Here is a 50,000-nt window from a genome sequence, read left to right as displayed (position 1 = left end):
GCGCCCGTGCTTGAGGCCGGCTGCTTTGCCCACGCGAGGCGCAAGTTCTTCGAGCTCGCCGACGTTGCCAGCGCAGCCCGCAAGAAGGGCCGTGGCGAGCATGCCGGCATGATCTACCCGATCGCACTCGAGGCCGTGCAGCGGATCGATGCCTTGTTTGATATCGAGCGCGGCATCAACGGTAATGACGCGGCAGAGCGGTTCGCTGTGCGCCAGGAACTGAGTGGGCCACTCATGGCCGAGCTTCACGCCTGGCTCACCACCCAACTCGCCAGGCTGTCGCGCAACCACGATCTCGCCAAGGCCATCAACTACATGCTCCGGCGCTGGGACGCCTTCACCCGCTTCCTCGACGACGGCCGGGTCTGCCTGACCAACAACGCCGCAGAACGCGCTCTGCGTTGCGTGCCGCTCGGCCGGAAAGCCTGGCTATTCTGCGGATCCGATCGTGGCGGTCAGCGCGCGGCTGTCCTCTACACCTTGATCCAGACCGCCCGCCTGAACGACATCGATCCCCAGGCTTGGCTCGCGGACGTGCTCGCTCGCATCGCTGAGCATCCGGTTCGCCAACTCGACGAGCTGCTGCCATGGAACTGGCAGCCAACCCAGCGCTCGATCACCACCTGATCCGCGCTACGCCGCGGCTTTCACCGGATGGCTACATTTCAACTGCAAGACTCTCGTTATGAGCTATGGGCAGGGCATTTCCGGAATGGGATCAAGTCGCATGACGAGCCCATACCGCACGTTTCCGGTCACGTGCCCCTTCTCATGTGGGAGGTGCGGCGCGGTCCGGGATCGATGTTCCAGCCAATTTCTGACTTGATCGCTGCATCATTCACGATGGACACGGAAAAGGCGTCTGCTTAGCGCATTGGCGGACGAGTAACCACCTGCGGGAGATAGCCGCGTGATCGAACGAGAGGTTGGACCATGTTCATGGTGATCATGTCGGTGGCTCGATTTCAATCCAGCAGTCTGGTTTTCGTAGATTATCCATGCGCGGCCGTGTCAGATGCAGCGGGAGATACCTTTTGGGGTGTCACCCTAGGGGCTCTTTAAGGTTATATTGTAAAATCAGAATGTTGGTTGGGAAGGGCAGTTTGGATGAATGTAACGCTATTCCGGGGCGTGCTTGTCGGCGCGCTCGCCGGGCTCTTGTTCGGTTTTGACACGGCGGTCATCGCCGGAACAACGGAAGGCATCCGCACTGCTTTCGGTCTCGACGCTACCGGAGTTGGGATTACCGTCTCCAGTGCGCTCTGGGGGACGCTGGCGGGCGCCTTGCTTGCCGGTATTCCCGGGGACCGTTATGGCGCGCGCGCGTCGCTGACAGTGATCGCACTGCTCTATCTCGTTTCCGGCGTGGGCTGCCTGCTGGCGGTGAATTGGGCGATGCTGCTGATCATGCGGGTGCTGGCTGGTTTTGCGGTCGGGGCTTCTTCGGTGCTGGCCCCAGTCTATATCGCCGAAATCGCGCCCGCCGAGCGGCGGGGCATGATGGTCGGCGCCTTCCAGCTTAACGTCGTGCTGGGGATTTTGGTTGCCTATCTCAGCAACTACTTCGTATCGAGCCTCGAACTCGGTGCGCTTGACTGGCACGTGAAGTTCGGCATCACGGCGCTTCCCGCGCTCGTGCTCCTGGTAATGATGCGCACCATTCCAGACAGCCCGCGCTGGCTTTTCGCCAAGGGGCGCGAGGCGGAAGCGGCCGCAGTGCTCGCCAAGCTGGGTAATGCCGATGTCGCGGGCGAAATCACCGTCTGGCGCCGTGCGGAAGAGCAGGCGCACGCCCCGCGCCTCAGCTGGAAGCGGCACCACCGACCGATGCTGCTGGCCATCGCCATTGCCGCATTCAACCAGCTCTCCGGCATCAACGCAGTCCTCTATTACCTCAACGACATCTTCGCTGCGGCGGGTTTCTCCGGCGTTTCGGCGGACCGCCAGGCCATCGTCATCGGCGCTTGCAACCTGCTGTTCACCGCATTGGCACTCACAGTGATCGACCGGATCGGTCGCAAGACCCTGTTGCTGATCGGCTCGGTCGGCCTCACCGCTGCACTGTCGGGGGTCGCGGTGATTTTCGGCGGCGGTGCGCCGCAAAGCTGGTTGCTCTATCTTCTGATCGGCTTCATCGCGTTCTTCGCCTTTTCGCAAGGGGCGGTGATCTGGGTCTACATCAGCGAGATCTTCCCCACCGACGTGCGTGCTCGCGGGCAGAGCCTCGGTTCCTCGGTTCACTGGTTCATGGATGCGGTGATTGCTTTCGGCTTCCCGCTGATGGCCGCGCATGCCCGCGCCCTGCCGTTCTGGCTTTTCGCGGGTATGATGGCATTGCAGTTCGTGGCCGTGCTGGTGTTTTTCCCCGAGACCAAGCGCCGCTCGCTCGAAGCCATCGGCGAGGCCATGTAAGAGATGATCCGTCTTGCAGCGGCACTTTGCCTCACGGGTGCGGCGCTCCTTGGCGGCGTCGTTCCTGCCGGGGCAGCGCAAAAGGAAGCGGTGGCGATCGATCCGGGCGCGCGCAATCCGATCCTGCCCGGCTACTTCGCCGATCCCTCGATCGTGCAGTATGAGGGCGAGTGGTTCATCTTCGTCACAGAGGATCCCTGGGGCGGCGACCGGCTGGGCCTCTGGCGTTCGCGCAATTTTCGCGACTGGACCTTCTCTGAGCCGAACTGGCCGACCAAGCTGGCGGCCACCAGCGCCACTTCCAACAAGAGCAAAGTCTGGGCGCCTTCGGTCGTGCGCGGGCGCGACGGACGGTTCTGGATGTACGTCTCGGTCGGCAGCGAGGTCTGGGTTGGCGTGGCAGAGCACCCGGCCGGGCCATGGCGCGATGCCAATCATGGCCGCCCGCTGATCCCCGGCAATTACCGGCCGGGTTATCATATGATCGATGCCGAAGCCTTCATCGACGATGACGGCACCGCCTATCTCTACTGGGGCTCCGGGCTCAACTGGGTCAACGGGCGCTGCTATGTGGTGCGCCTCAAGCCGGACATGGTGACGTTCGACGGCGAGCCGCAGGACGTGACCCCGCTGCACTATTTCGAAGGCCCGTTCCTGTTCAAGCGCGGCGGACGCTACTTCCTGACCTATAGCTGGGGCAACACCACGAAGGACACCTATCAGGTTCGCTACGCTGTGGGTTCCTCGCCGCTGGGGCCGTTCACCGAGCCGGAGGACGCGCCGATCCTTGCCACCGATGCGGCGCGTAGCGTGATCAGCCCAGGCCATCATGCGGTTTTTGCGGCGGGCGGGCAGGACTTCATCCTCTACCACCGGCAGGCACTGCCGTTCCCTTCGGCGGACGGCAAAGTGCGGCGCCAGGTCGCGGTTGACCGGCTCGTGGTCGAGGGAGAGCGCCTGCGGGTGGTCCGCCCCACGCATGACGGGCCGAATATTCCCGGCACCGCGATGCGCCGCCGTGCCGGGCAGCCTGTCCGGCTCAGCGCGTCCGCCGTGCTGGATGCGGCCCATGCCGCTGCCTTGGCGGGCGATGACAATTACGCCACCGGTTGGGCCTCTCCAGTGCAGGGCAGTGCATGGCTTCAGGCCGATGCCGGGCGCAGGCGCCGGATCGGCGCTAGCGAACTGCGCGTGGCCGATCCGGTCACGCCGATTTCGTTGCGGCTGCTTGCATCGGATGACGGCAGGCAGTGGCGCACGGTGCGGGAGATGAAGGACCTGTCCGGCTCTCCTATCCTGCTGCCGTCGCCAGGACCCGCCCGTTACTTGCGGATCGCCTTTGATGGCCCCGCCGCTATCCTTGAATGGAGTTTTCCCCGATGATGCCGCCGAGACATTTCCTGCTGGCCAGCGCCGGCCTAGCGATCGGCGTCACTTCGTCCGCCTTTGCCGCCGCGCCGGTGCCGAAGCCGATTCAGCCACAAGTGTCCGCCGAACGGCCCGATTGGGAAAACCCGGCTGTCTTCGCCAAGGGCAAGTTGCCTGCCCGCGCCACGGGCTTCCCGTTCGAGGACCGTGAAAGGGCCATCGCCAATGATCCGGTGCGTTCGCAGCGCTATCTCTCGCTGGACGGGACGTGGAAGTTCGATTTCACTCCGGATGCGGACAAGGCGCCGGAAGGGTTCTTCCGTTCCGATTATGATGTGTCGGGATGGAAGCCGATCCAGGTTCCGGCAGACTGGCAGACGCAGGGCTTCGACCGCCCGCTCTACAACAACGTCCGGTATCCGTTCCCGCCCAATCGCCCGCTGATCCCGCACGATGCCAATCCGGTCGGTTCCTATCGCCGCGATTTCGATCTGCCGGCGGACTGGAAGGGCAGTGACGTCATCCTCCATGTCGGCGCGGCCGGCTCGGCCTACCGGGTCTGGGTGAACGGACGGGAAGTGGGCTATAGCGAGGATTCCAAGCTCCCTTCTGAATTCGATCTGACGCGCTTCGTCAAGCCCGGGCGCAACTCGGTTTCGATCCGGGTCTGGCGCTGGTCGGATGGTTCCTATCTGGAGGATCAGGATTTCTGGCGCGTTTCGGGCATCGAGCGTTCGGTCTACCTTATCGCCGCGCCGCGCGCGCGGGTGGACGATGTCTTCGCCCGCGCCGGTCTCGCCAACGACTACCGCGATGGCACGCTCGACCTGACGCTCAAGACTTCGCCCGCCGCGCGCGGTCTGACTGTGCGGGCGACGGTGCTGGACGGTGACAAGATCCTGCTCACCCGCAGGGCGAAAGCAGCGGGCGGCGAGGTCAGGCTGAACGGCGCGATCCCCGGTGTGCGTCCGTGGACGGCGGAAACGCCCGATCTCTATACGCTGCTGGTCGAACTGATCGATCGCAACGGCGGGACGGTACAGGCGACCGCGCGGCGCATCGGCTTCCGCACGGTGGCGATCAAAAACGGCCTCGTTACGGTGAACGGCAAGCCGATCACCATTCGCGGCGTCAACCGGCACGAACATGACCCGGAGCACTTCCACGTGATCTCCGAGCAATCGATGCGCCGCGACATTGAACTGATGAAGCACAACAACGTCAACGCGCTGCGCACTTCGCACTATCCCAATGATGAGCGGCTTTACGACCTGGCCGACGAATACGGCCTCTACGTCATGGACGAGGCCAACATCGAGAGCCACGAATACCTCTCCGCCGCCAACCGCGCCAAGGACAATGCCACTTATCTGCTCGGCTACGATCCTGCCTGGGAAGCCGCACACGTCAGCCGCGTCACCAACATGGTGGAGCGCGACAAGAACCATGCCTCGGTGATCTTCTGGTCGCTCGGCAACGAGACGGGCGTTGGCCCCACCTTCGAGAAAGCCGCCGCCGCGGCCCGTGCACTGGATCCCACGCGCCTGATCTCGTTCCTCGGCCACTCGCAGATCAGCGACCACCGCCCGAACGCCTACGTCGACATCTATGCGCCGATGTACGATACTATCGAGCAGATGGTCGATTATGCCGCGCATCCCGAGACATATCCGCAGCCGATGATCCAATGCGAGTATGCCCATATGCAGGGCAATTCCGGCGGCAATTTCAAGGAGATCTGGGACACTATCCATGCCCATGAGGACCGTCTGCAGGGCGGCTTCATCTGGGATTGGGTGGACCAGTCGATCTACCGCTATGCCGCGGACGGCCGCCGTTTCTGGGGCGACGGCAGTTCGTTCGGTCCCAATCCGCGCGGCGAGATCGAGTTCGGCGACGGCCTCAACCAGTCCGATCGCACGCCGAACCCGCAGCTTTTCGAAGTGCAGAAGGTCTATTCGCCGATCCAGTTTGCAGCGCTCGATGCTGCAGCCGGGCGGATCGAAGTGTTGAACCGTCACGACTTCCGCGACCTGTCGGGCTTTTCCTTCGAGTGGGAACTGGACGAGGACGGCGTGGCCATCGCCCACGGCGCGCTTCCCGCGCTTTCCACCCCGGCGCGTGGGAAACAGGCGTTTGCGGTGCCGCTGCCCGCATTCACGCGCAATCCCGGTTCGGAATACATGCTCACTGTGCGCGCCACGGCCAAGGAAGGGTCTGTGCCGCTGGTAAAGGCCGGGGCGGTGGTCGGCTGGGAGCAGTTCTCGCTCGGCTCCAGTCCGGCACCCGATGTCGCGCGGCCGGTCAAGGTCACGCTGGCAAAGGATGCGGGCAGCTACCGTCTTTCCGCCGGCGGCGCGATGCTGACGGTGGACCGCACGACTGGGCTCGTGTCGAGCTATGCTGCCGGCGGCAAGGCGCTGGTAAAGGGGGGCGCGCCGTCCTTCACCCGCGCCCTCACCGACAACGATATCGGCACCCGCCCCGACGGCGCCGATGCGCGTTGGGAAGCGATCGAGGCGGCGCGCAAGGTGACGGCGATCACCGCCGCGCGTACGGCCACCGGCGCGCAAGTGACGGTGCGTTATGCCTTCGCCGACGAATCCGGGAAGGGCGAGGCCGTCCGTTTCGAGACGCATTATCGTATGGCGGGCGACGGCAGCGTGGAGGTGGAAGGTGCGTTTACGCCGGTCGCCACCGATCTGCCGGATCCGCTGCGCATCGGGTTCGCCTTTGCCACGGTCGGCGGCTTCAAGACCGTCGAGTGGTATGGACGCGGACCGCATGAGAGCTACGCCGACCGCAAGACCAGCGCGATGATCGCGCTCTGGCGCGGGGCGATTGCCGGGCAGAACCACGATTACCAGCGCCCGCAGGAGACCGGCAGCAAGACCGACGTGCGCTGGATGCAGCTCTCGCCGGAGCAAGGGACATCCTTGCAGATCGCCGGGGACCGGCCGCTGACGATGAACGCGCTCGCCTTCCCTTATGCAGACCTCTCCCGCCGCGCGCCGGGTACACGCAGGAGTACCGACATCGTGCCGCAGGAGACCGGCTCGCTGATGGTCGATGGGATCCAGTCCGGCGTGGGCGGGGACACGACCTGGAACGAGGTCGGGCGGCCGCTGCCGCAATACCGTGTCCCGGTTGCTCCGCTGCGTTTCACTTTCCGCCTCACGCCGGTTGTGGATGCCCTTGAAAATGACGGCGCCCGCGCCGCGCAGGCCACGGTGGTCCAGTGAGCGCGCCCGGGCCCCGTACGTTCGCCGCGATCGAGGCAGGCGGCACCAAATTTGTCTGTGGTATCGGAACCAGCAAGGGTTCGCTTCGCACGGCGACGATCCCGACCCGCGATCCAGAGGCCACGCTGGCGGACGTCGAGGCATTTCTGGATGGAGCTATTGATGAACTAGGCCCGCTTGCGGCCATCGGTCTCGGCTCGTTCGGACCGCTCGATCTTGACCCTGCTTCACCGCGTTACGGGCAAATTCTCGCCACTCCCAAGGCGGGCTGGCAAGGCACCGACATGCCGGAGCGTCTGGGGAGGCGCTACCGCGTTCCGGTGGGCATCGACACCGACGTGAATGCCGCGGCCCTTGCCGAGATGCGTATCCACGGCGTCGACAGCCTGGCCTATGTCACGGTCGGGACCGGGATCGGTGCGGGCATCGTGGTCCAGGGCAATAGCGTGCGCGGCCTGGGGCATCCGGAATGCGGGCATATCGCCGTGCGGCGCCACCCCGCCCACGCCGGGTTCGAGGGGGTATGCCCCTATCACGGAGATTGCCTCGAAGGCCTGGCGAGCGGTCCGGCCCTGCACGCCGCCTGGGGGATGACCGCGCGCGAGATTCCCGAAGACCATCCCGCGTGGGAGGCGCAGGCCGATTATCTCGCGCAGCTCTGCATGACCCTGATCCTGACGAGTGCGCCGCAGCGGATCGTGCTGGGCGGCGGGGTGATGAGCCGGCCATTCCTGCTCGAACGGGTCCGTGCCGCAACGCTGGCGCGGCTCAATGGCTACTGCGTCCAGTGGGACGCGGCGAAGGCGAACGAGGCACTCCTCCTGCCTCGTTCGCCGGAGCCACCGGGCCTTGTCGGTTCCTATCTGATCGCCGAAGAAGCCTGGCGGCAATCGAGCAAGGCCTGACGCAGCGCCGCGTCAATACCCGAAGAAGCGCTTGAGGCCGATGGCCTTGAGCGCGCGGCGATAGGTCATCGAGCTCATGTCGGCGGGGATATGCGCTTCGTCGGTGGGATCGAGCGGCAGCCATTCGGGCATCTGCGCCTCGACGATCGCCTTGTCTTCCTCGAAGACCTTGCGGTTGAAGTCGTAGACGTCCTGCACCGGTAGGTCGGTGTCGAAATTGCGGGCGATCGGCGCAAAGAGCCGGGTGGTGCGGGCAGAGACCGGCGAAGCCGCGTTCATGATGACGAGGCGGTCCTTGCCCGGGAAATGGATCTCCAGCGTCGCGGTGAAAGGCAGGTGGCAGCGGAAGTGGCGCAGCCAGCGGAAGCCCGGCACCCCGCGCTGGGTCAGGCCGATGGGATAATTGCCGACGCTGCTCCAGTATTCCGCCTCGAAGCCGTATTCGGTGCGCCTGGTGGTGTAGGAGGGCACTTCGGCATTGTCGGGATCGGCGAAAGTCTCGTGGTGGACGAAGGCGAAGTGTGCGACGTCGAGGAAGCCTTCGAGCTGGCGGCCCGCGAAGCCCTTGATGTCGATCCACGGGCAGGTGATCTGCTGGAATTCGGCCTCGTCCCAGTGCGGCATGTCGGGGATGGCGCCCGGCGGCGGCACGTCGCTTTCGGCATCGAGGCAGGTCCATACGAGGCCGTAGCGCTCGACGCTCGGGAACGTGCGCAAGTGCAGGCGGGCGGGAATGTCGCGCGCCGGGTGGGCGGGCACGTGGACGCACTTGCCGCCACTGCCGAACTTGAGGCCGTGGTAAGGGCAGACCACGCCGTCGCCCTGCTGGGTGCCCATGCTGAGCGGCACGCCGCGATGCGGGCAGACGTCGGTGGCGACGACGATGTCCTCACCCGCGCGGTAGACGAGGATCGGCTGGTCGAGCAGCTTGGTGCCGACCGGGGCGGTGCCGACTTCGCGAACCAGCGCCACCGGATACCAATGCCTGGCCAGCACGTACCAGTCATCGGCGTCGAAGGTGCAGCCATGAGGAATTGGAGGGCGAGGGAGTGGGGGCTTGGGAGTGTCGATCTGGGCGGCAGTGGCCATGGTATTCGTCCGCTAGGGGGAGTGTTGCGCCCACCCATCGACGATTTACCATGACCTATCAAACGCAATGATTTTGACGTCTTGTTGCAAAAATTAGATGGGGTGTGCAGTCTCTACACTTTCTCCCAGATTGCCGCGATCCCCTGACCGCCGCCGATGCACATGGTGGTGAGGCCGTAGCGGCCGCCGCTGCGGTGCAGTTCGTGGATTAGCTTGGTGACGATGATCGCCCCCGTCGCGCCCACCGGATGGCCCAGAGCGATGCCGCTGCCGTTGGGGTTCACCTTGTCCGGATCGAGCCCGAGTTCTGCGGCGACGGCGCAGGCCTGCGCGGCGAAAGCTTCGTTCGCCTCGATCACGTCGAGGTCGGCCACGCTTAAGCCGGCGCGGGCGAGCGCGGCACGGGTCGCGGGGACCGGACCGATGCCCATATAGGCCGGGTCCACGCCTGCATGACCGTAGGACACGAGCCGGGCGAGCGGTGTCAGGCCATGTTGGCGCACCGCCTCTTCGCTGGCCAGCACGACCGCCGCGGCACCGTCGTTGATGCCCGAGGCATTGCCTGCCGTCACGGTGCCTTCGGCCTTGCGGAACACCGGGCGCAGCTTCTCGAAATCGGCCAGCGTGGCATCGCGGCGCACATATTCGTCCTCCTCGAACAGCCGGGTGCCGGAGCGGGTCGTCAATTCGAACGGAGCGATCTGGTCGCGGAAGCGGCCTTCGGCAATGGCGCGGGCGGCACGGGTCTGGCTGGTGAGGGCGAGCGCGTCCTGCATTTCGCGGGTAATGCCGTGGCGCTGCGCGACGTTCTCTGCCGTTACGCCCATCAGTATCTCGTGGAAAGGATCGGTGAGCGCGCCGTTGAGCCCGTCGATGACGGCACCGTCGCCCATCTTGCGGCCCCAGCGCATGTCGGGGAGGTAGAACGGCGCGCGGCTCATCACTTCGGTGCCGCCGCCCAGCGCTACCGCGCAGTCGCCCAGCATGATCGCCTGCGCCGCCGAGAGGATCGCCTGAAGGCCAGAGCCGCAGAGGCGGTTGACGGTGAGCGCCGGCGTTTCCACTGGCACGCCGGCGCCGAGCGCGGCGATGCGGGCCACGAAATGGTCGCGCGGGTGGGTGGTGATGACATGGCCGAACACGACATGGCCGACGGCCTCGGGGGCAATCCCGGCGCGGGCCACGGCGGCACGGGCGACATGGGCGCCGAGATCGCCCGGCGTCTGGTCCTTGAGCGCGCCTCCGAAGGCGCCGATGGCGGTACGGGCCGCGGCGACGGCATAGATGGTGGTCATGATCGGAACCTCAGGGTCAGTGCGCGGGGTCGAGGTGGTGGCGGTACTGCTGGCGCAGATCGGCCTTGACGACTTTGCCCGAGCCGGTGTGCGGCAGTTCGTCGACGATCACGATGTCGTCGGGCAGCCACCAGCGCGCGACATGGCTCTCAAGGTGGCGCAGCATCTCTTCGCGGCCCACGTCCTCATCCGGATGGCATACCAGCAGCAACAGCGGCCGTTCCTGCCAGCGCGGGTGGGGCACGCCGATCACGGCGGCTTCCTTGACGGCGGGGTGAGCGACGGCGGCATTCTCCAGATCGATGGAGGAGATCCACTCGCCGCCGGACTTGATGACGTCCTTGGCGCGGTCGGTGATCTGGATGAAACCGTCGGCATCGATGCGGGCGATGTCGCCGCTGTCGAACCAGCCCTGCGCGTCGAGCGCGGAGCCCGGCTCCTTGCCGAAATAGCCGCTGGCGACCCAGTGACCGCGCACGACCAGCGCGCCCACGGCATCGGCGCCGGGGCCGGTGACATTGCCGTCTCCGTCCGCCACTCCGACTTCGCAGCCGAAGAGGCAGCGCCCGGCCTTGGCGCGCAGTTCGAGTTCCTCGTCCCACGGTTGGCCATGGTGGCGGCCCATCGGGCGGGTGACGGCAACGACCGGGCTGGTTTCGGTCATGCCCCAAGCCTGCATCGTCTCGGCGCCGAGGGTATCGCGAAACCGCTGGACGAGTGCGCGCGGCGTGGCGGCGCCGCCCATGAACACGCGCTCCAGCCTGAGGGCTGCGCGATCTTCTGCTGTCGTCGTGCGGTCGATCTGGTCGAGTACCGAGAACCACACGGTCGGCACGCCGAGAGAGAACGTGATCGCCTCGTCGCGCAGCAGGGCATGGAGTGAGGCGCCGTCGAGCTGCGATCCCGGTAGCACCAGCTTCGCTCCGCACATCGCCGCGCCATAGGGCACGCCCCAGGAATTGACGTGGAACATCGGCGGCAGCAGCAGCGCGTTGTCGCGGGCGGACAGCGCCATCGAATCCGCCGTCAGCAGCGAGAGCGCGTGGAGCACGGTGGAACGGTGGCTATAGAGCACGCCCTTGGGCGCGCCGGTGGTGCCTGAAGTGTAGCACAAGCTGGCGGCAGCGCGTTCGTCGAGGTTCGGCCATGCAGCGAGCGGGCGGGAGGCTGCCAGCAGGTCCTCATAGGCGATCAGGCCGGGGAGCGAGGAGGGTGGCATGTCCTCGCGCGCACAGAGCGCAACCACGGTGACGGGCGCGTCGTGGATCGCCAGCACGCCTTCGGCAAGGCCTAGCAGGTCGGGGTCGACAAACAGCACCCGCGCGCCGCCATCGGCGAGGACGTAGCGGATCTGCTCCTCGAACAGGCGTGGGTTGAGCGTGTGCAGCACGCGGCCGCTGGCGGGGACGCCGTAATAGAGTTCAAGGTGCGGCGTGCGGTTCCAGGCCAGGCTGGCGACCCGTTCGCCCGCCGCTACGCCCAGCGCATCGAGCGCGCTTGCAAGGCGCCGCGCTCGATAGGCCACGCAGGCCCAGGTCGTGCGTTCCAGTTCGCCGTCCGGCCGCCGTGAAACCACTTCGGTGGCGCCGTGGTTCCGTTCGGCATGGTCGATCACGCTGCCGATGGTCAGCGGCAGATACTGCATCAGCCCCATCATCTGGCCCATCATCCGCCTTAAACTCCTGTTCCCGCATGGTCGGTCCTGTGCGGACCTGAGGGATTGGGAGGTAGAGCGCGGCGGCCTTCCGGCAATCGCGAGCCGGAAGCATGCGGCCAATATCACAGGCGAAATATGACCGCCCGATCCGCTTCCCGGCGCGCATCGCCGGCAGATGGGAGTCCTGCACATATCACATATGTGATACGGCTTGACGGGCATTCCGTTTTGCGATGATCCAGGTCTACAAACGAATGCATAAAACAAGGTCGCAAGAGCCGGCCGAAAAATGGAGAGGCGATGATGATCCGGCGAACGGTCAAATCGGCGTCACGGACCCTTGAGGTGCTCGAACTCTTTGCCGAGGAGCGCAGGCCCATGCGCCTGCATGAAGTCTACACGACGCTCGACTACCCCCAGTCGAGCGCGACCAACCTGCTCAAGAGCATGGTCGTGATGGGCTACCTCAACTACAACCGCATGACGCGGACCTACCTGCCGACGATGCGCGTGGGTGCGCTCGGAAACTGGCTGCCGGGCTACGTCTATTCGGACGAGAGCTACCGCTGGCTGGTGGACGAACTGCAGCGCCGAACCGACGAGACGGTCGGGCTCAGCACCCAGAACGACCTCTTTGTCCAGTACATCATCCTCAAGGCGCCCGAGCATGAGTTCAAGGTACCGCCGCCGGTGGGCACGATGCGCCTGCTGGTCGATTCCGCCGGAGGGCTCGCGCTGATGAGCGAGATGAAGGACCGCGAGATCGACAAGATCTGCCGCTACACCAACTATTACCAGTTGGCCGAGCGCCAGCGTTTCGATCTGGCCGACCTGATGCGCGAGATCCGCTGGGCGCGGCACACCGGCTATGCCTACATGGCCAACAAGCCGACGCCGGAAGTCTCCTCGATCTCGATGACGCTGGGCGAGAAGATCCACGGCATCCCGCTCGCGGTCGGTGTGGGCGGGCTGGCGGAGCGGATCTCGAAGGCCCAGTACGACATCATCGAGACGATGAAGGAGTGCATCGCCGAGTTCAAGGCGATCCGCGAGGAACAGCACTACGCCGAGGCCGCCGAATAGGTTTCGATCACGCTGGTGATTTTCAGGCGGGGGCGCGTTCGGTTATCGACAGGCGTTCCCGCCGTCCGATTTCATCCTGTCCTTGCAGAGAGGATAGACGATGAAGTCGGAAGCGGAAAAGCAGGCGTTCAAGCGCCGCTATATCGAGGCGCGCGGGTACTGGGCCGAATTCAATGACGGCCTGCTGGACTACGCGCCGGAGTGGTTGGACGCCTACCTCGCCTATTCCTCCACGCCCGCGCGCACCGGGCCGCTCTCGGCGCGGATGCGTGAGTTGATCTACGTTGCGGTCGATGGTTCCACCACGCATCTGTTTCAAGCCGGGCTGGAAATCCACATCCGCATTGCCCTCGAGGCGGGATGTACACCGGCGGAACTGATCGAAGTGCTCTGTATCGCGACGCTTCAGGGGCTGGACAGCGTGGCCATGGGCATGGACCTGCTGGGCGAGGAACTGGCCCGGCGCGGGCAGGCCCTGACGACATCGGCAAAGGGGGCTCTGGCGCTGCGCCGTCATGAAGCCTTGCGCGGTGCATCGCCGCGATGGCTGGAGGCGATGGGCGCCGTTTCGCCCGAATGGACCGAGGCTCTGGCCGGGGTTTTCGAAACCGCCGACCGGACTTCGGTGCTGACTCGGGCGGAGCGGGCACTGATCCGCCTGGCGCTGGCTTCCTCGCCCACGCATCTTGCTCGGCAGGCAGTGCGTGCGGAAGTGCGCGAGGCTCTGGATGCCGGGGCCAGTCCTGAGGAGATCGCGCAGGTCTTCCAACTGGTTGCCCATCTTGGCCTGCACGCCTGCTCTGAAGGTGTCCCGGCCATCGTCCGGGCGGCGGCGGAGCGGGAGCAAGCGTGATGGACATCGCCTTTTTCACCGACCGCCGCAATGATCTTGGCGAAAGTCCGGTCTGGGATGCGCGGCGCGGCTGGCTCTGGTGGGTCGACATTCGCCTCAACCGGGTCATGGCCGCCGATGCGCTTGGCGTTGTCCAGCGCGAATGGACATACTCGCAGCCGGTTGGTTCGATCGGCCTGGCAATGGGCGGCAAGGTTCTGGTCGCGGCCTTTGCCGATCACTTCGCGCTGATCGCGGATGACGGCCATGCGCAGCCGATTGCCGCGCCGGATATCGGGGAGGGCGCCATCCGCTTCAACGACGGCAAGGCCGATCGGCAGGGGCGGTTCCTGTCCGGCACCATGCAGCATGGCGGGCAAGCAGAGGCGCTGGCGGGCGTCTGGCGCCTCGAACGCGGTGGCACCGCGACCCGGCTCGAAACGGGGATGAAGCTGGCGAATTCGATCTGCTTTTCGCCCTGCGGGCGCTGGCTCTATCTGTCGGATACGCTGGAGGGCGTGATCCGCCGTTATCCCTATGATCCCGAGACCGGTGCGCTCGGGCCGAGGGAGGCATTTTTCGATTGCAGCATGATCGGTGCGGCACCGGACGGGGCGACGGTCGATAGTGAAGGACGGCTGTGGGTCGCGCTGGTCACGACACAGCAGATCGGCTGCATCTCGCCGGAGGGAGACCTTCTCCGAACCATCGATCTGCCCGTGCCCTATCCGGCCTGTCCGGCGTTCGGCGGCGCCGATCTGGCCACGCTTTACGTGACCACCATCGCCGATTCGGGCCACAAGCTGAAGAGCGATCACCCGGACGCGGGCCGGATGCTGGCGATCACCGGGCTTGGCGCGAGGGGAATTACCGAGGCGATCTATCACACTTGAAATTAGCGGGGCGCGGGGCCCCCTCGTACTGGCAAGGAGGCGGGGGGAGCAGGCAGTGACTTGTTCATGGACCTCGAATTCACATCCGCCGAACTGGCCTTCCGCGAAGAGGTACGCGCCTTTTTCGCCGAGAACGTGCCCGCCGAATGGCTTACCCGCGTGCGCGCGGGGCTGCGGCTCGAACCGCAGGAACTGATCGCCTACCAGAAGGCGCTTGCCGCTAAAGGATGGGGCGCGCCGACATGGCCGGTCGAATATGGCGGGCCGGGCTGGTCTCCTGCGCAGAACTACATCTTCGAAAGCGAATCCGCGCGTGCGGGAGCGCCGATCCAGTTCCATCAGGGCCTCGAACTGATCGGCCCGATCATCTTCACTTACGGTTCGCAGGAACTGAAGGACCGCTATCTGCCCGGCATCATCCATGCCGACGACTGGTGGTGCCAGGGCTATTCCGAGCCGGGGGCTGGGTCCGACCTCGCCTCGCTGCGCACCACCGCCGTGCGCGACGGCGACCACTACGTCCTCAACGGGCAGAAGATGTGGACCAGCTATGCGCAAGTCGCCAGCCACATGTTCGTGCTGGCCCGCACCTCGCAGGAACCCAAGCGCCAGCAGGGCATCTCGCTGCTGCTGGTCGATATGAACACCCCCGGCATCGCGATCCGCAAGATCGAGACGATGGACGAGAAGTACACCACCAACGAAGTCTTCCTTGACGATGTGCGGGTGCCGGTGGGCAACCTCGTCGGCGAGGAAGGGCGCGGCTGGGAATACGGCAAGGTGCTGCTCGACCGCGAGCGGATGGTCTGTTCGGCCACCGCGATCCACCTGCCGCAAGTGCTGGGCGGCGTGCGCGAGGCCGCATCTGCACGCAAGGTTCGCGGTGTGCCGTTGATTGAAACGCCCGCTTTCGCCGCCCAGCTTGCCCAGCTCGAGATCGAGGCGATGGCGCTGGAAACCATGGTGCTGCGCCTGCTTGCCGACCTTGCCTCGGGCGCGGATTCCGGTCCGCGCGGGTCGATGGTGAAGCTGCGCTGGTCCGACCTCTACCAGCGCGGCACCGCGCTGTGGATCGAGGCGCTGGGTCCCGAAGCGGCGCATTTCCGCGCGTTGGAAGGGCAAGGCCCTGTCGACATGCCCTATGCGATGCAGGGCGCGCTCTATTCGCGGGTCACCTCGATCTACGGCGGGTCGAGCGAGATCCAGCACAACATCATCGCCCGCCGCGCGCTGGGTCTGTGAGGCTGCCATGAATTTCGAATTTTCCGACGAACAGCGCATGCTGGCCGATAGTGCCGACCGTCTCGGCAAGGATCTCTGGCCGTCGAGCGACCGGCTCAAGCTGCTGGAGAACTTTGACGGGCTCACCGCGCAGACCTGGGCGCAGATGGCCGAACTCGGCTGGCTGATGCTGCCGATTGCCGAGGAACACGGCGGGCTTGGCGGATCGCCGGTCGATGTCATGGCGGTGATGGAAGGCATGGGGCGCCATCTGATCCCGGTGCCTTATGTCGCCAGCGCGGTGCTGGTGCCTGCGCTGCTCGGCGATGGCGGGGATGCGGCTGCGGAAGTGCTCGGCGCGATTGGAGAAGGCACCGCCAAGGTCGCAGCCGGGCTGCTGGAACCCGATGGCGGCTACGACCTTGCGTGGGTTGGCCTTTCGGCACAGCGCAGCAGCGGCGGCGAATGGACGCTCACCGGGGAGAAGCTGCATGTCGAGGATGGCGCCGATGCCGACTGGTTCGTGGTCACGGCCCGGACCGGCGGCGGGATTTCGGATGCTGAAGGCGTCAGCCTGTTCCTCGTGCGTGCCGATGCGCCGGGGCTGTCCGTGCAGCGTTTCCGCGCTATCGACCAGCATCGCCATGCCCGCCTGACATTCAGCGGCGTCACCGCGGTGCTGATCGGCGAGGCAGACGGCGCGCTGGCGGACGTGGAACTCGCGGTCGATAGGGCGATCTGCGCGCATCTTGCCGAAGCGGTGGGGTCGATGGACGCGGCGCTTGCCGGTACGCTGGAATACTTGCGCACGCGCAAGCAGTTCGGCGTGGCGATCGGCAGCTTCCAGTCCCTGCAGCACCGCGCGGTCGATATGGCCATCGCGCTCGAAGAGGCGCGCTCGCTGTCCTACCGCGCGACGCTGAGCCTTGGCCTGCCGGCGCCGAAACGCCGCCGCGTCGTCTCCGCAGCCAAGGCGCGGGTGGGGCAATGCGGGCTCTATGTGGGACGACAAGCGGTGCAGCTGCACGGCGGCGTCGGTTTCTCGGACGAGCTGATCATCAGCCACCACCTCAAGCGGCAGATGATGCTCGCAAGTGCCTACGGCTCTGCCGAACATCACCTCGCGCGCTTCGTCGCGGCGGCGTGAGGCGCACCGCACGGATGTGATTTTGGGTCCGCCGGGCCCCAAACCTTCGGCCTCCGGCAAGGTGCTACGGCATGATCGGCGGATCGGGGTTTCCCAGGAGAGATGGGCGAAATGGTTGAAAATACGAATGGAAACGTCGACGCCACTTACGATGCGATCGTCGTGGGCGCGGGCATCGGCGGCCTCTACGCCGTCTACAAGCTGCGCGAGATGGGGCTTTCGGTGCTGGGCATCGAGGCCGGCGATAACGTCGGCGGGGTCTGGTACTGGAACCGCTATCCGGGCGCGCGATGCGACCTGCTGACCATCGACTACTGCTACACCTTCTCGCCCGAAGTCGATGCCGAATGGTCGTGGTCCGAACAGTTCGCGGCCCAGCCGGAAATCCTCGAATACATCAACTTCGTTGCCGACCGCCACGAACTGCGCAAGGACTACCTGTTCGAAACCCGCGTCGAACGCGCCGCCTATGACGAGGCGCGGCAGGTCTGGTCATTCCGCACCAGCACCGGCAAGACGTTCGAGGCGACCTATGCGGTGATGGCGACGGGCCCGCTCTCGGTGCCCAAGAAGCCGGACTTCGAGGATTTCGACAGCTTCAAGGGCGAGCTTTATTACTCCGGCCGGTGGCCCAAGGAGGCGGTCAGCTACGAAGGCAAGCGCGTGGGCGTGGTCGGCGTGGGCTCCACCGGTATCCAGATCATCCCGGTGGTGGCGAAGGAAGCGCAGGAACTGACGGTGTTCCAGCGCACGCCCAGCTTCACCATGCCGATGCGCAACCACAAGCACAGCGCCGAATACACCGCCGAGATCAAGCGCAACCTTGCCGCGATGCGCGCAGGGGCGCGTAACAGCCCGCTCGGCGGCGTGCGCCCGGCGACCACGCGCCCCTATTTCAGCCTGCCGCCCGAACAGCGCGTGGCGATCATGGAATCGGCCTGGCAGAACGGCGGCCACACCTTCCTCGGCTCGTTTGCCGACCTCATGCAGAACGAGGAGGCCAACGAGCAGGTCGCCGAATTCGTGCGCGGCAAGATCAGCGAAGTCGTGAACGATCCCGAGACCGCCGAGACGCTGAAACCGCGCGGCTATCCGATCTTTGCGCGCCGTGCCTGCCTCGATACCAACTACTACGAGACCTACAACGAGCCGCACGTGAACCTCGTCGACTGCTTCAAGGAGCCGATCGTCGGGCTGACCGAGAAGGGCGTGCGCACCGCCACGCGCGAGATCGAACTGGACATGCTGATCCTCGCCACCGGCTACGACGGCCTGACCGGCGCGCTGATGGCCTTCGACGTCGTGGGCCGCGGCGGCAAGACCATCAATCAGGAGTGGAAGGACGGCGCCCATTCCTACCTCGGCCTGATGATGAAGGACTTTCCCAACCTGTTCATGATCTGCGGCCCCAACGGCCCTTCGGCGCTCGCGAACATCTTCACCATCAACGAGCAGAACGTGAACTGGCTGGCGCAGGCAATCGACCACATGCGCAGCAGCGGGCTGACGGCGATGGAACCCACCGGCGAGGCCGAGCAGGAGTGGATGGACCTGGTCCACGAACTCTCGCTCAATACGCTCGTGAGCAAGGCGAAGACCTGGTACACCGGCGCCAACGTGGCGGGCAAGGCGCGGGGCCTGACGATGTATACCGGCGGCTTCAAGGCTTACCGCGAAGCTTGCCAGGACGCAGCCGACGACAACTGGCGCGGCATGGTATTCGAGAAGGCGGGCGTAGGCGAAACGGTCGGCTGACCGGGCCGGTCGGTCTGCGGGGCGCTCCCGCTCTCACCGGGATAGAGGAAAGGCCGAAGCGCGATCGTCGCGCTTCGGCCTTTTGCCTGTTCAATCCTCAGAAGTGGTAGGCAACGCCGACCAGGGCCTGGTGACGGTCGAAGCCATTGCCGTTGCTGCCGAGGTCCGAGTAGCGATATTCGATCCGCGCGGTGACGTTGTCGAGGATCGCGCGTTCGACGCCGCCACCCACGCTCCAGCCATCGAAGGTGTCGTGGCCCTGCACGACCCCGTCCGAGACGCGGGCACGCAGGTTCTCGTAGCCGCCGCGCACGTAGAGCATGGTCTTCTGGTCAACGAGGTAGCCGGCACGGGCCGAGAGGTCGAACGAGTAGTTGGGGTCAACCACACCGCCGGCACCGCGCACGCGGTCGCTGGCGCCAAGGTCGAAGCCGCCTTCGGCACCGATCACGACGTTCGGCGTGATCTTGTAGTTGTAGCCGGCGAAGGCGCCGCCGATGAAGGAATCGCGATTGTCGCGAACATCGAGGTCACCGATGTCGGTATCGGCGCCATGTACGCGGTCATGGTTCCAGCCGGCCTGCACACCGACATAGGGGCCCTGGAACGCATCCGCGAAAGCAGGCGTTACCGAAAACACCGATGCGGCGGCCAGAATCCCTGCGATGAACGTCTTCATTTTTGTTATCCCTGTATTGCTGTCCTCCTGGGACAGCGGCGATATGGTCCTCCAATCGCGCCGGGATAATTCCGAAAATTGTCGACAGACTGTCTCCGCAGGGGAGACAATGGATGCTGGGGAAATGGGCCCTTGGGGATGCTCGGGGACGTGGTGCCCGTGCGGGATCAGACGCTTTTTGCTTGTGGTTTGTCGCGTCGGTCCGGGGCGCCGCGCGGCGGTGCCGGCATGCCGGGCGGGGGAAGCGGGGAAGGCCGCGCTTCAGGCATGTCCCTTGAAAAGAAGGGCCGGCGGGCAGTTGGTACGGGTGGAGAGGCCCGCCGGCCCCCGTGCGCCGGGGCGGATCGCTGGCGACCCGCCCCTGAGGCGCGTCAGAACTTCGCGGCGACTTCGACGCCGTAGACACGGCCCTTGTTGAGCGGCGAGAAGGTCGATCCGGAGAAGAACGCCAGCGGCGCCTCAGCCCCGAAAGTGGCCTCGTTGAGGAGGTTGGTGCCGTAGAACGAGAGGCTGTAGTTCGAATATTTGAACGTCAGGTTGGCATCGACCATGGTCGCGGCACGCATCAGGCCGGTGTTGGCATCGTTGTACCAGTCGGCATCCCGGTAGTTGGCGCTGACGCGGGCATCCACGCCCAGATCGCCGAAGTCGCCGCCCCATGCAACCGTGCTGCCATAGCTCCACGGGGCGAGGCGCGGCAGCTTGAGGCCATAGTCCTTGGCGTCGATCACGCCGTCGTTGTTGAGGTCGTAGAACACGTCGGTGTACTTGCCCTCGGTGTAGCCGGCCTGCGCGGTCAGGGTGAATCCGGCGCCCGGCTTCAGCGTGAATTCGCCTTCCAGGCCGCGGATGCGGGCATTGGCCGAATTGGTGATGACCTGCGCCGTGCCGACGCCGACGACCGGGATCTGGATCTCGCGCTGGACGTCGTCGATGGTGTTCCAGAAGGCGGCCAGGTTGATGCGGGCGATGCCGAAGAGGTCCTTCTTCACGCCGACTTCCCAAGAGTTCTGCACTTCGTCGTTGAACGGGCCGGGATCGACCTGGGTATAGACGTTGCGGAAGTTGTAGCCGCCTGAGCGGAAGCCGCGCGTCCAGAAGCCGTAGACCTGCGTCTGGCTGTCGGGCTGCCACTGCATGCCGATGCGCGGGGTCAGCCCCTTCCAGGTGTGCTTGTCGTTGAAGGTGTAGTTGCAGGTCTGCGCTTCGTAGTCGCAGCCGGTGGCGGTGAGGTTGGCGACCTTCACGTCCTTGGTCTCAGTGGTGTAGCGCGCGCCGAGGTTCAGCGTCAGCGTGTCGGTGAAGTGCCAGTCGGCCGAACCGAAGATGCCGTAGGTATCCTGGTTCTGGATGCCGCCGCCCGACAGCGTGCGGGCACCGTTCGAAAGCTTGCGCACTTCCTTGTAGTCGATGCGCTGGGTGAAGTAATAAAGGCCGGTGGTCACGTCTACCTTGCCGAAGGTGCTGGCCCAGCGCAGTTCCTCGCTCATCTGCTTCTGATGCGTGGTGTTGCCCGAGTGGAAGGCGTAGGATGGCGAGGCGTCGATGTCGTTGAAGACCCGTGCGTTGTATTCGCGGTAGGCCATGATGTTGGTGATCTTGCCGTCACCGAAGGCGGTGTCGATGTTGGTCTCGTTCGAGGCCATGTGCCAGTAGTTGTGGGCAAAGCCTTCTTCGTCGATGTTCACGTGGAAGCTGTTGCGGGGATAGAGCCCGTGGTTGCTCGCCACTGCACCGTCGCCGTCGTACTTGCCGTATTCGTAGCGGAACACGGATTCGAACCCGTCGATCGGGGTGAAGCGCAGGGCCGGGCGCACGATCAGCGTGCGGTTCTTGCCGAGATCGTGGTTGTTGTTGTAATCGTTGACGTAATAGCCGGTGTCCTTGTCGTAGTAGACGGCCAGCTTGGCCGAGATCTTGTCCTGGACGATCGGCCCGGTGACGACGCCGCTGATCTTGTATTCGGGGCCCGAGGACACCGAGGCGCGCAGGTCTGCCGAGAACGTGTCCTTGGGCGTAGTGGTGCGGATCACCATCGCGCCGCCGGTGACGTTACGGCCGAACAGCAGGCCCTGCGGTCCGCGCAGCACTTCGAGGCCCTCGATGTCGAAGTTGCCGAACACCACGCCGGCGCTGACGCCGAGGTAGACGCCGTCCATGAACACGCCCACGGTCGGGTCGATCGAGGGGATCGAGCTGTTGATGCCGAGGCCGCGGATCGAGAAGTTGGCATAGCCCGGCGTCGTGCCCACGGCGTTCAATTGCACGTTTGGCATGTTGTAGCTCAGGCTCTGCACTGTGGTGAAGTGCTGGTCCTCTAGCTGCTGGGCGCCGAAAGCGGTGACGGCAAACGGCACGTCCTGCACGTTGGAGGCCTGTCCGCGCTTGGTGGCGGTGACGACGATCTCGTCGAGGGTGGGGGCGCTGGCCGCAGGCGCATCGCTTGCCTCCTGCGCAAGCGCGGCGGAAGCCTGGCACAGTGCAAACCCGGCGCTGGTCGCCACGAGGCCGCACTTGATGATCGAGGACGTCTTCACTCTTCTTCTCCCACAAACCCCGGCGTCTTGCGCCCTTGTTATTGGCCCCAGGCGTCTGGCGCCTTCTTCGTTCTCGGCGGCTGGCGCAAGCCGGTGTTGCTGCGCCAAGTGCCTCGTGACGGGACACCGACGTCCTCGCTGCGGGGCTTTCGTTCAATCGCGGGCAGGGTGCTGCAGGGGAATATCACAAGGCTGATAGCGCGCGGCGGGGGCGGCAACGCTGCGCTATCACGGATGGGATGGCGGGACGTTCGCCGCTTGCAAATCACGGATATGAAACAGGGGCTCTTTCCTTGTCCCCGGTAACGATGCGGTAGCGCCCGTGGCAGGCCTTTTCGCTCGGAAAACAGGAATGAGAGAGAGAGGCGACGTGACGATCTGCGATGACACCCGGCCTGCGGGAAACCTTGAGGGCGCAGCAGCGACCGCCGGTCTCGACGCACTGTTCGCGCCGCGCTCGATCGCGCTGGTCGGCGCCTCGGACGATGCCGCGCGGATCGGCGGGCGTCCGCTGCGCTACCTGAAGGGCAGCGGTTATCAGGGGCGGGTCTATCCGGTTAACCCCAGGCGCGAAACGGTGCAGGGCGAGCAGGCCTGGCCCTCCATCGCCGCGCTGCCCGAAGTGCCGGACCTTGCCCTGCTGGCCGTCCCTGCCGCCTCCACGCGGCAGGCGGTAGAGGACTGCGTTGCGGCGGGCGTGAAGGCGGCAATCATTTTCGCTGCCGGTTTCGCCGAGATGGGAGAGGAAGGCCGTGAGGAGCAGGCGCGCATCGTCGCCATCGCCCGCGCGGGCGGGCTGCGTCTGCTCGGGCCGAACTGCCTGGGCGCGGCGGATAGCTCCATCGGTTATTACGGCACGTTCTCGGTGATGCTGGACGACGGGTTCCTCGAACCCGGACCGGTCGCCATCGTCTCCCAGAGCGGGGCCTATGGCTCGCATGTCGCCCAGCTTGCCCGCAATCGCGGGCTTGGCATTCGCCACTGGATCACCACCGGCAACGAGTGCGACGTCGACATGGCCGAAGCCCTGCGCTGGGTGATCGACCGTGAGGGCGTGAAAGTGGTCATGGCCTATGCCGAAGGCGTGCGGAACCGCGCGGTGTTCTTCGAAGCGCTGGACCTTGCACGCAGGCGCGGGATCGCCGTCGTCCTGCTGAAAGTGGGCCGCTCCGAAGTGGGCGCGCATGCGGTGGGCAGCCATACGGCGGCACTGGCCGGATCGGACGGCGTGTTCGATGCGATCTGCCGCCAATACGGCGTCCACCGCGCACGCAGCACGGCGGAGCAGATCGATATCGCCTATGCCATCGCCCGTGCCGGTCTGCCGCGCGGAAACCGGCTGGGCATCTTCTCGATGTCGGGCGGGCTCGGCATCCAGATGGCCGACGACGGCGATGAGGCGGGGCTGGCGGTCACGCCGATGCCGCAGGCGGCGCAGGCCGAACTGAAGGCGCTGCTGCCCTATGCCTCACCGGTCAATCCCATCGACGCGACGGCGCAGGCGATGACCGACCTGCCGCTGATGACGCGCTATATCCAGGTAGTGCTGGAACAGGGCGGTTATGACATGTTTGTCGCGATCCTGGGGACGACGCCTGCGCTGCCCAGCTATTCGGCTCGCCTTGCCGAAGCGCTGGAAGCGGCCGGGCCCGGCGGCGACGGCCTGATCCGCGCCGTCACCATGAGCGCGCCGCGCGAGGTCGTGCGCGCTTACGAGGAACGCGGTTTTCTCGTCTTCGAGGACAGTGTTGCGTTGACCCGCGCGCTGGGCGCCATGATGCGTTTCACCGAAAGCTTTGCGCAGGCCGGCGCACCGCGATCCGTGCCGGTTCCGCTGCCCGTGCCGATCACCGCGACTGGCGCGCTGAGCGAGCGCACGGCCAAGCAAGTCCTTGCCGAAGCCGGAATGCCTTTCCCCGACGAGCGCCTTGTCACGACGCCGGACGAAGCGGCCGCGGCGGCGGATGCCATCGGCTATCCGGTCGTGGTCAAGATCTGCTCGCCCCAGATTGCGCACAAGACCGAGGTGGGCGGCGTGATCGTCAACCTGAAGGATGCCGCCGCCGTGCGCGAAGCCGCTGCAACCGTGCTCGAACGCGCGGGGAGCGCCATGCCCGATGCGGTGATCGAGGGTGTTCTCGTCGCCCCGATGATCGGCGGCGGCGTGGAAACGATCGCGGGTGTCAGCGTGGATGCGACGCTGGGGCCGGTGGTGATGTTCGGCCTTGGCGGGGTGCTGGTGGAAGTGCTCAAGGACGTGACCTTCCGCGCTGTGCCGTTCGATACCGCCGAAGCGCGCCGGATGATCGCCGAGACGACGGCGGGCAAGGTGCTGCAAGGCGTGCGCGGCGCGCCTCCTGCGGATATCGAGGCGTTGGCCGAGACGCTGGCTGCCCTCTCGCGCTTTGCAGCGGCCAACGAGGATCGGCTGGCCGGGGTGGATATCAACCCGCTCAAGGTCATGCCTGCGGGCGAGGGGGTGGTGCCGCTCGATGCGCTGGTCCTGCTGTCGTGAGCACCCGCCTTCTCGACCGTGAATTTCTGGACTTTTGCCTGCATGACTGGCTGGCGGTGGGCGAAATTGCCGAGCGGGCGACCGTCGATGCCGTGCTCGACCTTTCCGAGACGCTGGCCCGCGAACGCTATCTCAGCCACTTCAAGGCGGGCGACACGCAGGAGCCACAGATCGGGCCGGAGGGCGTCACCGTCCACCCGGAAGTGAAGGCGGCGATCGAGGAATATGGCGGGCTTGGCCTGTTCGGGGCTGGCTTCCCGGAGGATCTCGGCGGGCACGGCCTGCCCTTCACGGTAACCTCTGCCAGCTTCGCGTGGTTCGCGGCGGCCAATATCGCCACCTCGTCCTATGCGATGCTGACGGTCGCCAATGCGCGCCTGATCGCCGAGTTCGGCAGCCCCGCGCAAGTCGATGCCTTTGCCCGCCCGCAGATCGCCGGGCGCTGGCTGGGGACGATGTGCCTGTCCGAACCGCAGGCGGGATCGGACCTCGGCGCCGTGCGCACCCGCGCGGAGCGGGAGGGAGAGGACCCCCTCGGCCGCCGCTATCGCCTGACCGGCTCCAAGATGTGGATTTCGGGCGGCGAGCACGATGTGGGCGAGAACATCGTCCATCTGGTTCTGGCCAAAGTGGCCTTGGCCGATGGCAGTTTGCCAGAGGGAACGGCAGGCCTCTCGCTGTTCATCGTGCCGCGTGTGTTGCCGGACGGTTTGCGCAATGACATTGCCGTGGCCGGACTCAACCACAAGATGGGCTACCGCGCGATACCCAATTGCCTGCTCGCATTCGGCGAGAATGGCGGGGCCACCGGTTGGCTGGTGGGTGAGGAAGGACAGGGCCTGCGCCAGATGTTCATGATGATGAACGAGGCGCGCATTTCCGTGGGCCTGGGCGCGGCGGCGCTGGCCTGCCGGGGCTATGGCCATGCGCTCGGCTATGCGCAGGAGCGCTTGCAGGGTCGGGGCGCGGAAGGCGCCTCGGTGCCGATCATGGCCCATCCGGCGGTGCGACGGATGTTGCTGGCGCAGAAGGCGCTGGGCGAGGGCGCCTTGGCGCTCTGTTTTTATGCGGCGCGGCTGGTGGACGCCGGAGATGCCGAAAGCGCGGCGCTGTTGGCCCTGCTGACGCCGGTGGTGAAGACCTTCTCGTCCGAGATGGGCTTGGAGGCCAATGCCATGGCGATCCAGGTTCACGGCGGATATGGCTATACCCGCGACTTCGATGTCGAGCAGGTGTACCGCGACAACCGGCTCAACCCGATCCACGAAGGTACGACCGACATTCAGGCCATCGATCTGCTGGGGCGCAAGCTGCTGAAGCAGGCCGAGGGATTTGCCATACTCAAGGCACGGATCGCCGCGACTTTGGCGGCGGCTTCGAATGGCTTTGCCGATCAGGCCGATGCGCTGAAGGCCGTGTGGGCTGACGTCGAGGCGGGGCTGGAAATGCTGCGCGAGAGCGATGCGGCGCTGGAAGTGGCGACCCCGTTCCTCTTTGCCTTCGGCCATGCGGTGGTGGGCTGGATCTGGCTCGACCTTGCGCTCAGCGCGCGGGGCAAGGGAGAGCGGCTGGAGCAAGGCACAGCAGCGGCGCTGGGCTATTACGCTGCCTGCGAATTGCCGCGTGTGAATGCGTGGCTGGCGTGCTGCGCGGCTGGGACGGAGGTTCTGGAAGTCGATCCGGGCTGGATGTGAAGTGCCCCGCACGCGGGGGCTTCGACAGGCTCAGCCTGAGCGGAAAGGAGAGGCCTGCTCTCAATTCCGCTCAGGCTGAGCCTGTCGAAGCCCTTTGTCGTTCAAAGGATCGCGTTGGCAAGGCCGCCGTCGACCGTAATCATCTGGCCGGAAACGAAGGCCGATCCTTCCGAGGCCAGCCACAGCGCGGTCTGGGCGATATCGTCGGTCTCGCCCAGACGGCCGAGCGGGATGCGGGCCTTGCGCTGGGCCAGCGCCTCTTCGTCAAGCATGGCTTTCACGCCCTCGGTGGCGACGGTCGCGGGGGAGATCGCGTTGACGCGGATGCCTTGCCCGCCCAGTTCCACTGCCGCCGCGCGGGTCAGGCCGCCGACGCCCGCCTTGATGCCGCAATAGAGCAGTGCGTTGACCATGCCCTTGAGCGCTGAGACCGAGGCGATGTTGATCATCGATCCGCCGCCGCGCCGGGCCATGTGCGGGGCCGCCGCCTGCGTCATCCAGACGATGCCGTCGAACCCTACACCGGACATGCGCGCCAGCGTTTCAGGGGTGATATCGGCGATGGGCTCGTACTTGTTCCACATCGCGCTGCTGACGGTCACATCGAGGCCGCCGAAGGTATCGACAGTGCGCGCGACGGCGGCCTGCACGGCTTCCCGGTCGGATACGTCGCAACCGATGGCGAGCGCCTTGCCGCCCTGCGCGGTGATGCCGTCCACGACCGTCTGCGCCCAGTGCTCCTTCAGATCGAGCACGGCGACGGCGGCACCTTCGGCTGCGAAAAGCTCGGCGATGGCCCGGCCCAGCCCGCGCGAGGCGCCGGTGACGAGCGCGACGCGCCCGGACAGTCGTTGCGACATGATGTTCTCCCGTAATGTGCTTGGCCAAATGTGTTTGGCCAAATGTGCTCGGTGGGCGGCATAAGGCGGCCTTGCGCGCGGGCCCAAGCCGGGGACGGGCGGCGCGGGGGCTTATCCCATAGGTGATAGGTATGGGGCTCGCTTCCGGCTGGTTGAGAGGCGGCGCGGCGAATGCTTCGCTCGCCGGGAAAATGCACTGCCGGGAGAGAGATAGTGACGCAGAACGGACCGAAGGTAGTTCTGGTGACGGGCGCGGCCAGAGGCATCGGCCTTGCCACCGCACGGCTGTTTGCGCGGGAGGGGGCCGTCGTCGTGCTGGCCGACCGCGACGAGGCGGCGGTGCGCGAGGCGGCGGCGGAACTGGGCGATCCACACGGCGCGCTGGTCATGGACATGGCAGAGGAAGCCTCCATCGTCACGGGGATTGCTCACGTCATCGCGCGGCATGGCCGGATCGATGTGCTGGTGAACAATGCCGGGATCGTCGATCCGGCGGGCACTCTGGCGCTGGAACTGGATAGCGCCACGGCAGCGCAAATCCTGCGCGTCAACCTGACCGGCAGCTATCTTGCCGCGCGCGAGGCCGGGCGGGCGATGCTGGCCAATGGCGGCGGCGTGATCGTCAATCTGTCCTCGGGCGCGGCCTTGCAGGCGATCCCGGGGCGGACGCCCTATGCGATGTCGAAGGCGGGTATTCTGGGTTTCACGCGGGCGCTTGCCTGCGAGTGGGCGGGGCAGGGCGTGCGCGTGAATGCGGTGCTGCCCGGCTATGTCGCGACCGAGATCGTCGAGGGGCTGGTGGCTGAAGGACGGGTCGATCCAGCCTCGGTTGCCGCGCGCGTGCCGCTCGGGCGGATGGCGCGGCCGGAGGACATTGCGCAGGTGGTGCTTTGGGCAGCGGGCAACGGCTATGTCACCGGTGCCAGCGTGGCGGTCGATGGCGGCTACAGCGCTTATGGCGGCACTGCGCCTGCGGCTCTCGCGGCCGCGCCGGTGCCGGAGGTGCAGAAGGCTCCGGTCGTCGTGATCTCCGGCGGCGCGCGCGGAATCGGTGCGGCGACGGCGGATCGTTTTGTCACAGACGGCGCGCGCGTGGTGGTGCTCGACCGCGATGCCGAGGCGCTGGATGCGCTTCCCGCAGACCGGCACGGGCTGCGGCTGGATGTAACGGACGAGGCTGCCGTCGCGCAGGTCATGGAACGGATCGCTGCGCAGCATGGCCGCATCGATGTCTTCGTCAACAACGCCGCGATTGCCGACGATTTTGCGCCGACCACCGAGCAGCAACTCGAGGCTTTCGAAGGGGGATTGGCGATCAACCTCGTCGCGCCGTTGCAACTGGCGACGGCCGCGGCGCGGGTCATGTTGCGGGGCGGCGGCGGGGCGATCGTCAATCTCTCGTCGATTGCCGCGCGGGGCGGTCTGCCCCGGCGCAACAGCTACTGCGCGGCCAAGGCGGGGGTGGAGGCACTGACGCGCTCGCTCGCCTGCGAATGGGCGCAGCATGGCGTGCGGGTGAATGCCGTTGCGCCCGGCTATATCGCCACCCCCGGCGTCATGGCGCTGGAGGCGGAAGGCAAGCGGTCCCTGCGCGCGGTGCGGCGGCGGATTCCGCTCGGGCGTCTTGGTGGTCCGGCGGAGATCGCCGATGCCGTGGCCTTCCTGGCCTCTCCGCGTTCGGCCTACATGACAGGCAGCATCGTGCCGGTTGACGGCGGCTGGTCGGCCTTTGGCGATGCCGGTGATGCGGCCGAGGTGGACTGAATCTCGCATCGCATATGGGATTCTCCCGCGCCGACCGCGCAGGTGCGCGACGGCGGCGGCGGGAGCGCGGTTAGATGGCCGCAATCAGGAAGGATGCCGAAGATGATCAAGCTGGATATCGCCGACTACGTGGCCGTGGTCACGATGGACAACCCGCCCGTCAATGCGCAGTCGATGGACATGATCCACGGCCTTGCCGATGCCTTCGACGAGATCAGCGACCGCGATGATGTGCGCGTTGCCGTGCTGACCGGGGCGGGCAAGTGCTTTTCGGCCGGGGCCGATCTCAAGAACCGGCCCGACGTTTCCGCCCCCGGCGCGACCTGGAAGCGCAACCGTGCGGTGCGGGAATCGAGCTATGCCATCATCGAATGCAACAAGCCGGTGATCGCCGCCGTGAACGGCCCGGCACTGGGCGGCGGGCTTGGCCTTGCCGCGAGCTGCGACATCATCGTCGCTTCCGAAACCGCCTTCTTCGGCCTGCCCGAAGTGGACGTGGGCCTGATGGGCGGCGGCAAGCATGCCTCGCGCATCCTGCCGCATTCGATGGTGCGCCGCATGATGCTGACCGGCTGGCGCGCACCGGCTGCGGAACTTTACCGCAGGGGCGTGATCGAAGCGTGCCTTCCGGCCGAGGAACTGATGCCCTGGGTCATGGACATGGCCCGTACCATCGCTTCCAAGAGCCCGATGGCGACCCGTCTCGCCAAGGATTCGATGCGCACGATCGAGAACATGACCCTGCGCGACGGCTATCGCTACGAGCAGAACAACACCAATGCCCTGTCGAAGACCGAGGATTCGAAAGAAGCCATTGCAGCTTTCAAGGAAAAGCGCGTGCCGGTGTTCCAGGGCCGCTAAGCCGGGCTATAGCGACAACAAAGAATGGGTCGGGAGAAGAGAATGGCGAGCACGGCGCAGACGGGGACGGCCCCAATTCCCAAGCCTGCAAGAGAGGCGGGCGCTTACGACTGGTACGTGGTCGCGATCCTCTTTTCGGTATCGGTGCTGGGCTATGTCGACCGGGTGATCCTCAGCTTCCTGGTCGAGGCGATCAAGGGCGACCTTGACCTGAATGACGCCGAACTGGGCGCGATCACCGGCATGGCCTTCGCCGTGCTCTACGTGTTCGGCGGTGTGTTCATCGGGCGCATGCTTGACAAGGGGCGGCGGGTGACCATTCTGGCGGCCTGTATCCTCGTCTGGTCGGTGGCGACGGCGGCGAGCGGTCTGGCTACCGGGTTCCTGACGCTGTTCCTCGCGCGCATGTTCGTGGGCGTGGGCGAGGCGGGGCTCAATCCGGCGGCGATCGGCATCATCTCCAGCCGTTTCCCGCGTGACAAGGTGCAGAAGCCGATCGGGCTGTTCACCACCGGGCTCTACGTGGGCGGGGGCTTGGCGATGATGCTGGGCGCGCACCTGCTGGCGAAATTCAGCGCCGGGGGGCCTTACGATCTGCCCTTCATCGATACGGCAGAGCCATGGCGCGTGGTGTTCCTGCTGCTCGCGGTGCCGGGCCTGCTGGTGGCCCTGCTGGTGCAGGGTACGGTGCGCGACGACAGCGCCGCCGCGCGTACTGCAGCCGCCCCCGCCAAGGGCGAGGCGCTGGCGTTCGCGCGGGAGAACCGCACGCTGATCGCCTTGCTGGCGCTGGGCATCGTCTCATGGTCGATGAACAATTATGGGCTGCTCAACTGGTATCCGGCCATGTTGATGCGCTCCTACGCGATGACGCCGGCGATGGTGGCGACGAGTTACGGCCCGGCGTTCCTGCTGGCGGGCATTGCCGGCTGTCTGGCCGTTCATCCCTATCACGCCTGGCTGCGCCGGCGCTTCGGCGGCAAGGCGGCCTATTGGCTGACCTTCACCTCGATGGCGGTGCTGAGCGTGACGACCATCATCGGGCCCATCGTGCCGACGGTCGGGCTGGCGGTGTTCATGTCCTATGCCAACCTTTTTGTCAGTTCGATGTCGGTGGCCTCGATCTTCGTACTGATCGTGGCCGTGGTGCCGCCGACGCTGCGCGGGCTTTATACCGGGCTCTACATGGCGCTGGTGAACCTCACGGGCGGGGCCTTCGGTTCGGTGCTGGTGGGGCTGATGACCGATCATGTCTACGGCGCCAAGGGCCTCAATCTGGCGCTGACGACGATGGCGGTGGTGTTCGGGCCGCTGGGCGCGCTGCTGCTCTGGCTGGCCCTGCGCCGCGCGCCGGAGCGGGCGGAGGGGTAAAACCCAACAGGACGCAAAAAAGGGGCGACGCGGGATTACCGCGCCGCCCCTTTTTGTATCTCAGGCGATGGAATTCAGGATCGCTCGCCAGGGTTCGGGCAGCGGTGTCGGGCGGCGGCTGTTCCGGTCGACATAGACGTGGGTGAACTGCCCTTCCGCCGCCGGTTCCTGGGCCCCTTCCACGAAGACGCCGAGGTGGTAGGTCACGCTACTGGAGCCGAGCCGCGCCACTTTCAGGCCGATCTCCACCTTCTGCGGAAATTGGACCGAGGCAGCATAACGGCACCCGGTTTCGACCACGAGGCCGATGGGGTTGCCGTTCTCGATATCGAGCAGGCCGACCTCGATCAGCCAGGCGTTCACGGCCGTGTCGAACCACGAATAATAGACCACGTTGTTGACGTGGCCGTAGACGTCGTTGTCGTGCCAGCGGGTGCTGATCGGGGTGAAATGGCGATAGGCGCCGCGCGGACGCAGGGGGTCACGGCTCACAGTGCAGCCTCATAGAGTTGGCGCGCGACACTCTGCGTGATCGTGCGCGGGTTGTTCTTCAGCAGGCGTTCCTGCAGCATGGCGTCGGCGGCAAGCTGGTCGAGATCGGCCGAACTTACCCCCACGGCGGAAAGCCGCGCGGGCATCCCGGCGCGCGCCGCCATCGTGCGCAAGGCTTCGAGCAGCCCCTGTGCCTGCGCCTGCTGGCCAAGCCCTTCCAGTGCGGGATCGACCAGCGGGCCAAGCTCGGCATAGAGCGGCATTGCCGCGCTCATGTTGAAGGCAAGCACATGCGGCAGCATCAGCACGTTGGAAAGGCCGTGCGGCACATGGAAGCGCCCGCCGAGCGGATAGGCCAGGGCATGAACCCCTGCCACCGGCGCATTGGAAAAGGCGACGCCGGCCAGATGCGCGCCCAGCAGCATCGCCTCGCGCGCGCCGACATTGCCGGGTTCCTCGCAGGCGACCAGCAGGTTGGCCGCCAGCAGCCGCATCGCCTCGCGCGCCAGCAGGTCGGACAGCGGGTTCTTGAGATGGATCGAGGTATAGGCCTCGATCGCGTGAACCATCGCGTCCATGCCGGTGGCGGCGGTGACCGCGCGCGGCAGGCCGAGCGTCAGCGCCGGGTCCAGCACGGCGTGCCCCGCGATGAGCGCCTGCGAGGATACACCGCGCTTCTCGTCCCCCGGCAGGGTGATGATCGAGACCGGCGTGGCTTCCGATCCGGTGCCTGCCGTGGTCGGCACCAGCACCAGCGGCAGGCCCTTGGCCCGGGCATTTCCCACGCCCCAGATCGCGTCGAGATCGTCGCCCGAGCCGAGCAGGTAGGCGGCCAGCTTGGCGACATCCATCGGACTGCCGCCGCCGAAACCGACGACGCTGGCCGCACGGCTTTCACGGCCAAGCGCGACCACGGCTTCCAGCGTGGCGCGCGAGGGGTCGGCTTCGACCTCGCTTGCCACTGTAACATCCCGGCCGGACGCGCGCAGCGCCGCCAGCGCACCTTCGGCAAGGCCGAGGCTGACGATCTGGCGGTCGGTGACGAACAGCACCGGGCCTTCCGGCAGCAGGTCGGCAATCCGGTCCGCGCTGCCCGCGCCGCTGACGAGGCGCGGGCCATAGGAAAAGGCGAAGGCGCTGCTCACGCCACGGGCTCTTCGGTGGCGGCCGCCTGTTCGCGCAGCAGCGGCGAGATGGAGAAGCCTTCGGGCATGCTCTTGGCGTAGCGCTCCAGTCCGGCGACGATCTTCGCAAAGCCTTCGCGTTCGGCCCAGAACATCGGGCCGCCGGTCCAGCGCGGCCAGCCATAGCCGTAGAGCCAGACCACGTCGATGTCGGAGGCGCGCTGGGCGATGCCTTCCTCCAGGATCTTCGCGCCTTCGTTGACCATGGTGTAGAGCGTGCGGACGACGATTTCCTCGTTGGAAATGGCGCGCGGGGTTATGCCTTCACGCTTGCGGAATTCCTCGATCAGCGCGGCGACCACCGGGGAGGAACTGCGCTTGCGGGCGGCATCGTAGTCGTAGAAACCGGCGCCGGTCTTCTGGCCCCAGCGGCCCTGCGCGCAGAGCGCGTCCTTGAGATCGTCGATGCGCTTGGGATCGCGATGCCAGCCGATATCGACACCGGCAAGATCGGTCATCTGGAACGGCCCCATCGGCATCCCGAAATCGGTGTGGACCTTGTCCACCTGCTCGGGGCTCGCGCCCTCCATGACCAGCGCCAGCGCATTGTCCTGCCGGGGGATCAGCATGCGGTTGCCGATGAAGCCGTAGCACACGCCCGCGACCACCGGCACCTTGCCGATCTTCTGGCCCAGCGCCATGATCGTGGCGAGCACGTCCGGCGCGGTCCTGGCGCCGCGCACGACCTCGACCAGCTTCATGACATTGGCGGGCGAGAAGAAGTGCATGCCCAGCACATCCTCGGGCCGCGAGGTGCAGGCGGCGATGGCGTCGACGTCGAGGTACGAGGTGTTCGAGGCAAGGATCGCGCCGGGGCGTGCCACTGCGTCGAGCCGTCCGAAAACCTGCTTCTTCACCTCCATGTTCTCATAGACGGCCTCGATCACCAGATCGCATTCGCCCAGCGCGCCGAATTCCAGCGTGGGGGTCAGCAGGGCCATGGCGGCTTCGACCTGGGCGCCGGTCAGGCGGCCCTTGGCGGCGGTGGCCTCGTAGTTCTTGCGGATCAGCGCGGCGCCGCGCTCAAGCGCTTCCGCGCTGGTCTCGACCATGGTGACCGGCAGGCCTGCCGAGAGGAAGTTCATGGCGATGCCGCCGCCCATGGTGCCCGCGCCGATCACGCCGACGCGGTTTATCGGGCGCTTGGCAATGTCCTTGGGCAGGTCTTCGATCCGGGCTGCGCTGCGTTCCGCGAAGAAGGCATGGCGCAGGGCCTGCGACTGTTCGCCCGAGACGAGTTCGAGGAACAGGCGGCGTTCGGTGGCAAGGCCCTCGGCCAGTGGCTGGGTGGCTGCTGCCTTGACGGCTTCGACGCAGGCGAGCGGGGCGGTGAGGCCCCTGAACAGGCGGGGATTGGCGGCGACGAAGGCATCCGCGCTGGTCGCATCGCCGGAAACCGCGCGCGCGCAGGTCGGGCGGGCGGGCGAGCCCGCAAAGGCGGCGGCGGCATCGAACAGGTCTTCGGCGCTTTCGACTACCGTGTCTACCAGACCGCTGGCCGCTGCGGCGCTGGCGGAGACGGGATCGCCCGAAACGATCATCTCCAGCGCGGCCTCCACGCCGACAAGGCGCGGCAGGCGCTGGGTGCCGCCCGCGCCGGGCAGGATGCCCAGCTTCACTTCGGGCAGGCCCAGCTTTGCGGAGGCGAGCGCCACGCGGTAATGGCAGGCGAGCGCAATCTCCAGCCCGCCGCCTAGCGCGGTGCCATTGATCGCGGCGATCACCGGCTTGGGGCAGGCTTCGATTGCGGCAAGAACGTCCGGAAGCTGCGGATCGGCGAGGGGCTTGCCGAATTCGGAAATATCGGCCCCGGCGCTGAACAGCTTGCCGCTGCCGGTGACGATCACGGCACTGACGCTTCCGTCCTCGGCTGCGGCGGCGATGGCCTGCGCCAGCCCGGCGCGTACATCGGCGCCAAGGGCGTTGACCGGCGGGTTGTCGATCGTGATCCGAAGGATCGGACCGGTCTGTTCGCTGCGGATCATCGTGTACTCCATGCAAAAGGGACGCGCGGCGTTCAGCCGGCGTTGAAGGTGGGCTTGCGCTTCTCGCGGAAGGCGGAAACGGCGGCGCGGTGGTCGGCGGTCTGGCCGAGCAGCGGCTGCATCGTCGCTTCGAAGTCGAGGAAGGCGTCGAGGCTCATGGCCGGGGCGGCGGCGAACTGGCGCTTGGCCAGGTGGAGCGCGGTGGCGGGGCCATCCGCGATCATCCGCGCAAGTTCCATGGCACGGGGCAGCAGCGCCTCGGGCGCCATGACTTCCATGGCGAGGCCAAGCTCGCGGGCTTCCTCGGCATGAACCTCGCGGCCCGAATAGACGATTTCTTTCGCGCGCATCGGGGTGATGGCTTGCAGGAACTGCCAGGCGAGCCCGGCGTCGGGCGCATAGCCGATGCGGCGGAAAGTGGCGGCAAAGCGTACGCGGTCGCTGGCGAGCACGATGTCGCTCGCCATGGCGAAACCCCAGGCGGCGCCGATGCAGACGCCATCGACGGCGGCGATGACCGGGGCGGGAAAGCGGGCGACGGCGCGCGCCATGGCGTGAAGCTGGCGCATGCGGGCAAGGAAAGCATCGGGCGGCGTCTCGCCCATCTCGCCGATATCCGCGCCGGAACAGAAATTGCCGCCGGTGCCGGTCAGCACCACGGCGCGAATGCCGGGATCGGCTTCCAGTTCGGCAAAGGCGGCGACGAACTCGGCGCGCATCGCCAGAGTGAAGGCGTTTTTCGCGGCAGGCCGGTCGAAAGCGACGACGGCGACGGCGCCGTCACGGGTCAGAGAGATGGACATGCAGCAGGCTTAAGCCTGCGCTCGCCGGGGCAGGGAGGCCCGGCGCATCGGCCGGGCCATATTCACGGATATGATGGAGGGTTTGTTTGGAAAATGCCCTTTCGGTGGATTTTGAAACGGACTCAGGGATTGGGCGTGACCAGCCCGAACGTCCCGCGCGGGGCCTCGATCAAGGCTAGCAGGGCGTTCAGGCGCGTGGCGGCTTCCGGCGGCAGGGCGGTGTCCTGCGGCTTTTTCGTGATCCCGGCCACCAGTTGCGCTCGCGTGAGCTTCAGTTCCGCAGCCTTGGGAACGCCCGCCCCGACCGGCTGATGCACCAGCACGCCGTTGCGGATCTCGACATGTTCGGCCGGCGCGCTGCCATCCAGCACGAGGTCGAACGTCATCGGTGCCGCCAGCGCCCGCTCGGGAACAAGGCGCACGGCCAGCAGGTCGAGAATGTCGGACAGCGGCATGGCGGGAATTGCCCCCGCCACTGAATCGAAGCCGCCGGTCTTCACCCCTTCGCGCAGTTCCTTGGCGCCGGTGAGGAAGGCGTTGCGCCACATCGAGCTGGTGGCCTGATAGCCCTGCTGCTCCAGACTGTCGGCCAGCGCCAGCTTTGCCGCATGGTTGTCCGGCTGCGCGAAGACGAGGCGGGAGAGCAGTTCCGAAGCCCAGCGATAATCGCCCGCCGCAATGGCCGCGCGTCCCTTGGCAAGCACGGCTTCCGGCCCGCCCATCGCCTCGACATACTTCGCGCCGGCCGCTTCCGGCGGCAGCGGGTTGAGGGTTGCGGGGTTGCCGTCGTACCAGCCGAGATAGCGCTGGTAGACCGCCTTGGCATCATGGCTGAGCGTGCCGTAATAGCCCTGATTGAACCAGCGGTTGGCCAGCGGCGCGGGCAGCTTGAGGTTCTCCGCGATCTCGGCGCCGTTCAGGCCTTCGTTCATCATCCGCACCGACTGGTCGTGCAGGTACTTGTACATGTCGCGGTGCGCACCGAGGTAGTCGAGGATCTTCGTATTGCCCCAGTGCGGCCAGAAGTGCGAGGTGATCAGCGTATCGGTGCGGTTGCCGTAGAGCGCGATGGAGCGGGTGAGGTCGTCCGCCCAGGCCTTGGCATCGCGCACTTGCGCGCCGCGCAGGGTGAGGATGTTGTGGAGCGAGGAATTGGCGTTCTCGGCCATGTCCAACACGCGCAGTTGCGGCATGTAGATCGCCATCTCCGCCGGGGCCTCGGTATCGGGCATATACTGGAATTCCAGATCGATACCGTCGATGGTCATGGTCTCGCCGGTCTTCGTCACCTCATGCGTGGGGGGCAGCATGTGGACGGAGCCGGTGGCATTGCCCAGACGGTTGAAGGCCGGGCCGATGCCGTCGCTGATGTCCGCCTTGGGGCCGGTGCCGATGAGATGGCCGAAGGCGTAGATCGCGCGGCGACTCATGGCGGGCCCGGCGATCACGTTTTCCGAGATCGCTTCCTTCAGGAAGCCGCCCGGCGCAATGATCGGCACCTTCCGCGCGGAGGCTTCCTCGGGGCTGATGACGCCTGCCGCGCCGCCGAAATGGTCGATGTGCGAATGGGTGTAGATCACACCGACCACCGGCTTGTTACCCAGCTTTGCCCGCACAAGGTCCATTGCCGCCTTGGCGCTCTCCACCGTGGTCAGCGTGTCGATCACCAGATAGCCGGTCTTGCCGAGCACCACGGTCAGGTTTGCCAGTTCGATTCCGCGCACCTGATAGACCCGGTCGGTCACCTTGAAGAGCCCGGATTGCGAGAGCAGCTGGGCATTGCGCCAGAGGCTGGGGTTCACCGTGTCCGGGCGCGGGCCCTTGAAGATGTCCAGTTCCTTGAGGTCGCGAATGCGCTTGCCGTCGGGCTTGGCGATCTCGCCGCCCGGAATGCCGGCGACGAAGCCGCGCGTGGCAAGGTCGAAGTCCTCCTTGTCGTTCCACGGCAGGCTGGCGGTGGTTTCCTCGAAGTAGCGCAAGGTCGCGGCGGAGGCAGGCTTCTGTGCGGAATCGCCGTCCTGCGCGCTCAGGCCGCCACCGGAAGCAAGGGCGAGAAGCGAGACGGCGGTGATTGCCGCCTTGAAGCGAGTGCGATGGGCCATGGGTATCCTCTCTTGCGACCGTGACGAGCCCTCACGACTGCGCCTTCGATATGCCGGATGCACTGTCGGGATGCTGCCATGCGAGGCAAATATGCCCGGGCGCGAGCGGCGTCTTTCCCGCTTGTGATATTCCTTCCCGCTTATCCGGTTAAGGGCATCGTTGGCGCGTCGCGTTGCTAGGCGGGGGAAAACCAGCCGAGGACAGCCGATGACCAGACCTGCCTACATTTGCGACGCGGTGCGCACTCCCATCGGCCGCTACGGCGGCGGGCTGGCGGCGATCCGTGCCGACGATCTGGGCGCGGTGCCGCTGCGCGCGCTGCTGGCGCGTAACCCCTCGCTCGATCCGGCGGCGGTGGAGGAAGTGTTCTACGGCTGCGCCAACCAGTCGGGCGAGGACAACCGCAATGTCGCGCGCATGAGCCTGCTGCTGGCAGGTTTGCCGCACACGGTGCCCGGCGTCACGCTCAACCGCCTTTGCGCATCGGGCCTCGAAGCGGTGGGCGCCGCCGCGCGGGCGGTGGCCTTGGGCGAGATGGAACTGGCCTTCGCGGGCGGGGTCGAGAGCATGACGCGCGCGCCCTTCGTCATGGGCAAGGCGGACAGCGCGTTCGGCCGCAGCCAGAAGATCGAGGATACGACGATGGGTTGGCGCTTCGTCAATCCGGCGCTCGATGCCGCCTATGGCACCGAGACGATGCCGCGCACCGGTGAGAACGTGGCGAAGGACCACGGCATTGCGCGCGAGGATCAGGACCGTTTCGCCCTGCGCAGTCAGGAACGCGCAGCGGCGGCGCAGGAAGCGGGCTTCTTTGCCGAAGAGATCGTCGTCACTCCGGTGCCGGGTCGCCGGAGCGGCGATATGGTCGAGGTTTCGGTGGACGAACATTTGCGGCGCGGCACCACGCTGGAGACGCTGGCGCGGCTGAAGCCGTTGTTCGAACCGGGCGGCACGGTCACGGCGGGCAATGCCTCCGGCATCAATGATGGGGCGGCGGCGCTGATTATCGCCAGCGAGGAGGCGGTGAAAGTGCATGGATTGACGCCGCGCGCGCGGATCCTCGGCATGGCGTCGGCCGGGGTCGAGCCGCGCGTGATGGGGATCGGGCCGGTTCCGGCAACGCGCAAGCTGATGACGCGGCTGGAGCTGGGCATCGGCGATTTCGATGCCATCGAACTCAACGAGGCGTTTGCCAGTCAGGCGCTGGCGGTGCTGCGCGAACTGGGGCTCCCCGACGATGCGCCGCATGTGAACGGCAATGGCGGGGCGATTGCGTTGGGCCATCCGCTCGGCATGTCGGGCGCGCGGCTGGCGCTGACGCTGGTGCATCAGCTTGAGCGCACGGGCGGACGCCGGGGGTTGGCGACGCTGTGCATCGGCGTGGGCATGGGACTGGCCCTCGCGGTCGAGCGGGTCTGAGGAGATCTGGGTCATGGCTTTCACCGATTTCCTCCGTCAGCAGTGCTACATCGACGGCCAGTGGTGCGATGCCGATAGCGCGGCGACGTTCGAAGTGACCGACCCCGGCAGCGGCGCGGTGCTGGGCACGGTGCCGAAGATGGGTGCGGACGAGACGGGCCGCGCCATCGAGGCTGCCGAGCGCGCGCTTCCCGCCTGGCGCGCCAAGACCGCGGGCGAACGCTCGAAACTGATGCGCAGGCTGTTCGACCTGATGATCCAGCATCAGGACGACCTCGGCGAACTGCTCACCCGCGAACAGGGCAAGCCGCTGGCCGAAGGGCGCGGCGAGATCGCCTATGGCGCCAGCTTCATCGAATGGTTCGCCGAAGAGGCCAAGCGCGCTTATGGCGACACCATCCCGGGCCATGCGGCAGACCGCCGCATCGTCGTCATCAAGCAGGGCGTCGGTGTCGTCGCCGCGATCACGCCCTGGAACTTCCCCAATGCGATGATCACCCGCAAGCTCGGCCCCGCGCTGGCGGCGGGCTGCACGATCGTCATCAAGCCCGCTTCGGCCACGCCTTATTCCGCGCTCGCCATCGCGCATCTGTGCGAACTGGCGGGCATTCCGGCGGGCGTCGTCAATGTCGTGACCGGCAGCGCCGGGCAGATCGGCTCGGCGCTGACGCAGAGCCCCAAGGTCGCCAAGCTGACCTTCACCGGCTCCACCGAGATCGGCCGCGACCTGCTGCGCGAATGCGCCGAGACGATCAAGAAGACCTCGATGGAACTGGGCGGCAACGCGCCGTTCCTGGTGTTCGACGATGCCGATGTCGATGCCGCGATCGACGGCGCGATGATCTCCAAGTTCCGCAACGGCGGCCAGACCTGCGTGTGCACCAACCGTTTCTACGTGCAGGACGGCGTCTACGACGCATTCGTCGAGAAGCTGGCCAAGCGCGTCTCGGCCATGAAAGTCGGCTACGGCATGGACGCGGGCACCGAAGTCGGCCCGCTGATCGACGAGAAGGCGGTCGAGAAGGTCGAGGAGCACCTTCAGGATGCCATCGCCGGAGGGGCCAAGGTACTGGCGGGCGGCCAGCGCAACGAACGCGGCGGTTCGTTCTTCAACCCCACCGTGGTGGCGGGCGTGAAGCCGGACATGAAGCTGGCGCGCGAGGAGACTTTCGGGCCGCTGGCGGGCGTGATCCGCTTCACCGACGAAGCCGATGCCATCCGCATGGCCAACGATACCGAGTTCGGCCTGGCGAGCTACTTCTACGCCCGCGACCTCAGCCGCGTCTGGCGGGTGGCCGAGGCGCTGGAGGCAGGCATGGTGGGCATCAACACCGGGCTGATCTCCACCGAAGTGGCGCCGTTCGGCGGGGTCAAGCAGTCCGGCCTCGGGCGTGAGGGTTCGCACTACGGCCTCGATGATTACATGGAGGTGAAGTACCTCTGCATGGGTATCAAGCCGGCTTGAACTTGACGGAAGCGGGACGTGCCGCCAGACGCGGGGCCGGCCTAGCGGAGATACGTGTCATGACCACCCACGCCCCCCTCTCGTTCCAGCCGCGCGAAGCGGTCGGTCCCGCCTATTCGCGCAGTGCGATCGCGGAGGCGCAGAGGCTGTCGTGGCAGGCGCTCGATCGCATCGCCGCGCTTGTCCGTCCGGGCATGACCGAGGCCGACGTACGCGTGGCGGGTGAGGCGATCCTCGCCGAAATGGGCATGGAGCGCACCTGGCATCCGCTGCTCGTCCGTTTTGGGGCCAATACGCTCAAGATATTCAGCGACCGCAGCGAGGGTGATGCGGTGCTTGGCGAAAACGACATCTTTTTCATCGACATGGGACCGGTATTCCTCGGGCATGAAGGTGACGTCGGGGCGACCTACACGGTGGGAAGCGACGCCGAGATGCAGGCCTGTGCCGAGGCTGTGCGCGTGCTGTTCGATCGTGTTCGGGCGATCTGGAACCATGGCGCGGTATCAGGCCGCGCGCTCTACGAACGCGCGGAAGAAGAAGCCCGTGCGATGGGCTGGGTGCTCAATATCGATATCAAGGGGCACCGGGTGAGCGACTATCCGCACTCGGTCCACAAGGGGGGCAACCTCGGTGATTTTGATGCCGTGCCCGGCAAGGGGCTGTGGATCCTCGAAATGCAGATCCGCCACCCGGAGCGTCCTTTCGGCGCGTTCTACGAGGACCTGCTTGCCTGAAAACGGCCGCTGGACGAAGCACTCGCTCCGACCAGGGGCAGGGTGGGTTCGTTCAGGCCGGCGGGATCGTCAACCGCCGACGCGGGACGGAGCCGGTGCACCGGCATCGGGGCGAGTGGCGGCATCCGTCACGTCCGCGGGGGCCTGCGAGGTCTTGGGCGGCGTGCCGAGTTGGGGGTACTTGATGCCGAGCTGGTCGAGGTAGCTCGGGTACTTGTCCTGCTTGTAGTAGTATTTTTCCATCTCGGGGCGCATGCGCTTCATCACTTCGGCGTTGAGCCAGATGGCGGGGGTATCACTGGCGGTGATCACTGGATCGTAGTGCTGGTCCTTGTTCTGGACGTCCTTGAAATAGGCCTTGGCGTCCGCCAGCAGCTGTGGCCGGGTCATCAGGTCGATTACCGTCATCGCCACCGCCTTGGCGCCCGCGACTGCGCCCTTGTGGGCGATCGGCGTCGCCATCGCCACCGCCGAGGTGAGGTTGTGGCCGATCATGTTGGGAATGTTCGAGGGGTAGCGCACGGTGATCGTGGGCACCGTCCACATGATGTCGCCGATGTCGTCCGAGCCGCCGCCGATCGAACGCGGGCGGTTTTCGGGGGTGGAGAGCGGATCGACGCTGTCGTGCAGCGGCTCCACCTTGCGTTCGAAGTTGACCTGCGCGGCCTTGGCGAAGGCCTGGTCGTCTGCCGTCCACTTGGGCATGCCGACGGCTTCGATATTGGCCTGCGCCGCCTCGGCCATCGGCTTGTTGCCGAAGTTGGGCGCGGCATAACCGAGGATCCGGTGCGTCACCGAAGTGCCGGTGGCCATCGCAGCCGCATCGGCGATGGTGTTGCCGGTATCATAGAGCGAGCGGACGGTATCGAAGGTGCGGTCGCGGAAGAAATACCAGACCTTGGCCTCGCCCGGCACGACGTTGGGCTGGCCGCCGCCTTCGGTGATGACGTAGTGCGAGCGCTGGGTCACCGGCAGATGTTCGCGGCGGAAATTCCAGGCCACGTCCATGAGTTCTACCCCGTCGAGCGCGCTGCGGCCGTCCCAGGGATCGCCGGCGGAATGCGCGGTCCGACCCTTGAAGGTGTATTCCACCGAGACCATGCCGTTCAAACCCATCTCGCCATAGGCCGTGCCGAACGAGGTGCCGACATGGGCGAAGATGTTGGCATCGACGTCCTTGAACAGCCCGGCACGCACGAAGTAGGCCTTGGAGGCGAGGTTCTCCTCGGCAATGCCAGGCCAGACCATGATGCGACCGGGGATGTGGTGCTTGATCATCACGTTCTTGGCGGCGATGGCTGCCGCGATCATCATCGGCATGCCCGAATTGTGGCCTTCGCCGTGGCCCGGGGCGCCTTCTACGATCGGCTTGGCGTAAGGCAGGCCGGGATATTGCGAGACGCCCAGCAAGTCGTCGATGTCACTGCCGAGCGCGATCGTCGGTCCGCCGGTGCCGCTGCCCCACGTGGCGGTGAAGGCGGTGGGAATGCCGGCGACACCTCGGGTCACCTTGAAGCCGTTTTTCTCGAGGATATCGGCGAGATAGGCGGAGCTCCTGAATTCCTGGAAGCCGGGCTCGGCAAAGCTGAACAGCGAATCCACACCCTGCTGGATCATCTTGGCATGGGCATCGACATCGGCGGCGGCTTCCTGCTTGAGCGCAGCGGCATCGGCGCTCTGGGCCGCGGCGGCGCCGGGAACCAAGCTTGTCAGCGTTGCGGCGGTGAGAGCCAGGGCGGCGAGATGGCGGGGTTTGCGCGTGAACTGGATCATGTCGTCGAACCTTGCATAAGTGGGGAAAGCGCGAAGGGGACGGCGGGGACCGAAGTCCCCGCCAGGGGGGATCACAGCGAGACGGAGATCGAGAGGCGGTAGGTCCGTCCGATCACGTCGTAGAGCGAGCGATTGGTCTGGGCGTAGGCGGGTACGTTGTTGCCGCTCGGGCCGTTGCCGATCAGTTCGGGCGCGCGGTTCAGCAGGTTGTTGACTACCACCGAGAGCGTGGCCTCGCGCCCGGCGCTGCGTAGCTTCACGCTGGCCGAGGTGTCGAAGTAGATCGCGCCGTTGATGTGGTTGTTGTTGATCGTGCGGTACTGCGTGGTCGAGGCCGGGCAGTTCGAGGTGCACTCGATATAGTCGTTGCCGTAGACCCCGTCGCTGAAGCCGCGGGTGACGAAGTTGAGTGTCACCGGATCGATGTCGTAGAAAGCGCTGATGCGATAGACCCAGCTGGGTGAGGAGTAGCTGCCCGAGAGGCTGCCGCCGTTGACACCGGCATAGTCGATCGGGAAGACGCCATTGTCGACCACGTTCGAGATGTAGTGGGTGAGATTGGCGGAAATGCTGAAGTTTCCGGGGATCTTCTCGGAGATGGCGGACATTGCGGTGCGATAGCTGGCGGCAACGTCGAAGCCCTTTTCCCGCTGGCTGGCGAAGTTGAACGGCTGGATGGTGATCGTGCTGAGGGCGCCGCCCGAATAGACGATGTTGGCGCAGTAGTCGGCCAGGCCAAGCTCGTAGCAGTTGTCGACCGTGTTCTGCGACGTGACCGAGCCGATAGCGTCGGTGATCTTGATGTCGTAATAGTCGAACGAGGCGGTGAAGCCTGGCAGGAAGCGGGGCGAGACAACCACGCCTGCGGTCCAGGTATTGGCCTTTTCGGGCTTGAGGTTGGGATTGCCGACAGTGTTCTCGATGAACTGCTGCGAGCCGGTCAGCGGCGCATTGTCGGGCAGGATCACGGTATTGGTGCGCGCGGTGCCGGCGGCGAAGAGTTCCTGCAGGTTGGGCGCGCGGATATCGTGGCTGTAGGTGCCGCGCAGCTTGATGTCGGGGATCGGCTGCCAGGTCGCGCCGATCTTGTAGGTGGTCACGCCGCCCGAGGTCGAATAGTCGGTATAGCGGCCGGCGGCGTCTATGTCGAAGCCGGTGAAGATCGGGACCGAGAGTTCGACGAAGCCTTCCTTGACGTTGTAGGACCCTTTGTTGACGAGATAGTTGCCGTAGAGCCATCCCGAGTTGAACTGCGATTCCACCGAGCCGTTGATCGATTCCTTGCGCCATTCGCCGCCGAAGGCCACTGCCACAGGGCCTGCGGGCATGTCGAACAGCTGGGTGTTGAAGCTGACTGCGCCGACATCCTGCTTGATCGTCTGGTCGCGCTGCGGCTGTGCGTCGCCGTAGATATAGGCGAGTGCCTCGGCCGAGGGACCGTCGGTTCCGAGCCGGTCGATCGGCACGCAGCCGTTGCCGGGATCGGTGATGGTCGAGCGGCAGACGATCTGGCCGTTGTAGAGCACCGCGTCCTGCGCCAGCGCCATGCGGGCGGTGTTCCAGGTGTTGATCAGCTCTTCGTGGGACTTGGTGATGCCGTGCTGGAAATAGGCATTGAAGGTCCAGTCACGGTTGAGCGCGTTGAAGGTGCCGTCGGCGCCGCCGACATAACGGTAGACCTCGCGGGTATTGTTGCTGCCCGGCACCGGGAAGCCGGCATTGCTGGTGCCGATGGTGATCGACGACAGGTTGTTCGCCGCCATCGCCGCGGCGACCTCAGGATATTGGGTCAGCAGATAGGCGTTGTCCGACTTGATCGAGACGCCGGTGCTGGGGGTCTGCTGATAGTAGCTGATGCCGTGGTAGCGATTGTAGGACACCTGGCCGAAGATCTCGATCGAATTCGTCACGTCGAACGAGGTACGGTTGAACACCGAGATCCGGCCTTCATCGGGAAGCAGCGAATTGGTGCCGACATGTCCGGCCAGCGTTACGTCGGTATCGCCGCCGATCATGTAGGGGCTGGAGGTGGAACTGTAGGTGCCGTAGTCGAGTTGCCCGGTCTGCCCCTCGCCCAGGAAATAGGTGCCCTTGAGCGCGCCGGAGGTGATCAGGCCGCCAGCCGTGTAGGTATAGGGGGCAAAGCCCGAACCGACGAGGCGTTCGGGCTCGCCGTTGGTGGCAGTGTAGTTCGGGTTGGTGATCTGGAAATAGGCGCTGTCGTTCCAGCTGCGCTTGATCGAGGTGACCGGATTCTGCTTGAAATAGCTGCCGTTGAGCAGGATGTGCAGCCGGTCGTCGAGCAGCGACAGGCCGGCGGTGGCGCCAAGCCGGTAGTTGAAACCATCGCCGTAGGTCGACAGGCCCTCGTCGGCGGTGACCTTGAGCCCGGTGAACTTCTTGTTGAGAATGAAGTTGATGACGCCGCCGACCGCATCCGAGCCATATTGCGCCGAAGCGCCGCCGGTCACCACTTCGACGCGCTCGACCAGGTCCTGCGGGATGGTGTTGACGTCGACCGTGCCGTTCACGCTCGAGGCGACCGAGCGCTGGCCGTCAAGCAGCACCAGCGTGCGGCCCGCGCCGAGGCCGCGCAAGTTGACCGAGGCGATGCCCGCGTTGCCGTTGGAAAGGCTGCCTGAACTGTTGGCTGAAGTGCTGCCGGCGGTGATGGCGGGAAGCTGGTTGACGAAGTCGGAGATGTTGGCCGGTTTCTGGGCGTTGATTTCCTGCGATCCCAGTACTGTCACCGGGGTCGGGGCGCTGTAGCCGTCGCGCACGATGCGGCTACCGGTGATGACGATATCGCCTGCGGGCACGGCGGCTTCATCGCCGCCGGTGGTCGTGGCGGTGGTCGTGGCGGTGTCCTGGGCGTGGGCCGCGGCGGCGCCTAGCGCCAGCGATGCGGCGCCGGCAAGCAGTGTCAGACGGACATGGGCAAGCGAGCGAGCCCGATGGAACCGCGCCCCGGAACGGTTCGCAGGATAGGCGGTCGTGCTGGAAAACATAATGGGCCCCCTCATAGGCAGTCTTCACGACGCTTCCGGGCACACCTTCTCCCCGTCGCGCAGCCGCCCCATTTCATGAGCAGGCTTCGCCACGAGCGCCTTGTCCGTTGTGGGCAGGGCGCCATTTCTGTTCTGTTATATGTTTACGCGACCCGAAGACGCTGGAGGGCGCTTCTGGCCATTATGTGCTACAGACTTGTTTAGTCGCTTATATAGGTTTGGTTATATTATCATTTAAAAAACGTCTAGCGGTGATCGAACATTTCATGTTGCCGGCAAAATGTATAACATAACTACGCTGAAGCATCCTTGCTCATTTTGCCGAATTGCGCAGCCGCAGCGCCGGAATCCATCACGATCATGCCGTCGCGCGCAGGATTTCGGCGCGCAGCGCGGGCAGGGCCTTGGGGTTTCAAACCGTCTCGATCGACCGATGGCGCTGTAGATTCGCCGCACCTGCGCCGGAGCCGAACAGCACCGGCGGTAGTGTCCGCTCCAGCACCTTGCGCATGACGAAGCTGCTACGGATCTTGGCGACATGGGGCAGGGTGGAGAGTTCGCGGCGGTAGACCTTGTCATAATCCTCGAACGAGCGGACGTGTACGAACATCAGGAAGTCCGTTTCCCCCGAAATGAAACTGCAATAGGACATCGATGGGCAGGCAACGACGGCCTGCTCGAATTCGTTGAGCACATGTTCGGCCTGGGAAGTCAGTTCGATCATGATGATGACGACCATATTGAGGTCGAGCGTGCCCATGTCGAGCTGCGCGTTGTAGCCCTTGATGACGCCGCGTTCCTCGAGGAGCTTGCGGCGGCGGGCCACGGCGGTGCTGGAAAGGTGCACGCGTTCGCCCAGTGCCACGTCCGACATGCGGCCGTCGTGGGACAGCTCCTGCAAGATGCGATAGTCGGTCCTTTCGATCTCTATCATCTTCGACTTTCCCCTGCTTTTGATCGATCTGCACATGAATCGATCAATACCCGTGTGAAAATTGCCGCACTTTGATGGGTTACGCATGCTTTGTTGTGATAGCTTGATCGCAGCGGCACGAAAGATTGTCGTACAGGGTCCGGATGGCGCAAGGTCGGGATTTTCGCCGTGAATTTCAGGGAGATATTACATGCCGTGTCGCACCTTGCGTCATTCTTCGCGCCGTTCGCGCGCCGCGATGCTTGCCTTCCCGCTGGGGTTGTTGCTGGGCGGGGCCGCGCTGCCCCTTGCCGCCATGGCGGCTCCGGTGACGGTGGCTTCGAGCGATGGCGCCTTGCTGCCGGTCAGCGTCGACAAGGAAAGCGGGCGCATCCTGCTCAAGCTGCCTGCGCCCGACAAGGACGGCGTGAGCGGGCGTTTCCTGTATGCCACGGCGCTCAAGGTAGGCCTCGGTTCTGCCCCGGTCCGGCTTGACCATGGCATGTTGGGAGATACGCAGTTGCTCGCCTTCCGGCGCTTCGGCAGGAAGATGGCAATCACTTACGAGAACCCGCGTTTCCGCGCGAGTGGTGCTGCCGAAATCGAAAAGGGCGCACGCGAGAGCTTTCCCTTCAGCACGGTGGGCATGGTTGATGTTGTCGCCGCCGATGCCGACGGCGCGGTGACGATCGACATCGCGCCGTTCCTCACCCATGACACGATGAACATCACGCGCGCGCTGGGCCAGGACGCCAAGGGCTGGAAGCTGGACGAGAGCCTGAGCGCCGCAGACCCTTCCGCCGTCAAGGTGTTTCCCGACAATATTGAACTGGAGGCGGTGCAGACCTATTCCAACGACAGTCCCGGCAAGGAAGTGGACAATATTGCCCCGGACGGCCGCAAGGTCAGCTTTGTCGTGCATCACTCGCTGGTGAGGCTGCCGGATGCCGGCTTCACCGTGCGCCGGTTTGACATCCGTTCCGGCTCGCACGGTACCCAGGTTTACGATTTCGGCACCCCGCTTGGCGAGGATGTGCAGTATCAGCTCGCGAACCACTTTCGCCTCGACAAGCTCGGTCCCGCCGCGCCGCGTTCCAGGGTGCGCAAGCCGATCGTCTTTTATATCGACCGAGCGGCCCCCGAGCCGATCCGGACCGCGCTGGCCGAAGGGGTGGCGTGGTGGAACCAGGCCTTCGATGCGGCAGGCTACATCGATGCCTTCCAGGTCAGGATCCTGCCGCCCGATGCCGATCCAGCAGGCCGGGATGCGCTATATGACCGATATCGACGGGCGGAGCGCCGACCTCGGGGTGCCGGGCGACAGCATGTGGACGGATGGCGCGGACGAAGCCCCGGACCTCCAGCACATCATGGAAGTGCGCCGCATCGCCATGAACAATTTCGGCCCGGCGGTCCTGCGTCCGGGCGAGGCGCTGTCCGACTTGCGGCGCAAATTCGTCCCGATGTGGCTGCTCCATCGCTACGAGATCGACGCTGTCGGCAAGCTGGTGGGCGGCGTGAACTATACATATGCGGTGGCCGGAGACGGCAGCGCGTTACCCACGCCTGCGGCGGCGGACAAGCAGGAAGCCGCGCTTTCGGCGCTGCTGGCGACGCTATCCGAAAAGGAACTGACCGTACCGGCGCGGCTGCTGCCCCTGCTGTCCTACGGCGTCAACGGGCGCGGGGATGCGCAGTTCGATACCGAAGTGCTCGATACGGCCGGGGCTTCCGCGTTCGATCCGCTGGTGGCGGCCGACGTCGCCGCGCAAGTCACGCTGGATTCGCTGCTCGCGCCGGCGCGGCTGACCCGCGTCTATCTCCAGCACCAGGACGAAGCATCGCTGCTGGGCGTTGATGAACTGGTCGACAAGCTGATTGCGGCCACGCTCGACGGGCGCAGCTCGGCGGTCGGGCGGCGGATCGCCTATCGTACGCTGGTTTCGATCGCCCGGGCCGCGCACGACAAGGACATGCCCGGCGACATTGCCGCGATTCTCACTGACAAGCTTCACGAGCAAGCGCGCGGCCTCGCGAAAGTGAGCGGCAGCGGCGAGGATGCTCGCTGGGCACGGGGAACGGCGCAGATGCTCGAGGACAAGGACGCGCTTGCCCGCGCCATCGCCCCCGGCGCGGCTCCGGCGATCCCGCCCGGCATGCCAATCTGATCGCTGGCCGTGGAAGCTGCCGGTCGCGGACAGGACCGGCGGCTTCCGGCCTTGCCGGTGTTCGGGAGCGGGCAGACATTCCCGCCCATCCACGCTACGCTGGCCGAGATGACCAAGCCAGTACCCTCGCCCTCGATCAACAGGACAGAACGCCCCCTGACCGTGGGCATTTTGCTGTTCCGGGACGTGGAGGTGCTCGATTTCGCGGGGCCTTACGAGGTCTTTTCGGTCGCAGCGCGGATTGCTCCGAGCCGGCCAGGGCAGGAGCACGGGCCTTTCTCAGTCGTCACCATCGCGCAGACGGCGGCGCCGGTGTCCGCGCGTCACGGGCTGAAGGTCATGCCGGATCATGCCTTCCACGATGCGCCGCGATGCGACGTGGTGATTGTGCCTGGCGGGATCGTCGACGAACCGCTGGCCAATCCCGTCACGCTGGACTGGCTGCGCCGGACTGCTGGCCAGGCGGCCCTGACCGCCTCGGTCTGCACCGGGGCTTTCATTCTCGCGAGGATCGGACTTCTTGATGGGCGGGAGGCGACGACCCACTGGGAAGACATCCCGGAAATGCGGCGGATGTTCCCCGCCGTCCGGGTGGCCGAGGGCGTGAGCTTTGTCGATCAGGGCGCCATCGTCACCTCGGCGGGGATCTCCGCCGGGATCGACATGAGCCTGCATCTTGTCGCCCGTTTTGCGGGGCCGGACCTTGCGCGCAAGACGGCCCGGCAGATGCAGTATGAACCTGCCCGGTGATGAGCTCCCCCCCCCCCCCC

At 65.8% G+C, this 50,000-nt stretch carries 35 protein-coding genes and 1 pseudogene (1 of these 36 only partly in view); 22 read left to right on the top strand and 14 right to left on the bottom strand.

All coding sequences use genetic code 11. The features are described from left to right. The 5 genes from tnpC to DM450_RS21815 all read left to right on the top strand — a co-directional run. Window positions 1-627: the 3' portion of an IS66 family transposase gene (gene tnpC / locus DM450_RS21835; RefSeq protein WP_142633891.1), read on the top strand. 1,017 nt of this gene lie to the left of the window's left edge; only the last 627 of its 1,644 coding nucleotides appear in the window; its start codon lies beyond the left edge, outside the window; the stop codon is at window positions 625-627. 480 nt (window positions 628-1,107) lie between these two features. Further along, a complete protein-coding gene (locus DM450_RS21830) occupies window positions 1,108-2,412 on the top strand; it encodes a sugar porter family MFS transporter (RefSeq protein ID WP_142639087.1) in 1,305 nt (434 codons plus the stop codon). 3 nt (window positions 2,413-2,415) lie between these two features. Then, window positions 2,416-3,795 (top strand): family 43 glycosylhydrolase, encoded by a 1,380-nt coding sequence (locus DM450_RS21825; RefSeq protein ID WP_142639085.1) that lies wholly within the window; start codon window positions 2,416-2,418, stop codon window positions 3,793-3,795. Continuing rightward, window positions 3,792-7,022, top strand: coding sequence for a glycoside hydrolase family 2 TIM barrel-domain containing protein (locus DM450_RS21820; protein WP_260610507.1), 3,231 nt, complete (start codon window positions 3,792-3,794; stop codon window positions 7,020-7,022). Before DM450_RS21825 ends, DM450_RS21820 begins: the two co-directional genes overlap by 4 nt. After that, window positions 7,019-7,927, top strand: coding sequence for an ROK family protein (locus tag DM450_RS21815; RefSeq protein ID WP_142639083.1), 909 nt, complete (start codon window positions 7,019-7,021; stop codon window positions 7,925-7,927). The genes DM450_RS21820 and DM450_RS21815 overlap by 4 nt, the downstream gene beginning before the upstream one ends. A gap of 12 nt (window positions 7,928-7,939) precedes the next feature. Here the strand turns inward: DM450_RS21815 and DM450_RS21810 are convergent, their stop codons facing one another. The 3 genes from DM450_RS21810 to DM450_RS21800 all read right to left on the bottom strand — a co-directional run bounded on the left by DM450_RS21810 (window position 7,940) and on the right by DM450_RS21800 (window position 11,980). Next, window positions 7,940-9,016 (bottom strand): aromatic ring-hydroxylating dioxygenase subunit alpha, encoded by a 1,077-nt coding sequence (locus DM450_RS21810; protein WP_142639081.1) that lies wholly within the window; start codon window positions 9,014-9,016, stop codon window positions 7,940-7,942. 113 nt (window positions 9,017-9,129) lie between these two features. After that, window positions 9,130-10,311, bottom strand: coding sequence for a beta-ketothiolase BktB (bktB, locus tag DM450_RS21805; RefSeq protein WP_142639079.1), 1,182 nt, complete (start codon window positions 10,309-10,311; stop codon window positions 9,130-9,132). 16 nt (window positions 10,312-10,327) lie between these two features. After that, window positions 10,328-11,980, bottom strand: a complete 1,653-nt coding sequence (locus DM450_RS21800; protein WP_221889498.1) for a long-chain fatty acid--CoA ligase — start codon at window positions 11,978-11,980, stop codon at window positions 10,328-10,330. Between the two features lie 288 nt (window positions 11,981-12,268). Between DM450_RS21800 and DM450_RS21795 the strand changes: the two genes are divergently transcribed. From DM450_RS21795 to DM450_RS21770, 6 genes are all read left to right on the top strand, one after another. Next, window positions 12,269-13,051: a helix-turn-helix domain-containing protein gene (locus DM450_RS21795; RefSeq protein ID WP_312846182.1), complete on the top strand. Its 783-nt coding sequence runs from the start codon at window positions 12,269-12,271 to the stop codon at window positions 13,049-13,051. Window positions 13,052-13,151: 100 nt separating this feature from the next. Next, window positions 13,152-13,904 carry a carboxymuconolactone decarboxylase family protein gene (locus DM450_RS21790; protein WP_142639075.1) on the top strand — a complete coding sequence of 251 codons (753 nt, stop codon included), beginning with the start codon at window positions 13,152-13,154 and terminating at the stop codon, window positions 13,902-13,904. After that, the gene (locus tag DM450_RS21785) at window positions 13,904-14,776 is read left to right on the top strand and encodes an SMP-30/gluconolactonase/LRE family protein (protein WP_260610501.1); all 873 of its coding nucleotides are present in this window, start codon (window positions 13,904-13,906) and stop codon (window positions 14,774-14,776) included. The genes DM450_RS21790 and DM450_RS21785 overlap by 1 nt, the downstream gene beginning before the upstream one ends. A gap of 66 nt (window positions 14,777-14,842) precedes the next feature. Beyond that, window positions 14,843-16,018 carry an acyl-CoA dehydrogenase family protein gene (locus DM450_RS21780; RefSeq protein ID WP_142639071.1) on the top strand — a complete coding sequence of 392 codons (1,176 nt, stop codon included), beginning with the start codon at window positions 14,843-14,845 and terminating at the stop codon, window positions 16,016-16,018. Window positions 16,019-16,025: 7 nt separating this feature from the next. Beyond that, window positions 16,026-17,144, top strand: coding sequence for an acyl-CoA dehydrogenase family protein (locus tag DM450_RS21775; protein ID WP_142639069.1), 1,119 nt, complete (start codon window positions 16,026-16,028; stop codon window positions 17,142-17,144). A gap of 111 nt (window positions 17,145-17,255) precedes the next feature. After that, window positions 17,256-18,899 carry a flavin-containing monooxygenase gene (locus DM450_RS21770; protein ID WP_221889497.1) on the top strand — a complete coding sequence of 548 codons (1,644 nt, stop codon included), beginning with the start codon at window positions 17,256-17,258 and terminating at the stop codon, window positions 18,897-18,899. Window positions 18,900-18,996: 97 nt separating this feature from the next. Here DM450_RS21770 and DM450_RS21765 read toward each other — a convergent pair whose 3' ends face one another. Beyond that, complete coding sequence (locus DM450_RS21765; RefSeq protein WP_142639065.1) at window positions 18,997-19,578, bottom strand: outer membrane protein; 582 nt, start codon at window positions 19,576-19,578, stop codon at window positions 18,997-18,999. Window positions 19,579-19,949: 371 nt separating this feature from the next. After that, entirely contained in the window at window positions 19,950-22,115 is a 2,166-nt protein-coding gene (locus DM450_RS21760; protein WP_260610499.1) for a TonB-dependent receptor, read from the bottom strand. 352 nt (window positions 22,116-22,467) lie between these two features. On the opposite strand from DM450_RS21760, the gene DM450_RS21755 reads away from it, so the two are divergent. Both DM450_RS21755 and DM450_RS21750 read left to right on the top strand, forming a co-directional pair. Continuing rightward, a complete protein-coding gene (locus DM450_RS21755; protein ID WP_142639063.1) occupies window positions 22,468-24,630 on the top strand; it encodes an acetate--CoA ligase family protein in 2,163 nt (720 codons plus the stop codon). Beyond that, window positions 24,627-26,324, top strand: coding sequence for an acyl-CoA dehydrogenase (locus DM450_RS21750; RefSeq protein ID WP_142639061.1), 1,698 nt, complete (start codon window positions 24,627-24,629; stop codon window positions 26,322-26,324). Before DM450_RS21755 ends, DM450_RS21750 begins: the two co-directional genes overlap by 4 nt. 101 nt (window positions 26,325-26,425) lie before the next feature. Here the strand turns inward: DM450_RS21750 and DM450_RS21745 are convergent, their stop codons facing one another. After that, the gene (locus DM450_RS21745) at window positions 26,426-27,184 is read right to left on the bottom strand and encodes an SDR family NAD(P)-dependent oxidoreductase (protein ID WP_142639058.1); all 759 of its coding nucleotides are present in this window, start codon (window positions 27,182-27,184) and stop codon (window positions 26,426-26,428) included. Between the two features lie 213 nt (window positions 27,185-27,397). On the opposite strand from DM450_RS21745, the gene DM450_RS21740 reads away from it, so the two are divergent. The 3 genes from DM450_RS21740 to DM450_RS21730 all read left to right on the top strand — a co-directional run bounded on the left by DM450_RS21740 (window position 27,398) and on the right by DM450_RS21730 (window position 31,180). Continuing rightward, on the top strand, window positions 27,398-28,948 hold the full coding sequence (locus DM450_RS21740) for an SDR family oxidoreductase (protein WP_221889496.1): 1,551 nt from the start codon (window positions 27,398-27,400) through the stop codon (window positions 28,946-28,948). Window positions 28,949-29,050: 102 nt separating this feature from the next. Beyond that, window positions 29,051-29,809, top strand: coding sequence for an enoyl-CoA hydratase/isomerase family protein (locus DM450_RS21735; protein WP_221889495.1), 759 nt, complete (start codon window positions 29,051-29,053; stop codon window positions 29,807-29,809). A 42-nt stretch (window positions 29,810-29,851) separates the two neighbouring features. Continuing rightward, window positions 29,852-31,180 carry an MFS transporter gene (locus DM450_RS21730; protein ID WP_185928808.1) on the top strand — a complete coding sequence of 443 codons (1,329 nt, stop codon included), beginning with the start codon at window positions 29,852-29,854 and terminating at the stop codon, window positions 31,178-31,180. A 60-nt stretch (window positions 31,181-31,240) separates the two neighbouring features. Here DM450_RS21730 and DM450_RS21725 read toward each other — a convergent pair whose 3' ends face one another. The 5 genes from DM450_RS21725 to DM450_RS21705 all read right to left on the bottom strand — a co-directional run bounded on the left by DM450_RS21725 (window position 31,241) and on the right by DM450_RS21705 (window position 37,746). Next, complete coding sequence (locus tag DM450_RS21725) at window positions 31,241-31,672, bottom strand: thioesterase family protein (RefSeq protein WP_142639049.1); 432 nt, start codon at window positions 31,670-31,672, stop codon at window positions 31,241-31,243. Then, entirely contained in the window at window positions 31,669-32,817 is a 1,149-nt protein-coding gene (locus DM450_RS21720; protein ID WP_142639047.1) for an iron-containing alcohol dehydrogenase, read from the bottom strand. Before DM450_RS21720 ends, DM450_RS21725 begins: the two co-directional genes overlap by 4 nt. Continuing rightward, a complete protein-coding gene (locus DM450_RS21715) occupies window positions 32,814-34,841 on the bottom strand; it encodes a 3-hydroxyacyl-CoA dehydrogenase NAD-binding domain-containing protein (protein ID WP_142639046.1) in 2,028 nt (675 codons plus the stop codon). Before DM450_RS21715 ends, DM450_RS21720 begins: the two co-directional genes overlap by 4 nt. 32 nt (window positions 34,842-34,873) lie before the next feature. Further along, window positions 34,874-35,644 carry an enoyl-CoA hydratase/isomerase family protein gene (locus tag DM450_RS21710; protein WP_142639044.1) on the bottom strand — a complete coding sequence of 257 codons (771 nt, stop codon included), beginning with the start codon at window positions 35,642-35,644 and terminating at the stop codon, window positions 34,874-34,876. A 122-nt stretch (window positions 35,645-35,766) separates the two neighbouring features. Next, window positions 35,767-37,746 carry an alkyl/aryl-sulfatase gene (locus DM450_RS21705; RefSeq protein ID WP_142639042.1) on the bottom strand — a complete coding sequence of 660 codons (1,980 nt, stop codon included), beginning with the start codon at window positions 37,744-37,746 and terminating at the stop codon, window positions 35,767-35,769. Between the two features lie 208 nt (window positions 37,747-37,954). On the opposite strand from DM450_RS21705, the gene pcaF reads away from it, so the two are divergent. Genes pcaF through DM450_RS21690 form a run of 3 tightly spaced genes read left to right on the top strand, consistent with a single transcriptional unit; the run spans window position 37,955 to window position 41,368 of the window. Beyond that, complete coding sequence (pcaF, locus tag DM450_RS21700; protein ID WP_142639040.1) at window positions 37,955-39,166, top strand: 3-oxoadipyl-CoA thiolase; 1,212 nt, start codon at window positions 37,955-37,957, stop codon at window positions 39,164-39,166. A gap of 13 nt (window positions 39,167-39,179) precedes the next feature. Further along, a complete protein-coding gene (locus tag DM450_RS21695) occupies window positions 39,180-40,631 on the top strand; it encodes an NAD-dependent succinate-semialdehyde dehydrogenase (protein ID WP_142639038.1) in 1,452 nt (483 codons plus the stop codon). Window positions 40,632-40,690: 59 nt separating this feature from the next. Continuing rightward, entirely contained in the window at window positions 40,691-41,368 is a 678-nt protein-coding gene (locus DM450_RS21690) for a M24 family metallopeptidase (RefSeq protein WP_142639036.1), read from the top strand. Between the two features lie 69 nt (window positions 41,369-41,437). Here the strand turns inward: DM450_RS21690 and DM450_RS21685 are convergent, their stop codons facing one another. The 3 genes from DM450_RS21685 to DM450_RS21675 form a co-directional block, all read right to left on the bottom strand. After that, on the bottom strand, window positions 41,438-43,141 hold the full coding sequence (locus DM450_RS21685) for an amidohydrolase (protein ID WP_142639034.1): 1,704 nt from the start codon (window positions 43,139-43,141) through the stop codon (window positions 41,438-41,440). Between the two features lie 71 nt (window positions 43,142-43,212). Further along, window positions 43,213-46,149: a TonB-dependent receptor plug domain-containing protein gene (locus DM450_RS21680; protein ID WP_142639032.1), complete on the bottom strand. Its 2,937-nt coding sequence runs from the start codon at window positions 46,147-46,149 to the stop codon at window positions 43,213-43,215. Window positions 46,150-46,561: 412 nt separating this feature from the next. Beyond that, a complete protein-coding gene (locus tag DM450_RS21675; RefSeq protein WP_242526487.1) occupies window positions 46,562-47,083 on the bottom strand; it encodes an Lrp/AsnC family transcriptional regulator in 522 nt (173 codons plus the stop codon). Between the two features lie 190 nt (window positions 47,084-47,273). On the opposite strand from DM450_RS21675, the pseudogene DM450_RS26495 reads away from it, so the two are divergent. From DM450_RS26495 to DM450_RS21665, 3 genes and pseudogenes are all read left to right on the top strand, one after another. Continuing rightward, window positions 47,274-48,071, top strand: a pseudogene (locus DM450_RS26495) (DUF5117 domain-containing protein); the annotation flags it as partial. Between the two features lie 235 nt (window positions 48,072-48,306). After that, the gene (locus DM450_RS26375) at window positions 48,307-49,230 is read left to right on the top strand and encodes a zinc-dependent metalloprotease (protein ID WP_260610492.1); all 924 of its coding nucleotides are present in this window, start codon (window positions 48,307-48,309) and stop codon (window positions 49,228-49,230) included. A 9-nt stretch (window positions 49,231-49,239) separates the two neighbouring features. After that, window positions 49,240-49,980 carry a DJ-1/PfpI family protein gene (locus DM450_RS21665; RefSeq protein WP_207080508.1) on the top strand — a complete coding sequence of 247 codons (741 nt, stop codon included), beginning with the start codon at window positions 49,240-49,242 and terminating at the stop codon, window positions 49,978-49,980. Window positions 49,981-50,000: the final 20 nt, after the last annotated feature.

Source organism: Sphingomonas sp. IC081 (genome assembly GCF_006874585.1).
GTDB lineage: Bacteria > Pseudomonadota > Alphaproteobacteria > Sphingomonadales > Sphingomonadaceae > Novosphingobium.
Note: the sequence above shows the minus strand (reverse complement) of the source record. Positions and strands in the feature narration are given on the sequence as shown.

Excerpts from the sequence above, each read along its gene's own strand:
- DM450_RS21800 (WP_221889498.1), bottom strand. The coding sequence starts at position 11,980 with ATGATGGGCCAGATGATGGGGCTGATGCAGTATCTGCCGCTGACCATC.
- DM450_RS21795 (WP_312846182.1), top strand. The coding sequence starts at position 12,269 with ATGATGATCCGGCGAACGGTCAAATCGGCGTCACGGACCCTTGAGGTG.
- DM450_RS21785 (WP_260610501.1), top strand. The coding sequence starts at position 13,904 with ATGGACATCGCCTTTTTCACCGACCGCCGCAATGATCTTGGCGAAAGT.
- DM450_RS21705 (WP_142639042.1), bottom strand. The coding sequence starts at position 37,746 with ATGGCCCATCGCACTCGCTTCAAGGCGGCAATCACCGCCGTCTCGCTT.
- DM450_RS21745 (WP_142639058.1), bottom strand. The coding sequence starts at position 27,184 with ATGTCGCAACGACTGTCCGGGCGCGTCGCGCTCGTCACCGGCGCCTCG.
- bktB (WP_142639079.1), bottom strand. The coding sequence starts at position 10,311 with ATGACCACCATCTATGCCGTCGCCGCGGCCCGTACCGCCATCGGCGCC.
- DM450_RS21715 (WP_142639046.1), bottom strand. The coding sequence starts at position 34,841 with ATGATCCGCAGCGAACAGACCGGTCCGATCCTTCGGATCACGATCGAC.
- DM450_RS21735 (WP_221889495.1), top strand. The coding sequence starts at position 29,051 with ATGATCAAGCTGGATATCGCCGACTACGTGGCCGTGGTCACGATGGAC.
- DM450_RS26375 (WP_260610492.1), top strand. The coding sequence starts at position 48,307 with ATGCCGATCCAGCAGGCCGGGATGCGCTATATGACCGATATCGACGGG.
- DM450_RS21810 (WP_142639081.1), bottom strand. The coding sequence starts at position 9,016 with ATGGCCACTGCCGCCCAGATCGACACTCCCAAGCCCCCACTCCCTCGC.
- DM450_RS21680 (WP_142639032.1), bottom strand. The coding sequence starts at position 46,149 with ATGTTTTCCAGCACGACCGCCTATCCTGCGAACCGTTCCGGGGCGCGG.
- DM450_RS21765 (WP_142639065.1), bottom strand. The coding sequence starts at position 19,578 with ATGAAGACGTTCATCGCAGGGATTCTGGCCGCCGCATCGGTGTTTTCG.
- DM450_RS21710 (WP_142639044.1), bottom strand. The coding sequence starts at position 35,644 with ATGTCCATCTCTCTGACCCGTGACGGCGCCGTCGCCGTCGTCGCTTTC.
- pcaF (WP_142639040.1), top strand. The coding sequence starts at position 37,955 with ATGACCAGACCTGCCTACATTTGCGACGCGGTGCGCACTCCCATCGGC.
- DM450_RS21730 (WP_185928808.1), top strand. The coding sequence starts at position 29,852 with ATGGCGAGCACGGCGCAGACGGGGACGGCCCCAATTCCCAAGCCTGCA.
- DM450_RS21770 (WP_221889497.1), top strand. The coding sequence starts at position 17,256 with ATGGTTGAAAATACGAATGGAAACGTCGACGCCACTTACGATGCGATC.
- DM450_RS21695 (WP_142639038.1), top strand. The coding sequence starts at position 39,180 with ATGGCTTTCACCGATTTCCTCCGTCAGCAGTGCTACATCGACGGCCAG.
- DM450_RS21675 (WP_242526487.1), bottom strand. The coding sequence starts at position 47,083 with ATGATAGAGATCGAAAGGACCGACTATCGCATCTTGCAGGAGCTGTCC.
- DM450_RS21825 (WP_142639085.1), top strand. The coding sequence starts at position 2,416 with ATGATCCGTCTTGCAGCGGCACTTTGCCTCACGGGTGCGGCGCTCCTT.
- DM450_RS21690 (WP_142639036.1), top strand. The coding sequence starts at position 40,691 with ATGACCACCCACGCCCCCCTCTCGTTCCAGCCGCGCGAAGCGGTCGGT.
- DM450_RS21830 (WP_142639087.1), top strand. The coding sequence starts at position 1,108 with ATGAATGTAACGCTATTCCGGGGCGTGCTTGTCGGCGCGCTCGCCGGG.
- DM450_RS21820 (WP_260610507.1), top strand. The coding sequence starts at position 3,792 with ATGATGCCGCCGAGACATTTCCTGCTGGCCAGCGCCGGCCTAGCGATC.
- DM450_RS21685 (WP_142639034.1), bottom strand. The coding sequence starts at position 43,141 with ATGATCCAGTTCACGCGCAAACCCCGCCATCTCGCCGCCCTGGCTCTC.
- DM450_RS21780 (WP_142639071.1), top strand. The coding sequence starts at position 14,843 with ATGGACCTCGAATTCACATCCGCCGAACTGGCCTTCCGCGAAGAGGTA.
- DM450_RS21775 (WP_142639069.1), top strand. The coding sequence starts at position 16,026 with ATGAATTTCGAATTTTCCGACGAACAGCGCATGCTGGCCGATAGTGCC.
- DM450_RS21755 (WP_142639063.1), top strand. The coding sequence starts at position 22,468 with ATGAGAGAGAGAGGCGACGTGACGATCTGCGATGACACCCGGCCTGCG.
- DM450_RS21790 (WP_142639075.1), top strand. The coding sequence starts at position 13,152 with ATGAAGTCGGAAGCGGAAAAGCAGGCGTTCAAGCGCCGCTATATCGAG.